We start from the raw sequence: 56982 nt of genomic DNA, 5'->3' as shown, positions 1-56982 counted from the left end.
CCTTATGCGCTCAGCTTGTATGACGGCAACGGGATGCTCGGTCTCGATCTCGGCGTTTACGGCGCACCGGAAACCTTCCTGATCGACGGCAAAGGGATCATTCGTTATCGCCATGCAGGCGACATGAACGATCGCGTCTGGCTCGAAGAAGTGAAACCGCTGTGGGACAAATATAACAAGGAGGCGGGCGTATGAAACGGCTGCTTCTACTGTTAGCGGGCATTCTGCTCAGCACCAGCCTGTGGGCGGCGATTGATACGTATCAGTTCGATTCGGTGCAGCAGGAAGAGCAATACCGCGATCTCACCGCATCGCTGCGTTGCCCGAAATGCCAGAACAACAGCATTGCCGATTCCAATGCGATGATCGCGTCGGATATGCGTCTCAAAGTCTACGAGTTAATGAAGCAGGGCGAAAGCCGCCAGCAGATCATTGATTACATGGTGGCGCGTTACGGTAATTTCGTGACGTATGAGCCGCCGGTAACGCCTTCCACGCTGATTTTGTGGGTGGGGCCAGCGCTGTTTGTGGTGCTGGGCGCGCTGATCATTATTCTGCGTAATCGTCGCGGCAAAGCGCGTAGCGAACTCGACGACAGTGAACAACAGCGCCTTGCGGCGTTACTCAAGCGTGACGGGAAGCCGTAATGACTGGATTCTGGATTACCCTGATTATTTTACTGCTGGCGGCTATCGCGCTGTTTCTGCGTGCTGGCTGGCGTCAGCGCGAGGCCAGCAGTGGCGATCGCGATCGTCTCAACACCGATTTCTATCAGCAACGCCTGCGCGAGCTGGAGCGTGATGAAGAAGAGGGCGTGGTGGCTGAGCGCCCGGAAATGGTGCGCGAACTGCAACAAACGCTGTTAACCGATGTGCCGCAGCAGGATGCCGCGACCATTCATCGCAGCAGTCGCTGGGTGTTGCTGCCGGGCGTGATTGTGCTGCTGGTGGTGTCGGTTGGCATGTATCTGAAAACCGGCGGACTCACGCAGCAAACTGCGTTTGTCAGCGTACAGCAGGAGTATCCTGCGTTACGTGCGCGCGTGATGGATCCTAAAGCTCAGCCGCTAACTATGGAAGAGCTGGCGCGTCTGCATCTGGGTCTGCGCAGCTCGCTGCAGAACGACGCAACGAACCTCAACGATTGGGCAATGTTGGGCCGCTTAGGGATGGTGCTGAATAATGCTACCGATGCCAGCCAGGCATTTGAACATGCGCTACAGCTGGCGCCAGACAATATCGAACTGCAGCAGGATTATGCCGAAGTGCTGACGCGCTCCAGCGATCCGCAGGATAACCGTCAGGCCAACGTGTTGCTGAAAGCGCTGCTTAAACGCGATCACAGCGATGTGCGCACGCTGAGTCTGCTGGCGTTTAATGCCTTTGAGCAGCAGCAGTACAATGAGGCGATTGGTGCATGGCAGGTGATGCTGAAACTGTTACCGGCAGGCGATCGTCGCATCACCATGATCGAGCGCAGCATTGAACAAGCGAAAACCGACGCGGGACAGCAAAATAGCAGCCTGGCATTGACGGTGAGTTTGACGCCGCCGGCAGAAAAAATGTTACCGCAAGGCGGAGTGTTGTATATTTCTGTGTCTGACGGTGTTTCACCGGTGCCTGTGGCTGTGAAGCGTTTACCGCTGAGCCACTTTCCGTTATCGCTCACGCTCGATGACAGCAATGCCATGATGCCCGATCGCCTGCTTTCGGCACAGCATCAGGTGCAAGTCAGGGTGCGCATTTCGCGCGATGGCAGTGCCAATCCACAGTCTGGCGACTGGTTGGGTTTAAGCGCGGTCACACCCTGGGATGGTCATCAGCAACTGGCTGTGGAAATTAATCAACAGCAGCCCTGAAGCGATACCTTACTGATCCGCACAGGGAGAGAAGAATGAATAACCGCCTGACCGGTTTGGCGCTAGCCAGCTTACTGCTGGTGGGTTGTGCCAACTCAAAACCGGCTGAAAATACGGAACCTGCGCAGCGCAGCGATCCGCTGGAAGGCTTTAACCGCACGATGTTTAACTTCAACTACAACGTGCTGGATCCGTATGTTCTGCGTCCGGTGGCAGTCGCCTGGCGCGATTACGTGCCGGTGCCGGCACGTAGCGGCATCAGTAATGTGTTATCCAACGTTGAAGAGCCCGCCAGCATGGTCAACGCCATTCTGGTGGGTGAACCGCGCCAGGCAGGCATCCACTTCACCCGCTTCTTCCTGAACACCGTGTTAGGGCTGGGTGGCTTTATCGACGTGGCAGGCAAAGCCAATCCGGCGCTGGCGCGTGAAGTGCCGCATCGCTTTGGTAGCACGCTGGGACGTTATGGCGTCGGTTACGGCCCGTATGTTGAATTGCCGGCCTACGGTAGTTTCACCATCCGTGAAGATGGCGGTGACTTCGTTGATACGCTCTATCCGGTCTTAAGCTGGTTGAGCTGGCCGATCTCGGTAGGTAAATGGACGCTGGAAGGGATTGAAACCCGTGCGCAGTTGCTGGATTCGGACGCCATTTTGCGTCAGCAGCAAGATCCGTACGCCTTTATTCGTAATGCCTACTTCCAGCGACATGACTTTATTGCCAACGGCGGTAAGCTGAAGCCGGAAGATAATCCGAACGCCAGTGCGATTCAGGACGATCTGAAAGATATCGATTCTGAATAAAACAAAAAGGCGACTCAATGAGTCGCCTTTTTTTATCAAGCTACGTATCAGAACTTGTAGTTAAAGTTCGCGCCGTACAGCCAGGCTTTACCTTCAGAGTTAAAGGTATACGGGCCTTCTTTGACGGTGACTTTCTGACCGTGCATGTAAGAAATACCCAGGTCTACGGAAGCATCTTCATTGAACGCGTAAGACGCACCGGCGCTCAGCCACAGACGATCCTGATCCGGTATAGAGATTGAACGCTTATCGGCCGGAACCGGGCTGTCATCAAAGGCGATACCGGTACGGAAGGTCCAGTTATCGTCGTAGAAGTAAGTGGTACCCAACGCGATACGGTAGGCATCGTGGAAACCTTCATCCTTATAGAACAGCGTCTGGCCATTGCTGCCGGTGGCTTTCAGCTCCTGGAATTGGCTCCAGCTGGTATACGTCAGGCTGTAGTGAACCGCCCATTGCGGCGCCACTTTATGCCAGCCTGACACTTCCCACATCTCTGGCAGATTCAAAGTCAGAGAACCCGGAATCGTGGTGCCGCTGGTGCCGTAAGGCAGGCCTAAAGCCAGTGCCTGCGGTGTACCGTTAAAGGCGGTGGGGATGTTGCTCTTGTAGTCACCATCAAAGTCGACTTTTACTTCTGAGCGGTAGGTAAAGCCAAAGCGGTTATTTTTATCCACTTCGTACAGGATGCCGGCGTTCCAGCCGTAGCCCCATTCATCACCTTTTAAATGCGCAATCTGGGTATCGGCTGGCAATCCTGCCACGGCACCTGCTTCACCTGCATAACGCTCAATTTTCGCTTTTGCGTAGACCGCATCAAAGCCGATACCGAAGCTGAAATTCTCATTCAGTCGATAAGCGGTGCTGATATTAAAATTACCGGTCATCAGGTCGGTTTTGCCGCCATAACCACCTGCGGTATAGCCGTCATTAAATTCGGTTGCTAAACCATAGTTTGAGGTCGCAGATGCACCAATCCACCACTGATCGTTAATTGGGTGCACGTAGTGAAGATTAGGGATCCACTGATTTGGGGCGATATTTTTGGCATCGAGGCTGCGACCTGTCGGGCTCTGACCGCTAATATCCACTTCGGGATCAATATAAACCGCGCCGATAGAGAAAGAAGGGCGATCCATTAATGCCATGGTTGCCGGGTTACGGCTGGCAGAGGCGGCGGTATCACCCATCGCACCTTCGCCGGAATATGCACGACCTAAACCAATTGCTGAGAATTCATTCAGTTGAAAGCCCGCGGCGTAAACATGTGAACAGACGAGCGTTACTGCAGCTGCCACAGCTGACTTTGCAAACAGGTTTTTATGGTTCATGACCACAACCTCATCCAGATTTATTATTTAACGTTGTTACGTCGCGTAACAAAGAGCGGCGAATTGTAGGGACTGATGGCAAAACCACATATCAGACCAGTGCGACGAGTATAGGTCCGACCTGTGTATTTGTTGCAATATTGTTTTTTAAATATTTCTGATTTGATCGATAAAATCAGATCTGCTTAACAAAATCTTAGCGGTTCGACTTAAACATAGCGTTCAATTTTGCTGTGGATCAATTTTTAGTGTGATATTCGTCACTTAGCGGCTTGATCGTGGATGTGAAAACGCAGCAGGCGTACACTTTGCGGCAGAAAATAATCCGATTATGTTGAAATTATCGTCAGGAGAGAATCATGACTGATGCCATTAAAAAGTGTAATGCCAACGAAACGGCGGCCTGCTGCTGTGTTGATGTGGGAACCGTGATGGATAACACCGATTGCACCGCAAGCTGGTCTGGCGTGTTTGCCGATCGCCATGCGGCGGAAGCGATGCTGGCGCATTTGACTGAGCGCGCGCGTCAGGTGGAATCCGATCCTTGCGATATTCGCGCGGATTTTGCCAATGAAGGCGACGCGGTGCGCCTGTCTATCGACTTCACCTTTGCCTGCCAGGCCGAAACCCTGATTTTCCAGCTCGGCCTACGCTAATCTCCCTGCTGCCGAAACCCCTTCGGCAGCCTTAACTCATTTTCGTGTATTCCCTCGCACTTTTTTCCTCTGCTTATTGGCTACTTAGCAACACTTAGTTAACACTGATGATCAGGTCAGACCTGTTTGGCAATGATGCCCCGGTCGAAAAATACAGGTGATTGCAATGAGCAAAGCGCAGCCGCTGCTGACGCGTCAGGGCGAACGTATCGCCATAACCCACGGATTACGCACCCCTTTTGCCCGCCAGGCGACCGATTTCCACGGCATTCCCGCGCTGGAGTTGGGGCGCATGGTGATCAGCGAACTGATGGCGCGCAGCGAATTACCGGTCGAGATTATCGATCAACTGGTGTTTGGCCAGGTGGTGCAGATGCCGGAAGCGCCCAATATTGCGCGTGAAATTGTTCTGAGCAGCGGATTAGGCGTGCATACCGATGCCTATAGCGTTAGCCGCGCCTGCGCCACCAGTTTTCAGGCGGTGGCAAACGTGGCGGAAAGTTTAGTGGCGGGCACCATCGATGCCGGCATTGCCGGTGGCGCGGATTCATCCTCGGTGCTGCCGATTGGCGTCAGTAAAACTCTGGCGCGTGCGCTGGTGGATCTCAACAAAGCGCGCAGCTTTAGTCAAAAACTCAGCATCCTGCGTCGTTTGCGCCCGCGCGATCTGTTGCCGGTGCCACCGGCGGTAGCGGAGTATTCTACCGGATTACGCATGGGCGATACCGCCGAGCAGATGGCGAAAAGTCACGGCATCACGCGTGAACAGCAGGACGCGTTAGCGCTGCGTTCGCACCGGCATGCGGCGCGCGCCTGGCAATCGGGCGTGTTAAGCCAGGAAGTGATGCCCGCATTTGTGCCGCCGTGGAAAGCGCCCATCGAGCAGGACAACAATATTCGCTTCAACGCCAGCGCCGCCGATTACGCCAAACTGCGCCCGGCGTTTGATCGTCGCCACGGTTCGGTGACCGCCGCCAACAGCACGCCGCTGACCGATGGCGCCGCAGCGGTGATCCTGATGCGTGAAGGGCGCGCGCGCGAACTCGGCATTCAGCCGCTCGGCTATCTGCGCAGCTATGCTTTTACGGCGATTGATGTCTGGCACGATATGCTGCTTGGACCGGCCTACGCCTCGCCGCTGGCGCTGGAGCGCGCCGGCATCACGCTCAACGATCTGACGCTGATTGATATGCACGAAGCCTTTGCCGCACAAACCTTAGCCAACCTGAAGATGTTCCGTGACGAACGCTTTGCGCGCGAGGTGCTGAATCGTCCGCATGCGTTAGGTGAAGTCAATGAAGAACGCTTTAACGTGCTCGGCGGATCGATTGCTTATGGTCATCCGTTTGCCGCTACTGGCGCACGCATGATTACGCAAACGCTGCAGGAACTGCGGCGGCGCGGTGGCGGATTGGGATTGGTCACCGCCTGCGCGGCGGGCGGCCTGGGCACGGCAATGGTTTTGGAGGCCGAATAATGAGCGAATCCGCCTTTCATTTACACATGCGCCTCGACCACGTCGGTGTGATCACCATCGATGTGCCGGACGAGAAGATGAACACGCTGAAGGCCGAGTTTGTGCCGCAGATCAAAGCGGTGCTGGACGAAGCTCGCAGCCATCAGCAGTTGGCTGGATTAGTGTTGATCTCCGGCAAGCCAGACAACTTTGTTGCTGGTGCGGATATCAGCATGATCGCCAACTGCAAAACGGCGCAGGAAGCTGAGGCGCTGGCAAAACAGGGACAAGATGTGATGGCGATGATTGCCGCGCTGCCGTTTCCAGTGGTGGCGGCGATTCACGGTGCCTGCCTCGGCGGCGGTCTGGAACTGGCGCTGGCCTGCGATGCGCGCATCTGTTCGCTGGATGACAAAACGCGCCTCGGTTTGCCGGAAGTACAGCTCGGTCTGCTGCCGGGTTCTGGCGGTACGCAACGTTTGCCGCGCCTGATTGGCGTACAGCAGGCGCTGCCGCTGATCCTTACCGGCAAACAGCTGCGCGCTAAACAGGCGCTCAAGCTGGGGATTGTCGATGACGCGGTGCCGCAATCAATTCTGCTGGAAACGGCGCTTGCGCGCGTACACAAAGGAAAAGGCGCACGGCGGGAGCTTTCGCGCCGCGATCGTTTGCTGCAGGGACCAATCGCGCGTCAGGTGCTGTTCTCGCTGGCGCAGCGGCAAACCCACAGCAAAACCCAGGGCAACTATCCAGCGGCCCAGCGCATTCTTGACGTGGTGCGCATCGGTCTGGAGCAGGGCAGCAGCGCCGGGCATGAAGCGGAAGCGCGCGCCTTTGGCCAACTGGCGATGACGCCAGAATCGGCCGCGCTGCGCAGTTTGTTCTTCGCCTCAACGGCCTTAAAGAAAGAGTCGATGGCCAGTGTCGAGCCGCAAGTGCTGAAGCAGATTGGCGTGCTCGGCGGCGGTTTGATGGGCGGTGGCATCGCCAGCGTTACGGCGCTGAAAGCCGGTTTGCCGGTGCGCATTAAAGACATCAATCTGGTCGGCGTGAATCATGCGCTGCAATACAGCTGGGATCTGCTGAGCAACAAGGTGAAGCGGCGTCAGCTAAAAGCCGCCGAACGTCAGCAGCAGATGGCGCGCATCAGCGGCGGCACCGATTACCAGGGGTTCAGCCAGCGCGATCTGGTGATTGAAGCGGTATTTGAGGATCTGGCGCTCAAGCAGCAGATGGTCAGCGAAATCGAAAGCCATTGCCAGCCGCACACCATTTTCGCCTCCAATACTTCGTCGCTGCCAATTGCTGATATCGCAGCCAAAGCCCAGCGGCCTGAAAACGTGATCGGTCTGCATTTCTTCAGTCCTGTGGACAAAATGCCGCTGGTGGAGGTGATTCCTCACGCCAATACCTCGGCGCAAACGCTGGCAAATACGGTGCAGCTGGCGCGTCAGCAGGGCAAAACGGCGGTGGTGGTGGCGGATCGTCCCGGCTTTTACGTTAACCGCATTCTCGCGCCCTATATAAATGAAGCGATGCACTGCTTGCAGGAAGGTGAGCCGATTGAGCATATCGATCGCGCTCTAGTGAAGTTTGGTTTCCCGGTTGGGCCGCTGCAGCTGCTGGATGAAGTGGGCATTGATGTCGGCAGCAAAATCAGCCCGATTCTTGAGCAGGCTTACGGTATACGTTTCAGCGCCCCCAACGCCGCGAACGCCATTCTGGCCGACGGCAGAAAAGGGCGCAAAAATCACAAAGGGTTTTACCTCTATCAACGTTCGCGCTGGCCGGGAAAACGCAAAGTCGATGCTTCCCTTTATTCACTGCTGAATATCAAACCGCAGGCGAGGCAGAGCGAAGCGCAGATCGCAGATCGCTGCGTATTGATAATGCTGAACGAAGCGGCACGCTGTCTGGATGAAGCGGTGATCCGCAACGCACGTGATGGCGATATTGCGGCGGTATTTGGCATCGGTTTTCCGCCGTTCCTTGGCGGTCCGTTCCGCTATATGGATCAGCGCGGCATTGGCGATATCGTCAAAGCATTAAGGTCATTAATGCAGCAGCACGGCGAGCGTTTTACGCCGAGTGAGGCGCTGATTGCAATGTCAGAACAGCAAACGAATTTTTACACTTCTGCACAATCGTGAATAGGCGCACAGATTCAGCGGGTTAGTCAGCGGGCCGTGCAGCGGTAAGCGCGGCACCATTCTGAGATATGCTTATTTAATAAACAACCGGTTGACTATACTGAAGCCATTGGGGTAAAACACACCGTTCATTCGCAGAATGAAGCGTCTGGTGCTGTGGTACCGGCCGATATCGACAAACAACAGCGGTGCTTTATGCAAGTTTTTATCATGCGTCATGGCGATGCAGCTCTGGAAGCAGCGAGTGATTCTGTTCGACCTCTCACACTCTGTGGCTGTGATGAATCGAGAGCGATGGCGAGCTGGCTCAACGGCAAAACGCCAGAAATTGATCGGGTATTAGTCAGTCCTTACCTGCGTGCCGAGCAAACGCTCGCCACGGTACGCGAAACCCTGAAATTGCCAGAAGGGCAGGATGTCTTGCCGGAACTGACGCCGGGCGGCGATCCAGGCATGGTGGCCTGCTATCTGCAGGCGCTGGCACAAAAAGGGGTTAAATCGGCGCTGGTGATTTCGCATCTGCCGCTGGTGGGTTATCTGGTGTCTGAACTCTGCCCGCAGGAAGCGCCGCCGATGTTCGCGACCTCGGCAATAGCCTGCGTAAACTTTGATGCAGAGGCCTGCGAAGGCAAGCTGGAGTGGCAGGTCAGCCCGTCAAAATTGGCTAAAGCGATGTAATTCCGCTCTATGGGCCGCTTACAAATGCGGCCCTATCCTTTTTACCGTAGCCTTTACGGCAGTTCAGGCGGTTGCCACTCTTCCACCTCAATCAACACCAGCAGTGCGGCGTCGCCGCCAAACATTTTCGGTGCCTGATGAAACGCCATCACATGCGGATGTTGTGCCAGCCACAGCGGTGTTTGCTGCTTGAGGATGTGTTTACCGTGCCCGGTCATCACGCTGGCGCAGAACAGATGTTCGCGACGACAGGCGGCAATCAACGCGCCGAGTTCCTGCTTGGCCTGCATCTGCGTTAAGCCATGCAGATCGAGAAAAATTTCCGGCGTGTAATCGCCACGACGCAATTTCTTCTGCTCGTAATGGCTGACATCCGCGCGCACGTAGCGCACCGGACCTTCGCTCGACAGCAACGGCTGAAACTCGTCTGAAAAATAATGGCTGTTATCGACCTGTTCTGAAAGCAGGCGTTTAAGCGGTACTTCGCGCGTTTTCACTACCGGTTTATGCACGATAGTGTCCTGTTTCAGCTTGCGGGTTCCACTCATTAACTGGCGGAACATCTCCTGATCGTCCTGGCTTAGCGGCGTTTTCTTACTCATGGCTCTGTGATTGGGTCAGAAAAGGCTGGTTAAACAGCCGGTGGCATACCTTAACCGTTACTGTTAACAAATGTCAGCTTTTTCGCCTCGCTGCGCTGAATTCTGCCCGGCTTCGTGGCACACTATCGGCCGATTGATTTTATGGCCTGCGGAGGGCTACGTGGACAAGATATTCGTCGATGAGGCAGTGAATGAACTGCACACCATTCAGGACATGCTGCGCTGGGCTGTCAGCCGTTTTTCGGCGGCAGGCATTTGGTACGGCCACGGCACGGATAATCCCTGGGACGAAGCAGTCCAACTGGTTCTGCCAACGCTGTGGCTACCGCTGGATATTCCAGAAGATATGCGCAATGCGCGCCTGACTGCCAGCGAGCGTCATCGCATTGTTGAGCGCGTGATTCGCCGCGTCAACGAGCGCATTCCGGTGGCGTATCTCACCAACAAAGCCTGGTTCTGCGGCCACGAATTTTACGTTGATGAGCGCGTATTAGTGCCGCGTTCACCGATTGGTGAACTGATTGAGAACCGCTTTGCCGGTTTGATCAGCGATTCGCCTCATCACATTCTGGATATGTGTACCGGCAGCGGCTGCATCGCCATTGCCTGCGCTTACGCCTTCCCGGAAGCGGAAGTGGATGCAGTCGATATCTCCACCGATGCACTGGCTGTCGCCGAGCAGAACATTGAAGAGCACGGCCTGCTGAACCACGTCACGCCAATCCGCGCCGATCTGTTCCGCAACTTGCCGCCGGTGAAATACGATCTGATCGTCACCAATCCACCGTACGTGGATGCGGAAGATATGGACGATCTGCCGAACGAATATCGCCACGAGCCAGAACTGGGTCTGGCGGCGGGCAGCGACGGCCTGAAACTGGTGCGTCGCATTCTGGCCTGTGCGCCGGATTACCTCACTGAGCAAGGCGTGCTGATTTGCGAAGTGGGTAACAGCATGGTGCACATGATCGATCAGTATCCAGACGTGCCGTTTACCTGGCTGGAGTTTGATAATGGCGGTGACGGCGTGTTTATGCTGACGCGCGAGCAAATCGTGGCGGCACAGCATCACTTCTCATTTTACAAAGACTAAATAAGAGGGCGAGCGCTCGCCCGCAACATCGCAACAAGGAACCAGCATGGCCGGAAACAGCATCGGACAAGTTTTTCGCGTAACCACTTTTGGCGAGTCGCATGGTATTGCGCTGGGCTGCATCGTTGACGGTGTGCCACCCGGCATTCCGCTGACGGAAGCCGACATCCAGCACGATCTCGATCGTCGTCGTCCTGGCACTTCGCGCTATACCACGCAGCGCCGCGAGCCGGATCAGGTGAAAATTTTGTCTGGCGTGTTTGAGGGCGTGACGACGGGAACCTCAATCGGTTTGCTGATTGAGAACACCGACCAGCGTTCACAGGATTACGGCACCATCAAAGATCTGTTCCGTCCTGGCCATGCCGATTATACCTACGAGCAGAAATATGGCCTGCGCGACTACCGTGGCGGCGGCCGCTCTTCGGCGCGTGAAACCGCGATGCGCGTGGCAGCAGGGGCGATTGCCAAGAAGTATCTGCAGATGAAGCATGGCATCGTGGTGCGCGGCTATCTGGCGCAGATTGGCGATGTGGCCTGCGAGCTGAAAGACTGGAGCATCGTGGAAGAGAACCCGTTCTTCTGCCCGGATGCCTCTAAACTGGAAGCGCTGGATGAGCTGATGCGCGGCCTGAAAAAAGAGGGTGACTCTATCGGCGCCAAAGTTACCGTGCTGGCAGAGAACGTGCCGCCGGGCCTGGGCGAGCCGGTATTTGATCGTCTGGATGCGGATTTAGCGCATGCGCTGATGAGCATCAACGCGGTAAAAGGCGTGGAGATCGGTGACGGTTTTGCGGTGATCAATCAGCGCGGCAGTCAACATCGCGATGAGATCCGTGCCAACGGTTTCCAGAGCAATCACGCGGGCGGCATTCTGGGCGGCATCAGCAGCGGCCAAACCATTAGCGCCAATCTGGCGATGAAACCGACCTCCAGCATCACCGTGCCAGGCAACACCATCACCCGCGAGGGTGAAGAAGTCGAGATGATCACCAAAGGTCGTCACGATCCCTGCGTCGGCATTCGCGCTGTGCCGATTGCCGAAGCGATGATGGCGATTGTGTTGATGGATCACCTGCTGCGCCAGCGTGCGCAAAACGGTGACGTCAACAGCAGCGTTCCGCGCTGGTAAACCCGATGATGCGCCGTCTGCTCATTATCTGTGCCGCGCTGCTATGCAGTGCGGCCGCCGTTGCTGCCACGCCGTGGCAGCAAATTCATCAGCCGATTGCCGGCAGCCCGCAGTCAATTGGCGGCTTCGCCAACGGCTGTATTGTGGGTGCGCAGCAGTTGCCGCTTAACTCACCCAATTATCAGGTGATGCGCCAGGATCAGCGCCGCTATTTCGGCCATCCCGATCTGATCGCCTTTATTCAGCGTCTCAGCACCCAGGTTCATCAGCTTCAGCTGGGACAAGTGCTGATTGGCGATATGGGCATGGCGGCGGGTGGACGTTTTAGCAGCGGCCACGCCAGCCATCAAACGGGTTTAGACGTCGATATCTGGCTGCAGCTGCCGAAAACCCGCTGGACGGCGCAGCAGTTGCTCAAGCCGCAGCCGCTCGATCTGGTTTCTGCCGATGATAAACAGGTGATTGCGCGTCACTGGCAGCCGCAAATCGATAGCCTGATTAAACTGGCGGCGAAAGATGATGAAGTGACGCGTATCTTCGTCAATCCGGCAATCAAAAGGCAGCTTTGCGCCGATGCTGGCAGCGATCGCGCGTGGTTGAATAAAGTGCGTCCGTGGTTTGCCCATCGCGCGCACATGCACGTGCGTCTGCGATGCCCGGCGGGGAGCCTTGAATGTGAAGACCAGGCACCTCAACCGGCCGGCGATGGCTGTGGCGCTGAGCTGGACAGCTGGTTCCTGCCGAAAAAACCAGGCAGCACGCCGCCGCCATTGCCGCCGTCTTGCCAGGCTTTACTTGATAAGCATCTTCTGTAGGTATTTCAATGGATTGGTTCGTTGTCAGCCCGCTGATTATCGGCGTGCTGTTTTTTGTGGCAATGCTGGCGGCGTTCATCGACTCCATTGCTGGTGGCGGTGGTTTACTCACCGTGCCTTCCTTATTGGCTGCTGGGCTGTCGCCGGCACAGGCGTTAGCCACCAATAAGCTGCAATCGGTCGGCGGATCGTTCTCCGCCAGCCTCTATTTCATCCGACGTGGTGCGGTGAATCTGAGCGAGCAGTGGCTGAATATCGCCATGACCTTCCTCGGCGCGATTGCTGGCACCATTCTGATTCAGCACTTACAAGCGGATGTACTGCGCCAAATCTTACCGCTGCTGCTGATCTGCATCGGTTTGTGGTTCCTGCTGATGCCGCGTTTGGGCGAAGCCGATCGCGAACGTCGTCTGCACGGTTTGCCCTATGCGCTGGTAGGCGGCGGCTGCGTCGGCTTCTACGATGGCTTTTTTGGTCCCGGCGCCGGCTCGTTCTATGCGCTGGCCTTTGTTACGCTGTGCGGCTTCAATCTGGCGAAAGCCACCGCCCACGCCAAAATCCTAAATTTCACCTCGAATTTTGGCAGTTTGCTGTTCTTTATGTTCGGCGGAAAAGTGGTGTGGGGCACCGGCGCGATTATGTTGCTCGGCGCCTTTATTGGCGCGCGCCTCGGCGCCAGGCTGGTATTGAGCCGTGGTCAGAAACTGATTCGCCCCATGGTAGTGATCGTTTCTGCGGTAATGAGCGCTAAATTGTTATGGGACAGTCACGGCGCAGAATTGATGGCCTGGCTGGCCACGCTGTAATCCAACACTCGTCAAGACCGGCTGCCAATGCGACAATGGCGCCGGTTTTTTTTTAAGATTAAAAATTATGAGTACAACACACCATTACGATCAGCTGATTACCATCTTTGATGGCTGTTTCGTTGACGATTTTCAGACCCGTCTAATTAAAGGCGACGACGAACCTATTTATCTTCCAGCGGATGAAACCTCACCGTGGAATCGCGTGGTGTTCGCGCACGGCTACTACGCCAGCGGACTGCATGAAATTTCCCACTGGTGCATTGCCGGTGAAGCGCGCCGCAAGCTGGTGGATTTTGGTTATTGGTATTGTCCGGACGGACGCGATGCGCAAACGCAGAGCCAGTTCGAATCGGTTGAGGTAAAACCGCAGGCGCTGGAGTGGTTATTCTGCGTGGCGGCGGGCTTTCCCTTCAACGTAAGTTGTGACAATCTCGAAGGCGATTGTGAGCCAGATCGCATAGCGTTTCAGCGCAAAGTGCATGCACAGGTGATGACGTATCTGCAGCAGGGCATTCCGGCACGACCAGCTCGCTTCATCGATGCACTGACGAATTATTACGGCACGCCGCCACTGACGGCGGCACAATTCCCTTGGCCGGAAGATCTGTAATCCGCGAAGGTTATAAGAAGAGAGGAAGAGATGATCGTAGAATTTGAAACCCGCATTCTGGCCCTGATTGATGACATGGTCGATCACGCCAGCGATGACGAGCTGTTTGCAGGCGGCTATCTGCGTGGTCATCTGACCCTGGCAGTGGCGGAGATTGAGCTGAGCGGTGAACACACGCCGGAAGCGCTGCAAACTCACGTCACCAACAGCCTGCAAAAAGCCATTGCTGCTGGCGAACTGTCGCCACGCGATCAGGCGCTGGTCACCGGCATGTGGGACAATCTGTTCCTGCAGGCACGTCAAACCGCTTAACGTCTCGGGGCGATCGCTCGCCCCGCAGATTATCGACCCGCTTTTTTACCCTTCAGCAGTTTTCGCACCCAATAGCGATTCGGACTCATCGCCGCCAGCGTGGCTGCATCCAGCGGCTGCGGTTCGCCGCTCATCTGCGCCGCCAGCACTTCGGCCGCCAGCGGTGCGCTGCACAAACCACGCGAACCTAATGCGCCCAACACAAACAAACCGTTATGCACCGGCGCATCGGCTACGCTTGCACCGCGCGCACACTGTTCTGGCAGATCGGCGTATTGCGTGAGTGTCGCTTCATAATCTGGCGCGCTGCCGCTCATCGGCAGATGATCGCGCGTGGCACAGCGCACGCCGTTGCGCGCCTGGTTATCGGACACATCAACCTGTTGCGGCCATTGGCTCTGCGGCAGACAGTTAATCAGCCGTTGGCGATTCTCCTGCTGATCGTCGGCGCGGAAATCTGTGGCGGTATCGCCGCGATGATAGCTGGCGCCGATGCAATGGGTGGCGAAGTTCGGGCTGACCGGCGTGAGATAGCCGTCGTAACACAGCACGGTGCGCAGCGCACCCAACGACGTATTAGTCGGCGCGTGGCTCACTTGTCCCGCCACCGCGTACACCGGCAGCGTTTTGCTGTGCTCAAGTTCCAGCAACGCGTGACCATTCGCCAGCACCACTTGGGAATGCTGCACCGGCGGCTGCTCGCTAAAGTGCAGCGTCCAGCGATCTTCATCGCGCGTTAATTGCGTGACGCGATGCAGCCAGTGCAGGCGTAATCCCCGCGATTGCGCGTACTCCAGCAGATTGCTGGTCAGTTGTGCAGGCGACAACCAGCCGCCTTGCGGATAAAAAATCCCGCCGACATCAAGTTCAACGCCCGCCAGCTGTTGCGCTTCTTCTTTATTAACACCGTACGCGATGTCATGCGGCAGTGCCATGTTGAGCATCTGCGCAATTTTCTCCGCGCTTTTATCATCCCACCCCAGCTGCAACACGCCGCTCCAGTCATGTTCAAACTCCACTGGCAGCCGATCGTACAGACGTCGGGCAAAACCAAAAGCGGCCGGGAAGAAGGTGGCCAGCGCGGGATCGTGCTGATTCAGCAGCGGATAGAGCGCGCCCTGACGATTGCCGGATGCGCCCAGCGCGGGCGCGTCATCGGCGCAGTAGAGCGTTACGCGCCAACCGCGTCGCAGCAGCGCCAGCGCCAATACTGCGCTGGCGACGCCGCCGCCAATCAGCGCCACTTCATTGCTGCCTGCCGGCGGGCGCGCATACCACGGTTGGCTGTGCGGCAATGCAGCGGCTTGCTCCAGCACGCCGACCAGCATTTCACGCTTGTGACCAAAGCCTTTGCGCTTCTGCATACTGAAACCGGCGTCCTGCAACCCGCGTCGCACAAACCCCGACGCGGTAAAAGTCGCCAGCGTGCCGCCCGGCCGGGCGAGGCGCGCCATCGCGGCGAACAGCGCTGGCGTCCACATCTCAGGATTTTTTGCCGGCGCGAAGCCATCAAGGAACCACGCATCCACCTGACGATTGAGGCTGTCATCAAAGGTGTGAATTAGCGCGTTAATATCACCAAGCCAGAGGTCCAGCGTGACTTCGCCGCCGTTGAACAGCAGGCGCTGACAACCCGGCAGCGCCTGCGGCCACTGCTGTTGCAGCTGTTCGGCCCACGGCTTTAGCTCCGGCCAATGGGCATGCGCAGCCACCAGATCGGCGTGCGTCAGCGGGAATTTCTCGCAGCTGATGAAGTGCAGACGCTGCAAAGTGGCGTTGGGTTGCTCATTGCGGAAGCGATCGAAGGCTTGCCACAGGGTGAGAAAGTTCAGACCAGTCCCAAAACCGCTCTCGGCGACAATAAATAAATCGCGTGAATGTTCAGCAAAACGGTGCGGAATATGGTTGCCATCGAGGAACACATAGCGCGTTTCCTCCAGTCCATTATCGTTGGAGAAATAGACGTCGCCGAACGCTCGGGACACAGGTGTACCCTGTTCATTCCAGTTTATTTGGGCGTGTTCAACCGGGGTTAATTTCACGGGAAAGGCTCATATTTCAGGCAGTGGCGCGAGTTTAGCGATAGACGTCACATGACGCAAATTTACAAAGGGAAATGGCTGATCGGACTTGTTCGGCTTACAACTGTACGCTAGAGTGCACCACATCCAAATATGTGGAACGAGGATTATTGAATGAAACGTGCAGTGATTACTGGCCTGGGTATTGTTTCCAGCATTGGTAATAACCAGCAAGAAGTGCTGGCTTCTCTGCGTGAAGGCCGTTCCGGTATTACTTTCTCTGAAGAGATGAGAGATGCCGGTATGCGCAGCCACGTATGGGGCAACGTCAAACTGGATACCAACGGGCTCATCGATCGCAAAATCGTGCGTTTTATGAGTGATGCCTCTATTTATGCCTACCTTTCAATGGCCGAAGCGATCAAAGACTCTGGCCTGACTGAAGAACAGTATCAGCAAAACCCACGTGTGGGTTTGATTGCCGGTTCTGGCGGCGGTTCTCCGCGTTATCAGGTATTTGGTGCTGACGCCATGCGTAGCCCACGCGGCCTGAAAGCGGTCGGTCCTTATGTGGTGACCAAGGCGATGGGTTCAGGCGTTTCTGCTTGCCTGGCAACCCCGTTCAAAATTCACGGCGTGAACTACTCCATCAGTTCAGCCTGTGCTACTTCTGCACACTGCATCGGTAACGCGGTTGAGCAGATTCAGCTGGGTAAACAGGACATTGTGTTTGCTGGCGGCGGTGAAGAGCTGAGCTGGGAAATGGCCTGTGAGTTCGATGCGATGGGCGCACTGTCGACCAAATACAACGAAACGCCAGAAAAAGCCTCACGTACTTACGATGCCAACCGTGACGGTTTCGTCATTGCCGGCGGCGGCGGTATGGTGGTGGTTGAAGAGCTGGAGCACGCTCTGGCACGTGGTGCACACATTTATGCTGAGATCGTGGGCTACGGCGCAACCTCAGATGGCGCAGACATGGTAGCTCCTTCAGGCGAAGGCGCAGTGCGCTGCATGAAGATGGCGATGCAAGGTCTGGATACCCCAATCGATTACCTCAACACCCACGGCACTTCTACGCCGGTTGGTGATGTGAAAGAGCTGGGTGCGATTCGCGAAGTGTTCGGCGATAACTGCCCATCACTGTCTGCCACTAAAGCCATGACCGGTCATTCACTGGGTGCGGCGGGCGTGCAGGAAGCGATCTACACCTTGCTGATGCTGGAGCACGGTTTCATCGCGCCAAGCATCAACGTGGAAGAGCTGGATGAAGCGGGCAAAGGTCTGAACATCGTGACCAAACCGACTGATAAAGCACTGACCACCGTGATGTCCAACAGCTTTGGTTTCGGCGGGACTAACGCCACTCTGACCATGCGTAAGTATCATGCGTAAGCTGCCAGCATAATCCCGTAGGATCGCTATTCATGGCGACCTAATTATGCTAGCAATATCACAAGGGCCGGTTATCCGGCCCTTGTTGTTTTGACATTCCACCTTCAGCTTGCCTACACTCCCACTCCATACGAAACAAAATTATCGCTTTTAGCTTAGTGTGAACCAAATATCCCGTTTCTGTTTTGGCAGCAAGCGCGTGTCTGGTTATTACAAGGAGTTCGACCCACCATGACCACGACTGCTGACGCGCAGGCGCAATCCGTTATGCCGCTGGCCTGCACCTCCTTTGCGGTATTCCTCACCTATCTGACCGCTGGCCTCGCGCTGCCGGTCATCCCGCTGTATGTCCATCATGAACTCGGTATGAGCAACCTGATGGTTGGCGTGGCAGTGGGAATACAGTTCTTCGCCACGCTGTTGACGCGTAGCTTTGCCGGGCGTCGAGCCGATCAACACGGTGCGAAACTCACCACCCAGCACGGCATGCTGGCCATCGCGCTGGTGGGCGTGGCGTATCTGGCGGCGGTGTTGTTACCGGTTTCTCCGTGGACGAAGTTTGGTTTGTTGGCAGTGGGGCGCTTGCTGTTGGGATTCGGCGAAAGCCTGCTGCTGACCGGCAATTTGACCTGGGGCATGGGATTGGTGGGCAGCAAACGTTCCGGATTAGTGATGTCATGGAACGGCATGGCGATTTATGGATCGCTGGCGGCTGGCGCACCGCTCGGCTTGCTGATCAATCAGAACGGCGGCTTTGCTGCTCTCGGCGCGGTTGCGCTGCTGTTGCCGCTGCTGTCGCTGGCGATTAATGGCTGGATCCGCAAAGTGCCGGTGGTGGGCGGCGAGCGGCCATCGCTGCTTAGCGTAGTGAAAACCATCTTTCAGCCGGGACTGGCGCTGGCGCTGCAGGGCACCGGTTTTGCGGTGATCGGCACCTTTACGTCACTCTATTTTGCTGCGGAAAACTGGGGCAATGCCGGTTTCGCGCTGACCGCCTTCGGCTGTGCGTTTGTGCTGGTGCGCGTATTCTTCGGCGGCTTGCCGGATCGTCACGGCGGCGTAAAAGTGGCGATGGTTTCCTTGCTGGTGGAAACCGCCGGTCTGCTGCTACTGGCGTTCGCCACTTCTGGCTGGATGGCGCTGATTGGCGCGGCTTTGACCGGCTGCGGCTGCTCGCTGATCTTCCCGGCGCTGGGCGTTGAAGTGATTAAACGCGTATCGCCACAGATTCGCGGCACCGCGCTTGGCGGTTTCTCTGCATTTCAGGATATCGCGTACGGTGCCAGCGGCCCGTTGACCGGCTTACTGGCGACGGCGCTGGGTTACGGCTCGGTCTATGTCGCGGGAGCCTGTTGTGCGGCGCTGGGCATTCTGGTTACCTGGAGGTTTGCGCGGGCTGCGACAACAGCGTAACCAGCTTATCGCAGGCGCTGACAATCTCCCCGGGTGTCAGCGCCGCAAAGCCCAGTAGCCAGCCCGCTTGCTGCACGTCACCGGCATAAAGTGGCGACAGGCGCGGCAGCAATAATCCGCTCTTTTTCGCCTCGGCGGTTAAGCGCGCTTCATCCCCTTGCATCAGCCGCACCGCTAACTGTAAGCCGCCAGCCGCCGGCAGCGGCTCAAGCCAGGGTGTTAAGCGCGTTTCGATCTGCTGCAGCAAGCAGTCACGTCGGCTGCGATAGAGTTGGCGCATCAGGCGCAAATGGCTGGCGAAATGGCCTTGTTGCAGAAACTCTGCGCAAATCGCCTGCGGCAGCAACGCGCTGTGACCATCCATCACGCTGCGTGCGCGGCCCAATGGTTCCACCAGTTGTGGCGGCACCACCATCCACGCCAGCCGCAGCGACGGGAACAGCGTTTTGGAGAAAGTGCCGAGGCAAATCACCCGACCATCCGCGGCTAATCCTTGTAGCGCCGGAGCCGGGCGATCCTCGTAGTGAAATTCGCTGTCGTAATCGTCCTCAATCAGCCAGCTATCCTGCTGCCGTGCCCACGCCAGCCACTGCAAGCGCCGCGCCAGACTCATTGCTGTGCCGGTGGGATAGTGATGCGCCGGCGTCAGATAGACCAGTTTCGCGCTGCCGCTGAGCGGCACTGCGCCTTCTGCATCCAGCGGCATGGCGCGACAGCGCGCACCGGCGGCAAGAAACGCGTTGCGCGCGCCGGGATAACCCGGCTCTTCCAGCCACACTTCGTCACCCGTATCAAGGAACATTAATGCCAGCAACTACAGCGCCTGCTGTGAGCTGGTGAGGATCACCACTTGCTCCGCCGTGCAGTGCACGCCGCGTGACAGCGCCAGATAATCCGCCACCGCCTGCCGCAGTGATGGCAATCCAAGCGGATCGCCGTAACCCATCACTTTGCTGCCCAGCGAGCGCTGCACCTGATTGCTGATGCGACGCCACTGCGTATGTGGGAAGGCGCGTAACTCGGGTGAACCGGCGGCAAAGGCGTGTGGAAAGGGCGGATCCTGACAGCCGCCCGTTGCCAAAACCTGCAGGCCACGCTGAGAAAAGTGTGGTGAGCGTTCGGTGCAGGTTTTGCTGGTGGGCGACGCCATGCGAATCGAAACAAACGTCCCGCGTCCGCCGTGACGCTGCAGATAACCTTCACTTTCAAGCTGCGCATACGCCGCCTCCACCGTAACGCGCGACAGCGATAGGTCGGTGGCTAACTGGCGGCTGGACGGCAGTTTCTGCTCATGCCGTAGATGCCCATTGGCGATGGCCTGGCGCAAGGTATTGCACAGTCGCTCACGTAAACCGCCCTGAGTTTGATGGCTAAACAGCGCGAGAAATGATGTGGTCACGGTGGTCTTATCACTATGGTGGAAGTGGTATCAACAGGCAGACCACTTTGCCGTAAACTGCGGGGAAATCACAACAGGAGAATGCGATGTCAGCGGTCTTAAAAATTGCCCCCGTTAGCGCCAGCGAGAGCGTGGCGTATCTGCAACATAAACTGGCGTACTACACCGATGCGTGGGATTTAGCAGAGGATTTGGCGCAGGGCATCACGGCGATCGTGGTGATTGATGCGCGCTCTGACGAGGTTTATCAGGCCGGACACATTTGCGGTGCACTTTCGTTTCCGCATCGCACCATGAATGCGGAATCCACGGCGCATCTCGATCGCAGCAAAGTTTACATCACCTATTGCGACGGCATCGGCTGTAACGGCTCAACCAAAGCCGCGCTCAAGCTGGCGTCGCTGGGTTTTCAGGTTAAAGAGTTAATTGGCGGGCTGGATTTCTGGAAACGCGATGGCCATCCGATGGCGTGGGGCGCGGCAGCGGGTGAGTGGCCACTCGCCACGCCCGCTGCCAACTGCGGCTGCTAGATAAACAGCCACAGCAGGAAGATAAACAGGAAGATACCGGCAATCAGCGTGAGTGCCGGGCGCTGCGCCAGCGGTTGCGGCAACATCTGAATAAACGGCGACCAGATTGGCTGCGGCCGAATTTCGCTATCGGCCAGCGGCTGTTCGTGCAGTTTCTCGGCGCGGCGGCTAAACAGCAGATTCAGCAGATCCTGCGTCTGCGCTGGCGTCAGCACGGTGGTCGGCAGCACCTGGAAACGTTGCTGGCTGTAATCTTCCAGCAGTCGCTGCTCATCATGGGTTAACGGCTGACGCAGTGAGGTTTCCAGCATCTGCAAGGTTGGCGCACTGTGCTGAGCCAGCGTCTGGCGCACCTGCAAATATTGCGTCAGCAGCGGGAAGTGGCGTGAGGGAATCGGATCGCCACTTTTCAGATTCACCAGCTTCAGCGTATCGGCCAGCAGTTTCACCGGCGATTCACCGGTTTTCGCTGCAAGGCGCGTCACCTGCTGATTCAGCGACTGCTGTTCTGCCGGCAACAAGCTGCGATCGGACACGCGCGTTTGCTGCGGCTGCGGGATCGCCATCTGACCGTTTTGCAACATCGTCAGCACCTGACGCAGCTGATCCTGCGACAACGCGCTCAACACCGTTTGGTTAAACTGCTGACGAATAAAATCGCTCACCGCCTGGCGATTATTGCCCTGCGGCAATTTTTCCAGCAGCTGTTGCAGCAGCTGGCGCGTAGCAAGACTATTTTGCACCTGGGTTAAGCGACCGTTGAGATGCTGCTCCGCCGCCGGAAAGTGGCGCGATTGCAGCTCCGCCTCACTCTTTACCCCGACTTCATGCCGCACGCCAGCCCAGAGTTCCGGCGCTTTCAGCGTACTCAAAGACATAATGCGAACAATCAGACGTTCCAGCGTGGTGCGCTGGGCAGGAGAGAGCGGCTGCTCACCGGCTGGACCGCCGGGTCGCGTTGGGCCAGTGGCCTGAGATAAAGGGGAACGATCGCCCGCGGGCACACCGGGACCGCTGAGAGGTTGCATGGCGGAATCCTTGAAAACGGGTCAGATCCGGGTGCGCCGGAAAAAAGAGGCCACATCATAGCAAAAGCCCCCAGGAAATCCACGGGGGCTGCGGCCTTTCCGGATAATAAAGTCAGGCGGCGGAATCGGGAAGGGTCGCGCTACGCGGCTTACGCAGCGGGGTTTTCAGCCGTTGCGCCAGAATAACGCCGACTAACGTCATGCCGCCGCCAATCCAGTGATAGCCATGCAGCTGCTCATGCAGGAACATCACGGCAATAATGGCCGTAAACACCGGTACGAAGTTCATAAAAATGCTGGTGGTGCTGGCGCCCAGACGCTGCACGCCAAGGATCCACAGGAACGGCGCGATGATCGACGCAAACAGCCCGGCATACAGCACCAGCGGCAGATTGTGCTCGTTGAGCGTGACATCCGGCGCGCGCAGGAAGCCAGGCAGCAATAGCAGCACGCCAAAGAAAATCTGCACATACAGGCTTTGCCAGGTCGGCAGCGGAATCGCCCAGCGCTTGGTCAGCACGCCATACAAGGCGTACGAGGTCGATGCCGCCAGCATCATCAATTCGCCATTACCGAGCCGTTGATTCAGCAGCTGCGCCGGATTGCCTTCGCTCACCAGCCATACCAAACCGGCGAACGACAGCACGCCGCCAATCAGAATGCCGCGCGTTGGCGCGAGGCGCAGCACAACCAGACTGAGCAGAATGGTCAGCAGCGGAATGGTCGCGCCGAGAATCCCCATCATCACCGCAGAAACGCTGTGCGCCGCGTAATAGGCGAGACTTTGATACAGCACCATGCCAAGCAGACCCAGGAACAGCAATCGCCAGCCGTTGGCTTTAATGGTGTGGCGATGGCGCCACACGCCCGGCAGGCAAAACGGTGTTAGTACTACCAGCGCCAGCAGCCAGCGATAGAAGGAGATCGCCGCAGGATCGATACTTCCCGCCGAGAGTTTGCTGACGATAGTGTTGATCGACCAGATCAGCACTGCGATCAGCGGAAACAGTAAATTCATGATACAGCTCCTCAAATAATCGCGAATAGTTTACGTTTGACCGGTTTAACGCAGATAGTTAAAATCGGACAACATTTGTTAGTGACCGGACAGAATGAATCTACAAGTCGAATACCAGCCGCCGATTGATGCGCCTTTGCTGCGCTTCTTCATGCGCTATGACGAGGTCAACGCCAAAACCGAATACCTCACGCATGCGCATGATTGGGGCCAGGTGATTTTCGTCACCAGCCACGTGCTGGAGATGGAAGTGGAGGGCGAACGTCTGCTGACGCCCGCAGATATCCCAATCTGGATTCCGGCCGGCCATCGTCACAGCAGTTACAACCACAACGAAGCGCGTTTTCGCACCTTTAATCTTGCCGCCGATCTCTGCGCGGGCCTGCCGGATAAAGCCTGTTTATTGCATGTCGATGCCATTGGGCACGCCATCATGAATGATTTTGCCCGCCGTGAACTGGAGCAGCCGCAAACGCAAGCCGACTGGCGCATGTGTGAAGTGTTGATCGATCGCCTGCGTCTGGCGCCGGTGCATAACAGCTATTTGCCGATGTCGGATGACAAATTCCTCGCGCCGATTCTGCGCGCGCTTGAAGCGCATCCCGGCGATAACACCACGCTGGCACAATGGGCGAAGCGCGTGTTCACCACCGAGCGTACGCTAGCGCGACGCTGTCAGCAGCAGTTGAATATGTCATTCAGCGAATGGCGGCAGCGTTTACGCTTTCTGCGTGCTATCGCGCTGCTGGAGCAGGGTTGCAGCGTGCAGGGCATCGCTCACGAGCTGGGTTACAGCTCGGCGTCGGCGCTCATTGTGATGTTCCAGCAGCAGGCCGGTACCACGCCCGATCGCTATCGTAGTCGGTTAGGTTAATCCCCGGCTTTATGGCAAAATACGCGCCTTAAATTTTTGCAGACAGGACCGCCGCAGTGAAAATTCTCGTCGATGAAAATATGCCTTATGCCCGTGAACTCTTCAGCCGCACCGGCGATGTGCTCACGGTGCCCGGCCGTCCGTTGCCAGAAGCTGAGCTGCAGGACGCCAGCGGATTGATGGTGCGTTCCGTCACCAAAGTGAATGCGGCACTGCTGGCCGGTACGCCGGTGAAGTTTGTCGGCACCGCGACCGCCGGCACCGATCATATTGATGAAGCATCACTGGCGGCGGCAGGCATCAGCTTCTCTGCGGCGCCTGGCTGTAATGCCATTGCGGTGGTGGAGTATGTGTTCTCCTCGCTGCTGCTGCTGGCGGAGCGCGATGGTTTTGCACTGCGCGATCGCACCGTGGGCATTGTTGGCGTGGGGAATGTTGGCGGCCGCCTGCAGAAGCGTCTGCAAGCCTGGGGCGTGAAAACGCTGCTGTGCGATCCACCGCGCGCCGATCGTGGCGATCAGGAAACCTTCCATTCGCTGGATGATCTGGTGGCGCAGGCCGACATCCTGACCTTCCACACGCCGCTGTTTAAAGATGGCCCGTATAAAAGCTGGCATTTGGCCGATGCGGCGCTGCTGATGGCGCTCAAACCCAACACTATTCTGATCAACGCCTGCCGCGGTGCGGTGGTAGATAACGCGGCGCTGCTGGCAGTGCTGAAGATGCGCCACGATCTTAGCGTGGTATTGGATGTGTGGGAGCCGGAGCCGGATCTGTCGCTCGATCTGCTGGATAAAGTGGATATCGCCACCGCGCATATCGCTGGCTACACGCTGGAAGGTAAAGCGCGCGGCACCACGCAAGTGTTTGAAGCCTGGTGCGACTTTATCGGCCAGCCGCAGCAGGTGGCGCTGGAAAGCCTGCTGCCGGCACCTGAATTCGGTTCTGTCACCCTGCGCGGCAAGCTCGATCAGCCAACGCTAAAACGCTTAGTGCATCTGGTGTATGATGTGCGCCGCGACGATGCGCCACTGCGTAAAGTGGCGGCAAAGCCAGGCGAGTTTGATCGCCTGCGCAAGCAATATCAAGAGCGTCGTGAGTGGTCATCGCTGCAGGTGCATTGCGATGATGCGGAGACGGCGGCGATGCTCAATCAGCTTGGCTTCCGCGCCAGTTTGTAAAGAAATTTCAATCACCTGCACTATTGCGGGGGATAATTCCTAAATCTCGGGCGATGTTTTCATCGCCTTCTGTTTTTGTGTCAATCTCTGGAGTAACCAACATGTCTGACGGCTGGAATATCGCGCTTTTGGGCGCAACAGGCGCAGTAGGGAACGCTGTACTGGAACTGCTGGCTGAACGCCAGTTCCCGGTTGGTGAGTTGTATTTGCTGGCGAGTGAAAACGGTGCCGGTGAGAACAAACGTTTTGAGGGACGTACCGTGCTGGTGCAGGACGTGGCCGAATTTGACTGGACGCAAGTGCAGCTGGCGTTCTTCACTGCGGGTCGTGAAGCCTCGGCGCGCTATGCCGAAGAAGCCGCCAGCCAGGGTTGTCTGGTGATCGATAGCAGCGATCTGTTTGCGCTCGAACCGGATGTGCCGCTGGTGGTGCCGGATGTGAATCCACAGGTGCTGGCGGATTACCGCAATCGCAACATCATTACCGTTGCCGACAGCCTGGTAAGCCAGCTGCTGTGCGCAATCAAACCGCTGGTGGATCTGGCTGGTCTGAGCCGTTTGCAGGTTACCAACCTGATTGCGGCCTCCAGCCATGGTAAAGCGGCGGTTGAAGGTTTGGCCGGTGAAAGTGCGCGTTTGCTGAACGGCGTGCCGGCGGAAACGCACTATTTTGGCCGCCAGCTGGCGTTCAACATTTTGCCGCTGCTGGCGGACAGCAATGGCAGCGTCGAGAGCGAACGTCGCGTGGTTGAGCAGGTACGTAAAGTGCTGCAGGACGAAGGTTTGCCGATCGCGGTAAGCAGCGTGCAGGCGCCGGTGTTCTACGGCAATGCGCAGATCGTACACGTGGAGAATCTGCGTCCGCTTTCCGCTGAAGAAGCGCGCGATGAACTGGGCCGCTCCGGTGATATCAACCTGAGTGAAGAGAGCGATTACCCCACGCAGGTGGGCGATGCCTCCGGCAGCGACGTGCTGAGCATTGGCTGCGTGCGCAACGATTACGGCATTCCAGAGCTGCTGCAGTTCTGGTCTGTGGCAGACAATATCCGCTTCGGCGGTGCACTGATGGCGGTGAAAACGGCTGAGAAACTGGTGCAGGAGTATTTCTATTAATGTTGCCTGAAGGGAAAACGTTTAAGCTGGCGTTGGGTATTGAATACGATGGCAGCCGTTATTACGGCTGGCAGCGGCAAAATGAAGTGCGCAGCGTGCAGGAAAAGCTGGAAAAGGCGCTGTCGAAAGTGGCCGATCATCCGGTGGTGGTGTTCTGCGCGGGCCGGACCGATGCTGGTGTGCATGGCACCGGACAAGTGGTGCATTTTGAAACCACCTCACCGCGTGCTGACGCAGCGTGGACGTTGGGTGTGAATGCCAATCTGCCCGATGACATCGCGGTGCGCTGGGTGAAAGCGGTGCCGGACGAGTTTCATGCGCGTTTTAGCGCCACGGCACGCCGCTATCGCTACGTGATTTACAACCATCGGCTGCGTCCAGCGATTCTGGGCAATGGCATTACCCATTATTACCATCCGCTGGATGCAGAGAAGATGCAGCGCGCTGGTCAGGCGCTGATTGGTGAGAATGACTTCACTTCGTTCCGCGCGGTGCAGTGTCAGTCACGCACGCCTTGGCGCAACGTGATGCATCTCAACGTCACGCGTCATGGGCCGTATGTGGTGGTGGATATCAAAGCCAATGCATTTGTGCATCACATGGTGCGTAATATTGTCGGCAGCCTGATGGAAATCGGCACCGGCAACCAGCCGGAAGAGTGGATGGCGACGCTGCTCGCGGCCAAAGATCGTAAGCTGGCGGCGGCGACCGCCAAAGCCGAAGGCCTTTATCTGGTAGCGGTGGATTATCCATCCCACTTTGCATTACCTCAGCCTGCGTTGGGACCGTTGTTCCTCGCGGATTAACCGTTAATTGTTGGGTGTTAGGGGAGTTGTGGTTATATGGATTTCATCCACTTTTTAGTCGATTTTATTCTGCATATTGATGTGCATTTGGCCGAGCTGGTGGCGCAGTACGGCATCTGGATTTACGCCATTCTGTTCCTGATTCTGTTCTGTGAAACGGGTTTGGTGGTCACGCCGTTCCTGCCAGGCGATTCCCTGCTGTTTGTTGCCGGTGCGCTGGCGGCCTTGCCGGGTAACGATCTCAACGTTCACCTGATGGTAACGCTGTTGGTGATCGCCGCCATCCTCGGTGATGCGGTGAACTACACGATTGGTCGTCTGTTCGGTGAGAAGCTGTTCAGCAACCCGAATTCGAAAATTTTCCGTCGCAGTTACCTGGATAAAACCCACGCGTTCTACGATCGCCACGGCGGCAAAACCATTATACTTGCGCGCTTTGTACCAATCGTGCGAACCTTTGCCCCCTTTGTGGCGGGGATGGGACACATGTCTTATCGCCACTTCGCGCTCTACAATGTGACGGGCGCACTGCTGTGGGTGCTGCTGTTCTCTTACGCTGGTTACCTGTTTGGCGACCTGCCGGTTGTGCAGGAGAACCTGAAGCTGCTGATCGTCGGCATCATCGTGGTTTCTATACTGCCAGGCGTAATTGAAGTGTGGCGTCATCGCCGCCAGCAGAAGTCGCAGTAAGCTCGTTACCAGATTTTTATCCACAGCGTGAACGGGTTGTGGTTTAATGAGCGACATTTACGGCCTGCTGAAGGTGATTTCAGCAGCAATGAGAAGACTGGACCAGGTCAGCATTAAATAGAAAGGTCATCAATGAGCTGGATTGAACGCATACTGAATAAAAGCACTGCCACGCCAACGCGCAAAGCCAGCATCCCGGAAGGGGTGTGGACCAAGTGCGATAGTTGTGGGCAGGTGCTGTACCGCGCCGAGCTGGAGCGTAACCTCGAGGTCTGCCCGAAGTGCGACCATCACATGCGCATGCACGCCCGTGAGCGTCTGCATAGCATGCTGGATGAAGGTTCGCTGGTTGAGCTGGGCAGCGAGCTGGAACCGAAAGATCTACTGAAGTTCCGCGACTCGAAGAAGTATAAAGACCGTTTGGTCGCCGCACAGAAAGACACCGGTGAGAAAGACGCGCTGGTGGCGATGAAAGGCACGCTGCACGGCATGCCAATTGTTGCTGTGGCCTTTGAGTTCTCCTTTATGGGCGGCTCAATGGGTTCAGTGGTTGGCGCGCGCTTTGTGCGTGGCGTTGAGCAGGCGTTGGAAGACAACTGCCCACTGATCTGCTTCTCCGCGTCAGGCGGTGCACGTATGCAGGAAGCGCTGCAGTCGCTGATGCAGATGGCGAAAACCAGTGCGGCACTGGCGAAAATGCAGGAGCGCGGCTTGCCGTATATCTCCGTGCTGACTGACCCAACCATGGGCGGCGTTTCAGCCAGCTTCGCGATGTTGGGCGATCTCAACGTGGCGGAACCGAAAGCGCTGATTGGCTTTGCCGGTCCACGCGTTATCGAGCAGACCGTGCGTGAAAAACTGCCGCCGGGCTTCCAGCGCAGTGAGTTCCTGATCGAGAAAGGCGCAATCGACATGATCATCCGTCGTCCGGAAATGCGCTTTAAGCTGGCAAGCCTGCTGGCGAAAATGATGAACCTGCCAGCGCCGCAGCTGGATGGTGATCAGCCAAATGTGGCTGAGCCGGAGAGCAACGAAGCCTGACAGGCAACGGAAAGGCGCAGCGATGCGCCTTTTTACCAATGCACCGTAAATCAGTAAACGGGACACATGGATAATCTTCTCCTTCCTCAAGCCACGTCGCCTTTGGCCACGTGGCTTCATTATCTTGAGCATCTGCATTCGCAGGCCATTGAACTGGGTCTGGATCGTATTCAACGCGTCGCCGCACGCCTCGACCTGCTCAAACCCGCTCCTTTTGTCTTCACCGTCGCCGGCACCAACGGCAAAGGCACCACCTGCCGCACGCTGGAAACGCTATTGATGGCCGCGGGCTATCGCGTGGGCGTTTACAGCTCGCCACATCTGGTGCGTTACACCGAACGTGTACGGGTGCAGGGCGCTGAACTGGATGAAGCGCAGCACAGCGCCAGTTTTGCCGCGATTGAAGCCGGGCGCGGTGATATTTCGCTCACCTATTTTGAGTTCGGCACCTTGTCGGCCTTCAATCTGTTCCGCGCGGCGAATCTCGACGTGGTGATCCTTGAAGTCGGCCTGGGCGGACGTCTTGATGCCACCAATATTGTCGATGCCGACGTGGCAGTGATCACCAGCATCGCGCTCGACCACACCGATTGGCTGGGTCCGGATCGTGAAAGTATCGGCCGGGAAAAAGCCGGCGTGTTCCGCGCAGGTAAACCAGCAATTGTCGGTGAAGCCGATATGCCGGGCACCATCGCCGACGTTGCAGCGGAGAAGGGCGCGGTGTTGCTGCAGCGCAATCGCGACTGGCAGTGGCAGCAAACGGGTACCAGCTGGACGTTGCAGGATGCGCACGGCGAGCTGCGCGATTTACCGCTGCCGCAGGTGCCGTTACCCAATGCCGCCACCGCGCTGACCGCGCTGCGTGCGTCGGGTTTAACGGTAAGCGAAGCGATTATTCGTCAGCATCTGCCGCTGGCGATTTTGCCGGGGCGCTTCCAGACCGTCAGCGAAGCGCCGCGCGTCATTCTCGATGTGGCGCACAATCCGCATGCCGCTTATTATCTGGCTTCGCGTCTGGCTGAAGAGCCGCACAGCGGTGAAGTGCATGCGGTGGTCGGCATGCTGCACGACAAAGATATCGCGGGCACGCTGGCGGCGCTGGCACCACAGGTTGATCGTTGGTACTGCGCGCCGCTCGACGGTCCGCGCGGTGCCTCCGCCGATGAGCTGCTGGCTCATCTGGACGGCGGTGTGGCTTACAGCAACGTTGATGCAGCCTGGCAAGCGGCGCGTCAGCAGGCGCGTCCCGAAGATGTGATTCTGGTGTGTGGCTCTTTCCACACCGTAGCGCAGGTTATGGAATCGATGGCAGCGGAGAACGGCAGTGGCAAGTAAGTTCCAAAATCGCTTAGTCGGTACGGTCATTCTGGTGGCGATTGGTGTCATCGTCTTGCCCGGCCTGCTAGACGGTAAGAAGAAACATTATAAAGAAGAGTTCGCCGCCATTCCGCTGGTGCCAAAACCGGACGATCAGCAGGATAGCGAAATGGTGCCGCCGGTGACGCAACCCTTGCCGGCGCAGCCGCCGGAAGGGGCGGGCGCGGCCCAGAATCAGAACGGTGGTAAAACCGCCACCAACGGCAGCGCACAGCCCACGCAGAATAGCGAGCCCAGCGTGGTCACGCCGCCGCCGGTGCATCAGCAAGTGCAGCCGAAACCGGTGGAACAGTCGAAGCCAAAAGCGGTCGAGCAGCCGAAACCGAAGCCGGTTGAACAGCCGAAGCCAAAACCGGTGGAGCAAGCTAAGCCGAAGCCCGTCGAGCAGCCGAAACCGGTAGAGCAGTCGAAACCGGTGGAAACGCCGAAGCAGAGTGAACCGGCAGCGCCAGCTGGTCAGGCATTCGTGGTGCAGCTCGGAGCGCTGAAGAATGCGGCGAAAGTGAGCGAGATTGTGGCGCAGCTGCGTCTTTCCGGTTATCGCGCCTTTACCGTGCCGTCTACGCCGGTGCAGGGACAAATCACCCGCATTTACGTCGGTCCGGATGCCAATAAAGCGAAGCTGCAAGGCTCGCTGAGTGAGTTGCAAAGCATCTCCGGCCTCGGTGGCGTGGTGAAACCGTATAGCGCGCGATAACGCGCTGATAAGCCGCGCCAATAGCAGAAAAAGGCGCGGCTTTACAAAATTTTTGTAGCGAAGCGCGACAGGAAAATCATTGAATATCAGTGGATTAAATCACTGATAATACACAGGGCGAGGAAAGTTTTTTTCATCGCCCTTTTTGCGGAAACAGAACCGGAAAACCCTACGCAAACGTTTTCTTTTTCTGTTAGAATGCGCCCCGAACTGGATGCAGGGGTGCGATAGCACTGGGCTGGAAGAGTTCATGATCTGGATTGATTACGTCATTATTGCGGTAGTTGGTTTTTCGGCTCTGGTCAGCCTGATTCGCGGGTTTGTCCGGGAAGCCTTATCTCTCGTTACCTGGGGATGCGCGTTTTTTGTCGCCAGTCATTATTACGCCTACCTTGCAGTCTGGTTTACAGGTTTTGACGACGAACTGGTTCGCAACGGCATCGCTATCGCGGTGTTGTTTGTTGCCACCCTGATTGTGGGTGCCATCGTGAACTATGTGATCGGCTCGCTGGTTGAAAAAACCGGCTTGTCGGGAACCGACAGGGTGTTGGGTGTCTGTTTCGGGGCGTTGCGCGGTGTGCTGATCGTGTCTGCTATGCTGTTCTTTCTCGATACATTCACCGGCTTTTCTAAAAGCCCGGACTGGCAACAGTCGCAACTCATTCCCCAGTTCAGTTACATCATCAGGTGGTTTTTCGATTACCTGAAAAGCACGTCGAGTTTTTTACCCCGGTGACACCATCGGGAGTGCGGCTAATGAGGAAATGACAATATGTGCGGTATTGTTGGTATCACCGGTTTCATGCCAGTAAACCAGTCAATCTATGACGCGTTAACGGTGCTTCAGCACCGCGGGCAGGATGCCGCCGGCATTTGTACCATCGATGCTATTAACTGCTTCCGTTTGCGTAAAGCCAACGGCCTGGTCAGCGATGTGTTCGAAGCGCGCCATATGCAGCGTCTGCAGGGCAACATCGGGATTGGTCATGTGCGCTACCCAACGGCAGGCAGCTCCAGCGCCTCTGAAGCGCAACCTTTCTACGTGAACTCTCCTTACGGCATCACGTTGGCGCATAACGGCAACCTGACTAACGCCCACGAACTGCGTAAACAGCTGTTCGAAACGGGTCGCCGTCACGTTAATACCACCTCAGATTCCGAAATCCTGCTGAATATCTTCGCGCAGGAGCTGGACCGTTTTCAGCACTATCCGCTGGAAGCTGACAACATTTTTGCTGCGGTGGCGGCTGTGCATCAGCAGGTGCGCGGCGCTTACGCAGTGGTTTCAATGATTATTGGACACGGAATGGTCGCCTTCCGCGATCCCAACGGTATTCGTCCGCTGGTGCTGGGCAAGCGCGTTATCGCCGATGGCCGCACCGAATACATGGTGGCGTCAGAGAGCGTCGCGTTGGATACGCTGGGCTTCGAGTTCATTCGTGACGTAGCGCCTGGCGAAGCCGTGTACATCACCGAGCAGGGCCAGCTCTCTACGCGTCAATGCGCCGAGAACCCGAAAACCAATCCGTGCCTGTTCGAATACGTCTACTTTGCGCGTCCGGACTCGTTCCTCGACAAAATCTCGGTGTACAGTGCACGCGTGCGTATGGGCACCAAGTTGGGTAACAAAATTGCCCGCGAGTGGGAAGATCTGGATATCGATGTGGTGATCCCGATTCCGGAAACCTCAACCGATATCGCGCTGGAAATCGCACGCATCCTCGACAAGCCATATCGTCAGGGCTTCGTGAAGAACCGCTACGTTGGCCGTACCTTTATCATGCCCGGCCAGCAGCAGCGCCGCAGCGCCGTTCGCCGTAAGCTGAACGCCAACCGTGCTGAGTTCCGTGATAAGAATGTGTTGCTGGTGGATGACTCCATCGTTCGCGGCACCACATCCGAGCAGATCATTGAGATGGCACGTGAAGCGGGCGCGAAAAAAGTCTATCTCGCCTCGGCGGCACCAGAGATCCGTTTCCCGAACGTCTATGGCATTGATATGCCAAGCGCTACCGAACTGATTGCGCATGGCCGTGAAGTGAATGAGATTTGCCAGCTGATTAAAGCGGATGCGTTGATTTTCCAGGACCTGAACGACCTGATTGAAGCGGTGCGTGAAGAGAACCCGGATATCGCCAACTTTGAGTGCTCGGTATTCAACGGCATCTACGTCACCAAAGATGTCGATCAACAGTACCTTGAGTATCTGCAGTCGCTGCGTAATGACGATTCCAAAGCCATCGCGCGTCAGACAGAAGTGGAAGGTCTGGAGCTGCACAACGAAGGCTAAGCCAGAGGTTATGGCAGAGTAAAAGCAGGGCGGGCGCAATCCCGCCCTGTTTGTTTTTGTATTTTTGTTCAGTGAGCCGCTATCATTGCCGCAATCTGAACCTGCAAGGCTGAATTATGAAACGACTGATCATTGGTATTTCCGGCGCCAGCGGCGCGATCTACGGCGTACGCATGTTGCAAGTGCTGCAACCGCTGGCGGAGGTGGAAACCCATTTGGTGATCAGCCCCGCCGCGCGGCAAACGCTGGCGCTGGAGACCGATTTCAGCCTGCGCGAGGTGCAAGCGATGGCCGATGTGGTGCATGACGTGCGCGACATCGCCGCCAGCATCTCATCCGGATCTTACAAGACTCTCGGCATGGCGATCGCGCCGTGCTCGATGAAAACGCTGTCAGGGATCGTGCACAGCTACAGTGATAGCTTGCTGACCCGCGCCGCCGATGTGGTGCTTAAAGAGCAGCGTAAGCTGGTGCTGTGTGTACGTGAAACGCCGCTGCATTTAGGACATCTGCGCATGATGACCACCGCCGCAGAGCTGGGCGCGCTGATCATGCCACCGGTGCCAGCGTTCTATCATCGTCCGCAATCGATCGGCGATTTAGTCGATCAAACGGTGAATCGTGTGCTCGATCAGTTCGATATTGAGCTGCCAGAAGATCTTTTCACTCGCTGGAGTGGCGCATAATGGTGCATTAATGCACTGCTCGTGTGCAAATTCGCGTGTGCGATCACTCTTCGTGCATCTTGTGCACCAAAAGTTAACAATGTCGCTTTTTCTTCCTCACACCACTGTTATATTTCCCTCACAAACTAAGTGCTTGCGCCGCTAACCGGCGCAGTATTTAGCGCGCTTGCGCAGCGTTTAGCCAATTCGCACAACTGGCATGAAACGTGCACAGCTTACAGCGCAAACCAACACATCACGCACCACATAACAATAAGCACTTCACTTGAGGGTTAACTATGAAAAAGCGAGTTCTGGCTCTTTCTCTGATGCTGACAATGGTAAGTAGCGCGAGCGTCTTCGCCGCTGTGCCGCAGTCGCTGCGCATTGGAACTGACCCGACTTATCCGCCATTCGAATCCAAGAACGCGCAAGGTCAGCTGGTGGGCTTTGATATCGATCTGGCGAACGAAATTTGTAAACGTATCAAGACTAAATGTACTTATGTGGAAAGTGATTTCGATGCGCTGATCCCGTCGCTGAAAGCGAAGAAGATCGACGCCATCATCTCTTCTCTGTCAATTACCGAAAAGCGTCAGGAAGAGATCAACTTCTCTGAAAAACTGTATGCGGCAAACGCGCGCTTAGTGGCTCCGAAAGGTTCTACGCTGCAACCGACCATTGAATCCCTGAAAGGGAAAAACATCGGTCTGCTGCAGGGCACCACCCAGGAAACCTATGCAAAAGAGTACTGGCAGCCAAAAGGTGTCACCGTTACGCCTTACGCTAACCAGGATCTGGTGTATCAGGATCTGAATGCCGGTCGTATTGATGCCGCGTTCCAGGACGAAGTGCAGGCGAGCGAAGGTTTCCTGAAGCAGCCTGTTGGCGCTAAATATGCGTTTGCCGGCCCGGCAGTGAAAGACGACAAGATCTTTGGCGTCGGTACCGGTATGGGCTTGCGTAAAGATGATGCCGATCTGAAGGCCGCGATCGATAAAGCTTTTGTTGAGATGCGTAAAGACGGCACTTACGACAAGATTGCTAAGAAGTACTTTGATTTCAACGTGTACGGCGATTAATTATCCTGTTTCCTAATCCTGGTCTGTGAAAGGCAGGAAGGTTGCACATAAGTATTCACTCCGGGCGCTTACCTATGTAAACTGCCCGGCTTCATACGCTTGCCGCCATCCATCCTGCGATTCAAATTTCCTGGTTAGGACTGTCCGTCAGTTGGGCAGCGTTTGTAACTTACCCTCACGACAGGATTGAACCCATGTTGTATGGCTATTCCGAAGTAATCCTCAAGGGCACCCTTGTAACGCTGGAGCTGGCGCTCAGTTCCGTGTTGCTGGCGGTGGTGCTCGGCTTGATTGGCGCTGGCGCCAAACTTTCCCGCAGTCGCCCGCTGGCGATGCTGTTTGAAGGCTACACCACCTTAATCCGCGGTGTGCCCGATTTGGTGTTGATGCTGCTGATCTTCTACGGTCTGCAGATCGCCTTGAATACCCTCACTGATGCGCTGGGACTGGCGCAATTTGATATCGACCCGATGGTCGCCGGTATCATCACGCTCGGCTTTATCTACGGTGCTTACTTCACTGAAACCTTCCGTGGTGCGTTCCTCGCGGTGCCAAAAGGGCAGATCGAAGCGGCAACCGCCTTCGGTTTCACCGGCTCGCAAACCTTCCGTCGCATTCTGTTCCCGGCCATGATGCGCTTCGCGCTGCCGGGCATCGGCAACAACTGGCAGGTTATTCTCAAAGCCACGGCGCTGGTTTCGCTGCTGGGGCTGGAAGATGTGGTGAAAGCCACGCAGCTGGCAGGTAAAAGTACCTGGCAGCCGTTCTACTTCGCCATTGTGGCAGGTGTGATTTATCTGGTGTTTACCACGCTGTCGAATGGCGTGCTGTGGTGGCTTGAGCGTCGCTACACGGTGGGTGTGAAAAGGGCAGAGCTATGATTGAGATTATTCAGGAGTATTGGAAACAGCTGCTCTGGACCGATGGTTACCGTTTTACCGGCATCGCGATTACGCTGTGGTTATTGATCATCTCGGTGGTGATTGGCGGTTCGCTCGCGGTGCTGCTGGCGATTGCGCGCGTCTCCGCTAATCGCTTTATCTCCACGCCGGTTTGGCTGTTCACCTATGTGTTTCGCGGCACGCCGCTGTATGTGCAACTGCTGGTGTTCTACTCCGGCATGTACACGCTGGAAGTGGTGAAGGGAACCGAGTTGCTGAACGCCTTCTTCCGCAGTGGATTGAACTGTACGCTGCTGGCGTTCACGCTGAACACCTGCGCCTATACCACCGAAATCTTTGCCGGTGCGATTCGTTCGGTGCCGCACGGTGAAATCGAAGCGGCGCGTGCCTATGGCTTCTCACCGTTTAAATTGTATCGCTGCATCATTCTGCCTTCAGCACTGCGCACCGCGCTGCCGGCGTACAGCAATGAAGTGATCCTGATGCTGCACTCCACCGCGCTGGCGTTTACCGCGACGGTGCCGGATCTGTTAAAAATCGCGCGCGATATCAACTCGGCCACCTATCAGCCGTTTACCGCGTTTGGCATCGCTGCGGTGCTGTATCTGATTATCTCTTACGGGCTGATTAGCTTGTTCCGCAAAGCTGAACAACGCTTCCTGGCGCACGTAAAACCTTCTTCATCGCATTGAGTATCACTATGGCTGACAATAAATTAAGCGTTACCGAACTGCACAAACGTTACGGTGAACATGAAGTTCTGAAAGGCGTATCGCTGCAGGCAAATGCCGGCGATGTGATCAGCATTATTGGCTCGTCCGGTTCCGGGAAAAGTACCTTTTTACGCTGCATTAACTTCCTCGAGAAACCGAGCGAAGGCACCATTGCGGTCAACAACCAGCAGATCAATCTGGTGCGCGACACCGATGGTCAACTGAAAGTCGCGAACAAAGAGCAGCTGCGTATGCTGCGCACGCGCCTGACCATGGTGTTTCAGCACTTCAACCTGTGGAGCCACATGACGGTGCTGGACAACGTTACCGAAGCGCCGATTCAGGTGCTGGGGCTGAGCAAGGCGGAAGCGCGTGAGCGTGCGATCAAGTATCTGGATAAAGTCGGCATTGATGCGCGTGCGCGCGCCAAATATCCGGTGCACCTTTCCGGTGGTCAGCAGCAGCGCGTGTCGATTGCGCGGGCGTTGGCGATGGAGCCCGAAGTGTTGCTGTTTGACGAACCCACTTCTGCGCTCGATCCAGAACTGGTCGGCGAAGTGCTGCGCATCATGCAGAAACTGGCGGAAGAGGGCAAAACCATGGTGGTGGTGACGCACGAGATGGAGTTTGCTCGTCACGTCTCTAATCATGTGATTTTCCTGCATCAGGGCAAAATTGAAGAGCAGGGCACGCCGGATGAGCTGTTCGGCAATCCAAAAAGCCCACGTTTGCAGCAGTTTTTGAAGGGATCGTTGAAGTAGATTTTGTGCCCGCTGTCCCCCATCCTGGCCAGTGCTCGCTGTCCCCCATCCTGGCCAGCGCTCGCTGTCCCCCTCCTCGGTCCTCCCCCATAAATGGGGGAGGAAGATGCTGCAGTATGTGGGTGTTGAAGTGGCATTTGGCAGCGTCTTCTTCCCCCGTGGGCGGGGGAAGGCCAGCAAGCACCCTCTACCCCCGCAACAACTTCAGCGCGGTATCCTCATCGGTCACCAGACCTGACACCCAGCCGCCCTGCAACGCCGCGCGAATCGCCGGATATTTACGCTCGCTGCCGGCAAAGCCAATAATCTGGCGTTGCGTCTGGCTCTCCAGCAACACGCTGGTGAGCAGTTCATCGGTTTCACCCCACACGCGTTCACCTTGCTGATTGAAAAAGTGCCCGAGCATTTCGCCCACCACGCCGCGCGCGTTGAGCGCAGCAACTTGCGCATCGGTGATAAAGCCTTCGGCATGCAGCGGGCAGCCGGGCTGCACTTCGCCGATGCCAACGAAGGCCACATTCGCCTGCAAGGCGCGTAACGTCACGCGCTGATAAACCTGATGCTGAATCCACATCTCTTTATCTTCAGGCGTATCCGCATACAGCGGCGCAGGAATGAAGAAATACTTGCCCTGCATCTTCTCCGCCATCTTCAGCGGCACGTCATAGCGCGTACCCGAGTCGTCCCGCGCAATCGCGCCAATCATCGAAACGCACTGATGCTGCGGTCGCTCAACCCAGGGCAGCGCATCAATCATCGAGCGCAGCGTCTTACCGGAACCAATGCCAAATACCTGCGGCTGCTCCTCGCTGATGTATTGCGCCATCACCGCCGCGCCTTCCACTGCCAGCATCTGCTGAATAGCGTCATCATCCAGATTAGCGGATGGCACCACACGGCACAGTTGCAGGCCAAATTTATCCTGAACGTCGCGCGCCAGATGCAAGCAATGGGTAACCGGATGATCAATCTTTACGCTCACCATGCCCATTTCACGCGCGCTGGAGACCAATCGCTGCGCCACCTGACGTGACAATCCTAACGCGCGTGCAATCTCTTGCTGCGTCACGCCCGCCACGTAATACATCCAGGCCGCACGTGCTGCCAGTTCTTGTTTTTTCTCTTCTCTGCTCATCGCGCTGTTCCGTCAAAACCGGTGCGCCATGTTAACGCGAGATGCCGATGAAGTGTTAACTGAGCAAAAGCCCTAAAAAAGAGCAAAAGTATTAATTGTGACTGAGCTCGCAGAACAAGGCTGCTCGCTCGCACTATGCTACGCCTCATCGGGCAAATGCCCTTAATCGTGGCAAATGTTTATTTTGAGGCGACTATGACCAATCAATCAGTGTGGATGCATATCGGCGCAGGATCTTTTCACCGCGCGCATCAGGCGTGGTATCTGCATAAACTACGCGAGCAGGGCGATGACAGCTGGAGCATTGCCCTCGGCAATATCCGCAATGATGCCGCGCCGTTGCTAAAGCAACTCGCTGCGCAAGAGGGCGAATATGTGCTGGAAACCGTTACACCCGATGGCGAACGCGCCTATGAAACCATCACGTCATTGCGCAAAATCCTGCCGTGGGATAGCGACATCAGCGCGCTGGTGGAGCAGGGAGCGAAAAGTGAAACCCGCGTGATAGGTTTTACCGTCACCGAAGCCGGTTACTATTTGACACCGGAATTCGAACTGGACCTGACGCAACCGGATGTGCAGGCCGATGTGAAAGGCGACATCCGCACGATTTATGGCGCGCTGGCACGCATCCTCACGCAGCGCGTGGCCAACGGTGGCGCGCCCGTTACGCTGCTCAACTGCGATAACCTGCGCCACAACGGCGAACGTTTCCGTCACGGCTTCCTCGCGTTTCTTACCGCCAAAGGTGACAACGCCTTAGCGAATTGGGTGCGCGAAAATACCACCTCGCCCAACACCATGGTGGATCGCATTACGCCGCGTCCAACGCCGGATGTGGCAGAGCGCGTTAAAGCCGCTACGGGTAAAGAGGATGGTGCATCGGTGATGGCCGAATCCTTTATTCAATGGGTGATTGAAGATGACTTCATTGCCGGTCGGCCGGCGCTGGAGAAGGTTGGCGTTGAGCTAGTGGAATCGGTATTGCCGTGGGAAGAGGCGAAAATCCGCATCCTTAACGCCACGCATGCGGCGATTGCCTGGGCAGGCACGCTGATTGGCCTCAATTACATTGATGACAGCACGCGTCAGCCGGCGATTTACCAACTGGCCTATGACTACGTGACCCAGGATGTGATGCCATCGCTGTCGCCGAGCCCGCTGGATTTAGCCGATTATCGCGATGTGGTTCTGGCGCGTTTTAGCAATCCCTACATTAAAGACACCAATCAACGTGTTGGCGCGGACGGTTTGTCGAAAATCCCCGGCATGGTGACGCCAACACTGCGCGAATGCTATCAGCGTGGCGCAGAACCGGCGGCCACGGCCGTGCTGCCTGCACTGTTCTTCCTGTTCCTGCAGCGCTGGGCCTGTGATGATTTGCCTTACACCTATCAGGATGGCGTGCTGCAAGCCGATGCGCTGCGCCAGCAGTTTAGCCGCTCCGATGCACTGAACGCTTTCCTCAGCGATAGCGCGCTATTTGGCGAACTGGCACAGGACAAGGCGTTTCATGCGCTGGTGACGCGCAGCGTGGCGGATCTGCAACTGTGGCTGAAACAGCCAGAACGCATGCTGGCTGCGGTGTAAGGAGCGCGTTATGTATCTTGGGATTGATATTGGCACCTCCGAGCTCAAAGCGCTGATCATCAATGCGCAGGGTGAGATCATTGCCTCGAATCACGCCACGCTCAACGTGCAGCGCCCGCATGCGCACTGGGCAGAACAGGATCCCGAGCGCTGGTGGCAAGCGTGCAGTGATGTCCTTGCTGGATTGCGCCAGCAGGACGCGCTGGCCTGGAGCGAGATTCGCGCGATGGGTTTGTCCGGGCAGATGCACGGCGCGGTGCTGCTGGATGCGCAGGGCAAGGTGCTGCGCCCGTGCATTCTGTGGAATGACACGCGCAGCGCGCCGCAATGTGCCGCGCTCAGTGCCCAACATCCGGAAATGATGCAGCTCAGCGGCAATATGATTATGCCGGGCTTCACCGCACCTAAACTGCGTTGGGTGGCAGAACATGAGCCTGAGATTTTCCGTCGCATCGATAAAGTGCTATTGCCGAAAGACTACCTACGCTGGCGTTTAACCGGACAATTTATCAGTGAACCTTCAGACGCGGCAGGCACGTTGTGGCTCGATGTGGCTCAGCGCGACTGGTCCGACGAACTGTTAGCCATCACCGGTCTTACGCGCGCCAATATGCCGGCGCTGGTGGAAGGCAGCGCGGTGAGCGCCCCATTGAAAGCCGATCTGGCAAGTGAATGGGGCTTGTCGGCCGCGGTCTGCGTGGCGGGCGGCGGTGGCGACAATGCCGCATCGGCGGTTGGTGTCGGCGCGGTTAATCCGGGTGATGCTTTTATCTCGCTGGGTACCTCCGGCGTGATTTTTGTCGTCAACGATCGTTTGCTGGCCGATCCGCAATCGGGCGTGCACGCCTTTTGTCACGCCTTGCCCGGACGCTGGCACCAGATGAGTGTGATGCTCAGTGCCGCCAGCTGCCTGCGCTGGCTGTGTAATCTGCTTTCCGTTACCGAAAGCCAACTGATGGAAGAGATGGCACAGCTCAGTGAAGAGCAGCGGCGTCATGCCCCGGTTTTTCTGCCCTATCTTTCCGGTGAACGCACGCCACACAACGATCCTGACGCCTCCGGTTCTTTCTTCAATCTGCGCCACGAAACACCGCGTGCGCTGCTCGGCTACGCAGTAATTGAAGGCGTAGCGTTTGGTCTGGCCGACGGGTTCGCGGTGCTTGGTGATGCGCAGCGCCAGATTCAGCAGTGCAGCCTGACCGGCGGTGGGGCGCGCAGCACGTTGTGGGCGCAGTTGATCGCCGATGTGCTGCAACTGCCGATCGTCACGCATCCCGCCAGCGCGTCCGGCGCTTTGGGGGCAGCGCGTCTGGCGTGGCTGGCTGCGGGTGGTGTGGAGAGCGAAGTTTGCCTCAAACCGCCAGTACAGGCGCGATATCAACCAGATGCTGCGCGCGGCAAGGTGCTGCAGCAGCGATTGCAGCTGTTCCGCACGCTCTATGCACAACAGCAGCAGGCGCGAGTGTTGTTGCCTGAATAATTCCAGACAGAGGATGAATGAGATGCAATCGAATGATTACTGGTTTGGCTTACCGAAAAAGATGTTCTGGGGCTTCCTCGCCATCGCTATTTTTATGGCGGGTGACGGCTTTGAAATGGCATTTCTGTCGCGTCACATCACCGATATGGGCTTCACGCCAGCGCAGTCGGCGGTAGTATTTACTTTCTACGGACTGGCGGCAGCGCTAGCGGCGTGGGCATCGGGCGTGGTAGCGGAACTGATTACGCCCCAGCGTGCCATGATGATTGGCTTCGTGCTGTGGATTGTCATGCACACGCTGTTTATGTCGTTGGGTCTTGGCATGCGCAACTATCCGCTGATGGTGCTGTTCTACGGCATTCGCGGCCTGGCGTATCCGCTATTCATTTACTCATTCATGATGATGCTGGTGCAGGTGCTGCCGCGTGAAAAACTGGCGGCCGCCACCGGTTGGTTCTGGGCAATGTATTCCGTCGGTATCGGTGTGGTCGGCAGCTATTTACCGAGTCTGACCATCCCGATGCTCGGCGAAACCGGTACGCTGTGGCTGGCGATTATTTGGGTTGCCTGTGGTGGCGTGCTGGCCTATTTCAGCTTGCGCCATGTGCCGGTTGATCGTTCGCGCGTCAATTTGCCGATGCGCGATAAAATGACCGAAATGTCGCGGGCGGTAACTATTCTGTTTACCAACCAGCACGTGTTTTATGCCTGCCTGATTCGCATCATTAATACGCTGTCACTGTTTGGTTTCGCCATTATCATGCCGCTGCTGTTCGTTGATCGTCTTGGTTTTACCATTTCCGAATGGCTGCAAATCTGGGCGGTGTTCTTTTTCGTTACCATTTTTACCAACATCTTCTGGGGCATTACCGGCGAGAAGCTGGGTTGGATCCGTCAGGTGCGCTGGTTTGGCTGTCTCGGTATGGCCATCTCCAGTCTGGCGTTTTACTACCTGCCGCTGTATGCCGGACATAACTTCTGGGTGGCGCTGATTCCGGCGGTGATGTTAGGAATTTTTGTCGCCGCCTTCGTGCCGATGACCGCAGTGTTTCCGACACTGGAGCCGCATCACAAAGGCGCCGCCGTGTCGATTTATAACCTGTCGGCCGGACTGAGTAATTTTGTCGCGCCCGCGATTGCGTCGGTGTTGCTGCCGTTTTTCGATATCGTCGGCGTGGTGTGGGCGTATACCGCGCTGTACGTGTTTGCTGGCGTGCTGACCTTTATCATCCGCGTGCCGCAGCCGGGACATACGCATGAACCGGCGGCAGTGAAATCACGCGTGGCGCAGCAAAGGAGTTAATCTGTGATAGGCGGGCGCCATTAATGGCGCCCCTACACGACATCCCGCAACGCTTCCTCCAAATCGTACCAGCGAAAACCAAAGCCTGACTCTTCCAGACGCTTCGGTAACACATGTTGGCCGCCGAGCACCAGTACCGCTGATTCCCCCATCATCAGCTTGATGGCGCTGGCGGGCGTGCGCATAAAGGCTGGGCGATGCATCACATGGCCGAGCGTGGCGGCGAACTGCTCATTGCGCACCGCATAGGGCGCAACCATGTTGAACGGGCCGCGCAGTTCAGAGTGATCGATTAACCACAGCAGCGCGTTAACCAAATCGTCGATGTGAATCCACGGTAAATACTGTTTGCCGCTACCAATCGGACCGCCTACGCCAAGCTTAAACGGCAGTTTCATCTTCGATAACGCGCCGCCTTCTTTCGCCAGCACCACGCCGGTGCGCAGCAAACAGACGCGCGTGCGATCGCTCTGTGCAGTTAACGCCAATTGTTCCCAACGCGCGCACAGCGTATGGGTAAATTCATCCTGGCCTGGATCCTCTTCGGTCAGCACCAGGTCGCCGGTATCGCCATAAAAGCCGGTAGCCGAGCCGGAAATCAAAAATTGCGGGGGATTGCTGCTGGCGTGAATCAGCGAGACCAGCTGCTCGGTGATCTGCCAGCGGCTTTCGCACAGCCGCTGCTTCTGCTGTTCGGTCCAGCGTTTATCGGCGATCGGTTCGCCCGCAAGATTAATCACACCATCAATACCGTTTAAATCGGTTTGCTGATTGATGCCGGACCACAGCGCCACGCTGGCGTCGAGTTTCTCGCGTGCGGCGGCGACATCGCGCGTGACGACGCTCACCTGATGGCCAAGCTGCAACAGACGCGGAATCAGATGGCGGCCAATCAGGCCGGTGCCGCCGGTGATCAGTAAATGCATGTTGAGCCTCCTTGTCATTTTTTATCTGCTCAGATTGAGCATAGAAGAGAAGCGTGCGCGCGGCGTGACTCGGCTTACGCTTATGAAGAAAAAGGAAAAGTCAGCGCTGGTCTTAGCAGCTAAAGATCCGACCAGCGCACCATTGCCTTAATAAATAAAAATCGGTAAACATGATGCACACCTGACGCTTTTCTGAGGCAGCCAATGAATTATCCAACCATTACTTTGTGGTCAGATTCTTGCTTTTTCAGCCCTTACGCCATGTCGGTTTATGTTGCGCTCACCGAGAAGGGCATTCCCTTCACCCTTAAGCGCGTCGATTTATCGCAGAATGCGCAGTGGGATGAGGAATACCGCGCGCTGTCGCTGACCTGCCGTGTGCCGACGCTGCAAATCGATGATGTGCTGCTGACGGAATCTTCAGCGATTGCTGAGTACCTGGAAGAGCGTTTTCCGGCGCCAGAGTTCGAGCGGCTCTATCCGCGCGATCGTGAGAAACGGGCGCATGCGCGCGAAGTGCAGGCATGGCTGCGCAGCGACTTAATGGCGCTGCGCTCTGAGCGTCCAACCGAAGTGCTGTTCGCCGGCGAACGCTTTGCGCCGCTTACGCCGGCAGGTGAGCAAGCTGCCAACAAACTCATTGCTGCGGTGCAGCGCCTTTTGCCTGATGGACAGCAAAATCTGTTTGGCGAATGGTCGATTGCGGATACCGATTTAGCCGTGATGATTAATCGCCTGGCGCTGCACGGCGATGCGCTGCCGGTGAAGCTGCAACACTATGCGGAGTTCCAGTGGCAGCGTGCTTCGGTGCAACTCTGGTTAGCGGAATCGGGTAAAACACGCTGAGCACGATGCGCCTTGCGATGGCGAAAAGAACGCTTTACCTTACCGCTCATTCTAATAAAGCATGGCAAACAGGCGCGTGCTGGGCACGCCGAAAACAGAAAAGGGTTACGGATGGTGGATCAAACGGCAGGTGACGGTATCGAGTGGGTTGATATCGTTAACGAAGAGAACGAAGTCATTGCGCAGGCCAGCCGTGCGCAGATGCGTGCGCAGTGTCTGCGTCATCGCGCTACTTATATTGTGGTGCACGATGGTATGGGCAAAATTCTGGTGCAGCGTCGTACTGAAATCAAAGACTTCATGCCGGGTATGCTGGACGCCACTGCCGGTGGCGTGGTGCAGAGTGGGGAAGACCTGCTGGAATCGGCGCGTCGTGAAGCGGAAGAGGAATTGGGTATCGCGGCCGTTCCATTCGCCGAACACGGCCAGTTCTATTTTGAAGATCAGCATTGCCGCGTATGGGGCGGGCTGTTCAGCTGCGTTTCCCATGGCCCGTTTGCCATGCAGGAAGAGGAAGTGGATGAGATCTTCTGGATGACGCCGGAAGAGATCACCGCGCGCTGTGACGAGTTCACCGATGATTCGCTTAAGGCGCTGTCGCTGTGGCTGAGCCGAAACAGTGATGCTGCACGTCGTAAACAGAGCAGCGAAGCGTAATCTTGCCGTAAGGTCGCCATTTTTGGCGACCTTATATACAACATTGTTAATGTTCCCGCAGAATCCCCGCCAACAGTGCCAACGCATCCTCGAACTGCGCATCGGGAATAGTCAGCGGATAGAGGAAGCGGATCACGTTGCCGTACACGCCACAGGTTAGCAGAATCAAACCTTTTTCCAGCGCCTGCTGCTGAATAGCTTTGGCAATCTCCGCCGACGGCTTGCCCGCCGCATCATTGAATTCCGCCGCCATCATTGAGCCATAACCACGAATTTCCGCCAGCGCTTTACAATCTGCTCGCTGCAACGTCTGTTTTAATCGGCTGCCAAGCTGGTTGGCGCGGCTGCACAGCGCCTCTTCTTCGATAATGTCTAACACCGCCAGCGCCGCCGCAATCGCCGGTGGACTGCCAGCATAGGTTCCGCCCAGGCCGCCGGGTTCTGGCGCATCCATGACTTCTGCGCGTCCCGATACCGCCGAGAGCGGGAAACCGCCGGCCAGACTTTTCGCCATGGTGATGATATCGGGCTGCACGGCGTAATAGTCGCTGGCGAACAGCTTGCCGGTGCGCGCAAAACCGCTCTGGATCTCATCGGCGATCAGCAATATGCCGTGGCGATCGCACAACTCCCGCAGCGCAACGACAAACTCTGGCGGCGCATCGTAGAAACCGCCTTCGCCCTGAACCGGTTCAAAGATAATGGCTGCCACCTGCTGCGGGCTGATATCGCTGCGGAAAATCGCTTCCAGGCTGTCGAGCGCATCGCTCACGCTGACCTTGTGCAGCGCGTTGGGATAGCGCGCGTGAAACACCGGGCTGGCGAAGGGGCCGAAGCCGGTTTTATACGGCACCACTTTCCCGGTCAGCGACATTGTCATATTGGTGCGGCCATGAAACGCGCCGGTGAAGGCGATGATGCCGGGCCGACCGGTGGCCGCACGCGCGATTTTGACCGCGTTTTCGACCGCTTCAGCACCGGTTGAGAAAAAGGTGGTTTTCACCGGCCCGCTAATCGGCACCAGCGCATTTAGTCGCTCAGCGAGATGAATGTAGTTCTCATAAGGGATGATTTGAAATGCGGTGTGGGTAAAGCATTCTAGCTGCTGTTGCACCGCAGCCATCACTTTCGGGTGACGATGCCCGGTGTTAAGCACTGCGATGCCTGCGGAAAAATCGGTGTATTCGCGGCCATGCTGATCCCAAACCGTGGCATTCTCGGCTTTCACCGCATAGAAATCACACATCACACCTACGCCGCGCGGCGTGGCTTGTAAACGACGGCGGTGCACATCACTGTTGCTCATTATTCACCTCGCAATTAGCGGCAGACTTCAATCAGTGTTAGCGCAGCGTGAGGTTTATGCCAGTGAAGTACGGGGCAAAAAAAAAGCACGCACCGAAGTGCATGCTTTTTTGGTGGGCGGGAAAGGGGATTAGCCTTCGGCCTGCTGCGATTGAATCGCCGTCAATGCGATGGTGTAGACGATATCATCCACCAGTGCGCCGCGCGACAGGTCGTTCACCGGCTTACGCATGCCTTGCAGCATCGGTCCGATGGAGATCAGATCGGCAGAACGCTGTACCGCTTTGTAAGTGGTGTTACCGGTGTTCAGATCCGGGAAGATGAACACGGTAGCGCGGCCGGCAACCGCAGAGTTTGGCGCTTTGGATTTGGCGACGTCTTCCATAATCGCGGCGTCGTACTGCAGCGGACCATCGATCACCAGATCCGGGCGTTTTTCCTGCGCGATGCGCGTGGCTTCACGCACTTTCTCTACGTCGCTACCGGCACCGGAGTTACCGGTTGAGTAGGAGATCATCGCGACGCGTGGATCGATACCAAAGGCTTTGGCTGAATCGGCAGACTGAATCGCGATCTCTGCCAGCTGTTCTGGATTGGGATCCGGGTTGATGGCGCAGTCGCCATACACCAGAACCTGCTCCGGCAGCAGCATGAAGAACACTGACGACACCAGCGAGCTGTTTGGCGCGGTTTTGATCAGCTGCAGCGGTGGACGAATGGTATTCGCAGTGGTGTGAACCGCGCCGGAGACCAGACCGTCAACTTCGCCGCTCTCCAGCATCATGGTGCCGAGCACCACGTTGTCTTCCAGCTGCTCCTGCGCCACCACTTCGGTCATGCCTTTGCTCTTACGCAGCTCAACCAAACGTGGCACGTAGTTTTCACGTACTACTTCTGGATCCACGATCACGATGCCTGTGCCGAGTTCAACACCCTGCGCCGCCGCAACACGCTGAATCTCTTCCGGATTGCCGAGCAGCACACAGGTAGCGATGCCGCGTTCGGCGCAAATTGCTGCCGCTTTGACGGTACGCGGCTCGTCGCCTTCTGGCAGCACGATGCGTTTGCCGGCTTTGCGCGCCAGCTCGGTGAGCTGGTAGCGGAATGCCGGTGGAGACAGGCGACGGCTGCGCTCGGACGTGGCGGTCAGCGATTCCACCCAATCTTCATTGATGAAGCTAGCTACGTACTCCTGCACTTTCTCGATGCGCTGCGTATCGTCAGTCGGGACTTCGAGGTTAAAGCTTTGCAGGCTAAGCGACGTCTGCCAGGTGTTGGTTTTCACCATAAACACCGGCAGGCCGGTCTGGAACGCGCGTTCGCACAGGCGTGCGATGGGCGCTTCAATCTGATAGCCACCGGTCAACAGCACTGCACCGATTTCTACGCCGTTCATCGCGGCCAAACAGGCGGCAACCAGCACATCAGGACGATCGGCGGAGGTTACCAGCAGTGAACCCGGACGGAAGTGCTCCAGCATGTGTGGAATGCTACGCGCACAGAAGGTGACAGATTTCACACGGCGCGTCTGGATTTCACCTTCGTTGATGATATCGGCGTTCAGGTGACGGCACATATCGATGGCGCGAGTGGCGATCAGATCAAAGCTCCACGGTACACAACCCAGCACCGGCAGCGGACTGTTGGCAAACAGCTGCTTTGGATCGATGTTGGCGATGCTGGCTTTAGAGGAGTCATCAAAAATTTCTGACAGATCCGGGCGCGTACGACCTTGCTCATCCACCGGCGCATTCAGTTTGTTGATGATCACGCCAGTGATGTTTTTGTTTTTGCTGCCGCCAAAGCTGCTTTGCGTCAGTTCGATACGCTCTTTAAGCTGCGCCGGAGAATCGTTGCCAAGCGCCATCACGAAGACGATTTCGGCGTTCAGGGTTTTAGCGATCTCATAGTTCAGAGCAGATGCGAACTGATGTTTACGCGTGGGGACCAAACCTTCAACCAGCACCACTTCCGCGTCTTTAGCGTTTGCGTGATAGTTGGCAATGATCTCTTCCATCAACACGTCTTGCTGGTTAGATCCAAGCAGCGACTCAACGCGTGACATCTGCAGCGGTTCTGCGGCAGGAATTGCGGAGCTTTTACGGATAATGCTGGTGGTTTGGTCTGGCGCATCGCCACCCGCACGTGGCTGGGCAATTGGCTTGAATACGCTCAGGCGCACGCCTTTGCGCTCCATGGCACGGATCACGCCGAGGCTGACGCTGGTCAGACCGACGCTGGTGCCGGTAGGAATGAGCATAATTGTACGTGACACGATAGAAACCTCTCAGGTGTTGCAGACTGTCTAAAACAACTCCGTCAGCCTAAGCTGACGGAGAGAAGTGTTTTTAAGCGGTGAGACGCGCGGCGTCTTGAGCAATCACCAACTCTTCGTTGGTTGGGATCACCACGGCTGGGCGCGTGCCTTCTTTGTTGATGAAACCCGATTTGCCGAAGCGTGCTGCCAGGTTGCGCTCGTGATCGACTTCGAAGCCGAGCAGACCCAGTTTCTGCAGCGCCAGCTCGCGCACCATCGCCGCGTTTTCACCGATACCACCGGTGAAGACCACGGCGTCCAGACGGCCTTCCATCAGCGCAGTGTAGCTGCCGATGTATTTCGCCAGGCGGTGGCAGAACACATCCATCGCACGCTTAGCATCTTCTTTGGTGCTGTAGTTGTCTTCCACATAGCGGCAGTCGCTGGTGACTTCGGTCAGACCTAACAGGCCAGACTCTTTGGTCAGCAACTTATTGATGGCATCAACGCTCATGCCCAGGGCATCATGCAGGAAGAAGATAATCGCAGGATCGATGTCGCCACTGCGCGTGCCCATCACCAAACCTTCCAATGGCGTCAGGCCCATGGAAGTATCAACACACTGACCATTGCGAATAGCAGAAACGGAACCGCCATTACCCAAGTGGCAGGTGATGACGTTCAGTTCGCTAACGGGTTTGTTCAGCATTTTCGCGGCTTCCTGCGTCACATAGTAGTGGCTGGTGCCGTGTGCGCCGTAGCGACGAACGCCGTGCTCTTTATACAATTTGTACGGCAGAGCATAGAGATAGGACTCTTCCGGCATTGTCTGATGGAATGCGGTGTCAAAAACCGCGACATTTTTATCAGAAAGATGTGGGAAGTTTTTCAGCGCTTCATCTATACCGATCAGATGCGCAGGATTGTGCAGCGGCGCAAAAGAAGAGGCGTCTTTGATGCCCTGAATAACAGATTCGTCGATGATGACTGATTTGGTCAGCTGCTCGCCGCCGTGAACAATACGATGGCCGATTGCAGCGATTTGTGCCGAAAGCTCTGGTTTTTGTGCCAGAATAGTTTTGACCATGAAATTCAGTGCTTCGCTGTGTGCCGCACCCGCGCCAAGCTGAGCTTCTTGTTTGCTGCCGTCCAGTTTCCACTTAATACGTGCTTCCGGTAAATGGAAACATTCAGCCAAACCGGAGAGGTATTCGTCGCCGGTAACAGGGTTAAGGATGGCAAACTTAAGTGAAGAACTGCCGCAGTTCAGAACCAGAACTAACTTCGTCGACATGGAAGTACCTATTTTTGTTAAATAGTGGCTAAAAAAAACGCAATCAGACTAACAGCGTAGCCCATGAAAGCTGGTAGGTTAATGATAAACATCATGTGCTAGTCAAAAATTCAGTGACATGCAAAAAATTTTGGTGATTTTACGCTTATTTTTGATAAGCACTTAGCGAAACATGGCTCTGGCCGCTCTTTTATTGAGCTAAAGCTTCCGGTAATGTTACTCAAACGGCGTCAGAATACTCACTGTCACCCGCAAAGACAAAAACTTTTGAAGGATGTCACGTAAAGTTGTGTAGTTATCGGTTTATTTTAAATATTGCAGATTTAGTTGAGGTCTATCATGGCGAATGAGACAGACAAACCCGGCTGGTTCGGCTTGTTCCAGCGCGGACAGCGATACATGAAGACCTGGCCTGCAGACAAGCGCCTGGCGCCGGTATTTCCTGAAAATCGCGTGGTGAATGCAACGCGTTTTGCCATTCGCTTTATGCCGCCGCTGGCGATTTTCACCTTGACATGGCAAATCGCGATGGGGGGACAACTTGGTCCAGCAATTGCCACCGCGCTGTTTGCCTGCAGCCTGCCGATGCAAGGATTATGGTGGTTAGGTAAACGTTCGGTAACGCCGTTGCCGCCGACGCTGCTGCAGTGGTTCCATGAAGTGCGTACCAAACTGCAAGAAGCGGGGCAGGCGATTGCACCCGTTGACGGTAAGCCGACATATCAGTCGCTCGCCGATGTGTTGAAGCGCGCGTTTAAACAGCTTGATCGCACTTTCCTCGACGATCTTTGATCCGCGGACGCTTTTACCTGCCAGAGAATTTGAGCCAAATCCCGGTTCAAATCAAAGAAAAGTGGTGCGGACATACACGCATCACTCTCCTTGTGTAATCATTTCTTCATTGTTTAAATCTTAAGCGGCCGCCTGGCCCGGGAGCAAACCATGGAAATGACCCACGCACAACGATTGATCCTCTCCAATCAATACAAAATGATGGCCATGCTGGAACCCGATAACGCCGAGCGCTATCGTCGTTATCAAACCATTATTGAACGCGGCTATGGCTTGCAGTTACGCGAGCTCGATAAGGAATTCGGCGAGCTAACCGAAGCGACCTGTCGCTTACTGATCGATATTATGGAAATGCATCATGCGCTGCATGTTTCGTGGTCGAACCTCAAAGATGGCAGCGCGATTGATGAGCGTCGCCTGGCGTTTCTCGGCTTTGATGCGGCCACCGAAGCGCGTTATCTCGGCTACGTGCGTTTTATGGTGAACGTTGAAGGGCGCTATACCCATTTTGATTCCGGCACACACGGCTTCAATGCCCAAACGCCGATGTGGGAAAAATACCAACGCATGCTTACGGTGTGGCACACTTGTCCGCGTCAATATCATCTCAGCGCGAATGAGATCGCGCAGATTATCAATGCCTGAATAAGGAGCGACGCGTGAAGTACAGGGGTTTTCTGTTTGATTTAGACGGTACGCTGGTGGATTCACTGCCTGCTGTGATTCGCGCATGGTCATTGTGGGGTGAGCGCCATGGTTTGTCTGCGGAAGAGGTCCTGAGCTATATCCATGGGAAGCCTGCGATCAACTCGCTGCGCCATTTCATGGCGGGACAATCTGAAGAGGCGATTCAGGCGGAATTTCTCTGGCTTGAACGCCTCGAAGCGGAAGACACGCATGGCGTACAGGCGATTCCGGGCGCATTAGCGTTACTTTCAACGTTGAACGAGTTGCAGATCCCATGGGCGATTGTCACATCGGGTTCGATCCCTGTTGCCCATGCGCGCCATAAAGCCGCCAATCTACCTATGCCAGAGGTGTTCATCACTGCGGAGAACATCAAGCACGGTAAGCCGAATCCCGAGCCTTATTTGCTGGGCGCCGAGCGTTTGGGGCTTTCAGCGACGCAATGCGTGGTGGTTGAGGATGCGCCAGCGGGCATCATTTCAGGATTGGATGCGGGCAGTGCGGTGATCGCCATCAATGCGCCAGCCGATGCGCCGCGCATTGATGAAGTCACCTTCCGCGTCGCTTCGCTTGAACCGGTAAATGTCGCTAAAGAAGATAGCGGTGAATTTACCCTTTCTATCACCGCATAAAAAAACGGGCCGCTGCGGCCCGTTTTTTTACAGCGGCGTATCCTGTGAGATTTCATCCAGCGACAGGCTAAAGCTGGGAATAAACACCTCAACAAAATAATCCATTTCCGGCGAGCGCCGCTGCGTCAGGGTTTTCTCCAGGCGCGCTTTGGCCAGCAAAAACTCGTTATTACCCGCCGACAACTCTTCCAGACACTTCACATAGGCGCAAAGTGCATCCGCTTGCTTAACCACGGATTGTTCACTTTCGCTATGCATGTGTTCATCTATCAGCGGCCGATAAGCGTCCTGCAGTTCGGGCGGCAGCATATCGATGAGTTTCTGCTGGGCAATTTTCTCGATCTTTTTATATTCGTGCGCAATTTGCGCGTTGTAGTACTTCACCGGCGTCGGTAAATCCCCGGTCAATACTTCGCTGGCATCATGATACAGCGCTAGCATGGCAATGCGCTCGGCGTTGAGGTTGCCGTTAAACTTTTTGTTTTTGATGATGGCGAGCGCGTGAGCAACCATCGCCACCTGCAGACTATGCTCGGAAACGTTTTCAGTGCGCACATTGCGCATTAATGGCCAGCGGTTAATCAGTTTGAGACGGGAGAGGTGGGCGAAAAAATGGCTACGAGTCATGGACGGTTCCTGTTCGCACGGCGGGGAAGATATCTTTTCCCCGAAATGCGAACAGTATACGCGTCACAATTTACTGGCGATACCCTTGTAAGAAACGACCAAACTTGCTGACGGCCATTTCCAAATCGTCCACGCGCGGCAGCGTAACGATGCGTACGTGATCCGGCCACGGCCAGTTGAACGCGGTGCCCTGTACCAGCAGCACTTTTTCCTGCAACAGGAAATCCAGCACCATCTTCTGATCGTCGAAAATGTTGAATTTCTTGGCGTCAATACGCGGGAACATATAGAGCGCACCTTGCGGCTTCACACAGCTGACGCCAGGAATATCGTTAATCAATTCCCATGCACGCTGGCGCTGTTCATACAAACGTCCGCCGGGCGCGATAAATTCACTAATGCTTTGATAACCACCCAATGCGGTCTGAATCGCGTGTTGTGCAGGAACGTTGGCACACAGGCGCATCGACGCCAGCATCTCCAGCCCTTCAATGTAACCTTTGGCGTGTTTCTTCGGACCATTTAAAACCATCCAGCCCTGACGGAAACCCGCCACGCGATAGGTTTTGGACAAGCCGTTGAAGGTCACCGTCAGCAGATCGGGTGCCAGCGCAGCAATCGAATGATGTTGTGCTTCGTCGTAGAGAATCTTGTCGTAGATTTCATCGGCGAAAATAATCAGATTGTGCTGGCGCGCAATTTCAACAATCTCAAGCAACAACTCTTTGCTGTAAACCGCGCCGGTCGGGTTATTCGGGTTAATGATGACAATGCCACGCGTGCGCGGGGTAATCTTGCTGCGAATATCATCCAGGTCAGGGAACCAACCTGCTGATTCATCACACAAATAATGCACCGCTTTACCGCTCGACAGCGAAACGGCAGCGGTCCACAGCGGATAATCCGGCGCAGGCACCAGCATTTCATCACCGCTGTTGAGCAATGCCTGCATCGCTTGCACAATCAGTTCGGATACGCCGTTACCTATATAGATGTCTTCGACAGTGACATCGCGCATGTCACGCGCCTGGTAATGCTGCATGATCGCTTTACGCGCCGAATACAGCCCCTTTGAATCGCAATAACCCTGCGAGCTCGGCAGATTGCGAATGACATCGACCAGAATTTCATCAGGTGCTTCGAAACCAAACGGGGCAGGGTTGCCGATGTTCAGCTTGAGAACTTTGTTGCCTTCTTCTTCGAGACGTTTAGCTTCTTTCAGTACCGGGCCACGGATGTCATAACAGACATTTTCCAGCTTGCCGGATTTATCAATTTGAAAATTCATTGTTACCGCCTTTATGGGCAGAGTCCTTTAACCTGCCACCAAAAATCAAACTCGCCCAATTTACTCTTCTCACCTTAACAAAAGAAGGGCAGCGCTTGGTTTTGGCGTGTTTGCCATTTTTTCCCCTTTCACGTGGCGTAAAAGTCATTGGAAATCGATTAATCTGGTTCATTAGTCCACAAATGTGAAGAATGTTAATATTAAACGCTGGTAAGGTGTGCCTGACGTGTAAATGCCTTCTTCCATCGACATCCGAGACTATTCAGAAATTTTTCAGTCAAAACTGGCTTAAAAAAACATTAGCGACCAGACGAAATAGTTAAATGAATCTTGTTGGATGGCGAAAAATTGTCTGGTAATGATTAAGCACTGTTTGGCGTCACAAAATAGAGTTCATTCTCATACACTTTTTATTGGCAGAATTAAGCACCACCATCAGCTGCAACTCAGTGTAAAACACGCGTAAAATAGCATTTGCGCTGTATCTTTAACGTAAGTGTTTGAGATTCAGAACCTGGAGGGGTTAAAAAAAGAGCAGCATTATGGCAGGATGTGTGCGAAAAGACTTTTGGTCAAAAATTGCGATGTTTTGAACAAAAACATTTCCATTTATAGCGTAAAAATGATTAAGTATAATTTATTATTTGATGCACTTTATCGCTTCGCATCTACATAACATGATGTTATTTCTTTTTAACCCGCAGGGACTTTGTGCGGGATACATAGACAACTACGCAGCTTCCAGCACCTGTACGACTTACGTTTTCGGCCCAGAAGTTCTGCTGTCTATAATGACGACGCTGCTCTGATCTCAGAGTGGTGCGATCGTCGGCATCCGCCTGACAAATTTTTTTCATGGCAGCTCCACACAGGGCTGTCATTAAGCACCATTGCCTCTTATCTCTTTGATAAGTCGGGTAATACACCAGGGTAGTAGTTTTAAAAAATCTTATAAGTGAAGAAAAAACATGACTAATGCAAATCGTCCGATACTGAATCTCGACCTCGATCTGCTGCGTACATTTGTTGCCGTTGCCGATCTGAACACTTTCGCAGCCGCCGCTGCCGCCGTGTGCAGAACGCAGTCCGCAGTGAGCCAGCAGATGCAACGTCTGGAACAATTGGTAGGTAAAGAGCTGTTTGCCAGACATGGACGTAATAAATTGCTGACGGAGCATGGCATTCAACTGCTGGGTTACGCCAGGAAAATCCTTCGTTTTAATGACGAAGCTTGCACCTCTTTAATGTACAGCAACATTCAGGGCGTTCTGACCATCGGCGCTTCAGATGATACCTCAGATACCATTCTGCCGTTCCTGCTTAACCGCGTAACGTCGGTCTATCCGAAGCTGGCCATTGATGTGCGTGTTAAGCGCAACCCGTTCATGATGGAAATGCTTAATCAAGGTGAAGTCGATCTGGTTGTGACCACGTCCAGCCCAGGAAACTTTACTTATCAGGTACTGCGTACTTCACCAACGTTGTGGTACTGCGCGGCAGATTATATCTTCCAGCGTGGAGAGGCCATTCCTTTGGTTCTGTTGGATGAGCCAAGTCCGTATCGCGATATGGCCATTGATCACCTCAACGAGGCTGGCATTCCGTGGCGCATCTCGTATGTTGCCTCAACGCTGGCTGCCGTCCGTGCAGCGGTTAAAGCCGGTTTGGGTGTGACAGCGCGTCCTGTTGAGATGATGAGTCCAGAACTGCGCGTGATGGGCGCGGCAGAAGGTTTGCCAGTATTGCCTGACACCCAGTATCTGCTGTGCCGTAATCCAGACAGCGATAACGAACTGGCGCTGGCGATCTTCAATGCCATGCAGTCCACCAACGATCCTTATAATCTGAGTGCTAATCCAGACGGTACCTTGTTACTGGATGATGAAGAGTAAGGGTTGCAGTTACTGGTAATTCCTCTCAATTGGAATACCGGTTAATTGTTAAAACCGATAAAAATAAGCCTTAGCTGGATAATTATCCGCTAAGGCTTTTTTTATGCCTTTTAACACGTCCTTTTTAGAGCGATTTCCAGAAAAAGATTTCACTCAACATCTTAAAAATGAAATGTGTTCTATTTTTGCTCCACATGGAATGATTTTATCAATTCGTGCCAACTTTCCCAGGGCAATTGCCCGTCCACTCCGCTGTTTTTTGCAGCATAAAACCCAGTTATGTGCTTTAGATCAAAAAAATACCCCTGATAAGGGGGGGGAATCTCGGGCGAGACCTGTCAAAATATGATTGTTAAATGCACGATCCACGCATGTGAATACCCGCTACACTAAAATTAACCTCACAAACTGAAGCGATTTAGCTGGCGCTCAGAGGGTTGAATGTTAATAATATGATGCAGCTGTAAAATAATGTTTGGATACTTTTGTCAAAGTTGACAAAAGGTTATAGAAAGGAGTAAAAACCCCTATAAAATTGCTGCTTTATTGCTAATGACAGCAAAATTTATAAGGTTTTTTATCCTTCCCTTGAATCGATGTGGTGTGTTTGCTGCAACAGCGCAGGATGCCATCACCACTTTTGATGAGTAAGCAAAGAGTATGTCGACAACTACAGAAGTGATCGCTCATCACTGGGCATTTATTGTTTTTATCGTTATCGCATTCGGCCTGTGTGCCTTTATGTTGACCGGGGGCTGGTTGTTAGGTGGTCGTGCGCGTGCGCGACACAAGGACACCCCGTTCGAATCGGGTATTGAGTCGGTCGGTGACACTCATATTCGCCTCTCTGCAAAATTCTATCTGGTTGCGATGTTCTTCGTCATATTCGACGTCGAAGCCCTCTATTTATACGCATGGTCGACTTCCATCCGCGAAAGCGGTTGGGTCGGCTTTGTCGAAGCCGCAATTTT

54 protein-coding genes and 1 pseudogene (2 of these 55 running past the window's edge) are annotated in these 56982 nt (G+C 55.6%); 42 read left to right on the top strand and 13 right to left on the bottom strand.

From position 1 onward, the window contains the following. The 4 genes in view from ACYAC5_RS13655 to mlaA are tightly spaced (at most 35 nt apart) and all read left to right on the top strand, a layout consistent with a single transcriptional unit that may run on beyond the window. On the top strand, window positions 1-195 hold the 3' portion of the coding sequence (locus tag ACYAC5_RS13655; protein ID WP_101763614.1) for a DsbE family thiol:disulfide interchange protein. It extends 363 nt beyond the left edge of the window; the window shows 195 of its 558 coding nt (coding positions 364-558); the start codon falls outside the window, past its left edge; the stop codon is at window positions 193-195. Beyond that, complete coding sequence (locus ACYAC5_RS13650) at window positions 192-647, top strand: cytochrome c-type biogenesis protein (RefSeq protein WP_101763615.1); 456 nt, start codon at window positions 192-194, stop codon at window positions 645-647. Before ACYAC5_RS13655 ends, ACYAC5_RS13650 begins: the two co-directional genes overlap by 4 nt. Then, a complete protein-coding gene (ccmI, locus tag ACYAC5_RS13645; RefSeq protein WP_462061911.1) occupies window positions 647-1858 on the top strand; it encodes a c-type cytochrome biogenesis protein CcmI in 1212 nt (403 codons plus the stop codon). The genes ACYAC5_RS13650 and ccmI overlap by 1 nt, the downstream gene beginning before the upstream one ends. Window positions 1859-1893: 35 nt before the next feature. Then, window positions 1894-2661 carry a phospholipid-binding lipoprotein MlaA gene (gene mlaA / locus ACYAC5_RS13640; protein ID WP_350260948.1) on the top strand — a complete coding sequence of 256 codons (768 nt, stop codon included), beginning with the start codon at window positions 1894-1896 and terminating at the stop codon, window positions 2659-2661. Between the two features lie 47 nt (window positions 2662-2708). Here the strand turns inward: mlaA and fadL are convergent, their stop codons facing one another. Further along, window positions 2709-3992 carry a long-chain fatty acid transporter FadL gene (fadL, locus tag ACYAC5_RS13635; RefSeq protein WP_192411452.1) on the bottom strand — a complete coding sequence of 428 codons (1284 nt, stop codon included), beginning with the start codon at window positions 3990-3992 and terminating at the stop codon, window positions 2709-2711. Between the two features lie 359 nt (window positions 3993-4351). Here fadL and ACYAC5_RS13630 point away from each other — a divergent pair, with 359 nt between their 5' ends. The 4 genes from ACYAC5_RS13630 to sixA all read left to right on the top strand — a co-directional run bounded on the left by ACYAC5_RS13630 (window position 4352) and on the right by sixA (window position 8932). Further along, window positions 4352-4648 (top strand): YfcZ/YiiS family protein, encoded by a 297-nt coding sequence (locus ACYAC5_RS13630; RefSeq protein ID WP_101763619.1) that lies wholly within the window; start codon window positions 4352-4354, stop codon window positions 4646-4648. Window positions 4649-4814: 166 nt separating this feature from the next. Continuing rightward, window positions 4815-6125, top strand: coding sequence for an acetyl-CoA C-acyltransferase FadI (gene fadI / locus ACYAC5_RS13625; protein ID WP_192411453.1), 1311 nt, complete (start codon window positions 4815-4817; stop codon window positions 6123-6125). Then, entirely contained in the window at window positions 6125-8254 is a 2130-nt protein-coding gene (fadJ, locus tag ACYAC5_RS13620; RefSeq protein WP_462061910.1) for a fatty acid oxidation complex subunit alpha FadJ, read from the top strand. Before fadI ends, fadJ begins: the two co-directional genes overlap by 1 nt. Window positions 8255-8449: 195 nt before the next feature. After that, entirely contained in the window at window positions 8450-8932 is a 483-nt protein-coding gene (gene sixA / locus ACYAC5_RS13615) for a phosphohistidine phosphatase SixA (protein WP_101763719.1), read from the top strand. Between the two features lie 53 nt (window positions 8933-8985). Here sixA and smrB read toward each other — a convergent pair whose 3' ends face one another. Further along, entirely contained in the window at window positions 8986-9534 is a 549-nt protein-coding gene (gene smrB, locus ACYAC5_RS13610; protein WP_101763622.1) for an endonuclease SmrB, read from the bottom strand. Window positions 9535-9694: 160 nt separating this feature from the next. Between smrB and prmB the strand changes: the two genes are divergently transcribed. The 6 genes from prmB (at window position 9695) to ACYAC5_RS13580 (ending at window position 14305) form a co-directional block, all read left to right on the top strand. After that, complete coding sequence (gene prmB / locus ACYAC5_RS13605) at window positions 9695-10627, top strand: 50S ribosomal protein L3 N(5)-glutamine methyltransferase (RefSeq protein WP_110866547.1); 933 nt, start codon at window positions 9695-9697, stop codon at window positions 10625-10627. A 46-nt stretch (window positions 10628-10673) separates the two neighbouring features. Then, on the top strand, window positions 10674-11759 hold the full coding sequence (gene aroC / locus ACYAC5_RS13600) for a chorismate synthase (RefSeq protein WP_101763624.1): 1086 nt from the start codon (window positions 10674-10676) through the stop codon (window positions 11757-11759). 5 nt (window positions 11760-11764) lie between these two features. Next, entirely contained in the window at window positions 11765-12574 is an 810-nt protein-coding gene (gene mepA / locus ACYAC5_RS13595; protein WP_462061909.1) for a penicillin-insensitive murein endopeptidase, read from the top strand. A gap of 8 nt (window positions 12575-12582) precedes the next feature. Continuing rightward, window positions 12583-13380 carry a sulfite exporter TauE/SafE family protein gene (locus ACYAC5_RS13590; RefSeq protein ID WP_192411455.1) on the top strand — a complete coding sequence of 266 codons (798 nt, stop codon included), beginning with the start codon at window positions 12583-12585 and terminating at the stop codon, window positions 13378-13380. Window positions 13381-13447: 67 nt separating this feature from the next. Continuing rightward, on the top strand, window positions 13448-13993 hold the full coding sequence (locus ACYAC5_RS13585; RefSeq protein ID WP_101763626.1) for an elongation factor P hydroxylase: 546 nt from the start codon (window positions 13448-13450) through the stop codon (window positions 13991-13993). 30 nt (window positions 13994-14023) lie between these two features. Next, window positions 14024-14305 carry a YfcL family protein gene (locus tag ACYAC5_RS13580; RefSeq protein ID WP_008101252.1) on the top strand — a complete coding sequence of 94 codons (282 nt, stop codon included), beginning with the start codon at window positions 14024-14026 and terminating at the stop codon, window positions 14303-14305. 29 nt (window positions 14306-14334) lie between these two features. Here the strand turns inward: ACYAC5_RS13580 and mnmC are convergent, their stop codons facing one another. Continuing rightward, on the bottom strand, window positions 14335-16347 hold the full coding sequence (gene mnmC / locus ACYAC5_RS13575; protein WP_192411456.1) for a bifunctional tRNA (5-methylaminomethyl-2-thiouridine)(34)-methyltransferase MnmC2/FAD-dependent 5-carboxymethylaminomethyl-2-thiouridine(34) oxidoreductase MnmC1: 2013 nt from the start codon (window positions 16345-16347) through the stop codon (window positions 14335-14337). Window positions 16348-16500: 153 nt separating this feature from the next. On the opposite strand from mnmC, the gene fabB reads away from it, so the two are divergent. Next, entirely contained in the window at window positions 16501-17721 is a 1221-nt protein-coding gene (gene fabB, locus ACYAC5_RS13570; protein ID WP_192411457.1) for a beta-ketoacyl-ACP synthase I, read from the top strand. Between the two features lie 231 nt (window positions 17722-17952). Next, window positions 17953-19134 (top strand): arabinose transporter, encoded by a 1182-nt coding sequence (locus ACYAC5_RS13565; protein ID WP_462061908.1) that lies wholly within the window; start codon window positions 17953-17955, stop codon window positions 19132-19134. On the opposite strand, the pseudogene pdxR reads toward ACYAC5_RS13565, so the two are convergent. Then, a pseudogene (pdxR, locus tag ACYAC5_RS13560) lies at window positions 19097-20533 on the bottom strand (MocR-like pyridoxine biosynthesis transcription factor PdxR). The gene ACYAC5_RS13565 and the pseudogene pdxR overlap by 38 nt on opposite strands. 86 nt (window positions 20534-20619) lie before the next feature. On the opposite strand from pdxR, the gene ACYAC5_RS13555 reads away from it, so the two are divergent. Then, window positions 20620-21063, top strand: coding sequence for a rhodanese-like domain-containing protein (locus tag ACYAC5_RS13555; protein WP_210081323.1), 444 nt, complete (start codon window positions 20620-20622; stop codon window positions 21061-21063). Here ACYAC5_RS13555 and flk read toward each other — a convergent pair. Both flk and ACYAC5_RS13545 read right to left on the bottom strand, forming a co-directional pair. After that, complete coding sequence (gene flk, locus ACYAC5_RS13550; protein WP_309833829.1) at window positions 21060-22091, bottom strand: flagella biosynthesis regulator Flk; 1032 nt, start codon at window positions 22089-22091, stop codon at window positions 21060-21062. The genes ACYAC5_RS13555 and flk overlap by 4 nt on opposite strands. Before the next feature lie 112 nt (window positions 22092-22203). Continuing rightward, window positions 22204-23109, bottom strand: a complete 906-nt coding sequence (locus ACYAC5_RS13545; RefSeq protein WP_309833830.1) for a DMT family transporter — start codon at window positions 23107-23109, stop codon at window positions 22204-22206. Between the two features lie 94 nt (window positions 23110-23203). Between ACYAC5_RS13545 and ACYAC5_RS13540 the strand changes: the two genes are divergently transcribed. From ACYAC5_RS13540 to hisP, 15 genes are all read left to right on the top strand, one after another. Beyond that, window positions 23204-23983 carry an AraC family transcriptional regulator gene (locus ACYAC5_RS13540; RefSeq protein ID WP_192411461.1) on the top strand — a complete coding sequence of 260 codons (780 nt, stop codon included), beginning with the start codon at window positions 23204-23206 and terminating at the stop codon, window positions 23981-23983. Window positions 23984-24039: 56 nt separating this feature from the next. Continuing rightward, window positions 24040-25164, top strand: coding sequence for a 4-phosphoerythronate dehydrogenase PdxB (gene pdxB / locus ACYAC5_RS13535; RefSeq protein WP_309833831.1), 1125 nt, complete (start codon window positions 24040-24042; stop codon window positions 25162-25164). A gap of 101 nt (window positions 25165-25265) precedes the next feature. Beyond that, the gene (locus ACYAC5_RS13530; RefSeq protein WP_309833832.1) at window positions 25266-26276 is read left to right on the top strand and encodes an aspartate-semialdehyde dehydrogenase; all 1011 of its coding nucleotides are present in this window, start codon (window positions 25266-25268) and stop codon (window positions 26274-26276) included. Next, window positions 26276-27082 (top strand): tRNA pseudouridine(38-40) synthase TruA, encoded by an 807-nt coding sequence (gene truA, locus ACYAC5_RS13525; protein WP_309833833.1) that lies wholly within the window; start codon window positions 26276-26278, stop codon window positions 27080-27082. Before ACYAC5_RS13530 ends, truA begins: the two co-directional genes overlap by 1 nt. A gap of 36 nt (window positions 27083-27118) precedes the next feature. Continuing rightward, complete coding sequence (locus ACYAC5_RS13520; protein ID WP_101763636.1) at window positions 27119-27772, top strand: DedA family protein; 654 nt, start codon at window positions 27119-27121, stop codon at window positions 27770-27772. Between the two features lie 132 nt (window positions 27773-27904). Next, window positions 27905-28813, top strand: coding sequence for an acetyl-CoA carboxylase, carboxyltransferase subunit beta (gene accD, locus ACYAC5_RS13515; RefSeq protein WP_008105205.1), 909 nt, complete (start codon window positions 27905-27907; stop codon window positions 28811-28813). A 66-nt stretch (window positions 28814-28879) separates the two neighbouring features. Further along, on the top strand, window positions 28880-30148 hold the full coding sequence (gene folC, locus ACYAC5_RS13510) for a bifunctional tetrahydrofolate synthase/dihydrofolate synthase (RefSeq protein WP_309833834.1): 1269 nt from the start codon (window positions 28880-28882) through the stop codon (window positions 30146-30148). Then, window positions 30138-30887, top strand: coding sequence for a cell division protein DedD (gene dedD / locus ACYAC5_RS13505; RefSeq protein WP_110866560.1), 750 nt, complete (start codon window positions 30138-30140; stop codon window positions 30885-30887). The genes folC and dedD overlap by 11 nt, the downstream gene beginning before the upstream one ends. Before the next feature lie 250 nt (window positions 30888-31137). Continuing rightward, window positions 31138-31623, top strand: a complete 486-nt coding sequence (cvpA, locus tag ACYAC5_RS13500; protein WP_064739347.1) for a colicin V production protein — start codon at window positions 31138-31140, stop codon at window positions 31621-31623. A 36-nt stretch (window positions 31624-31659) separates the two neighbouring features. After that, window positions 31660-33177 carry an amidophosphoribosyltransferase gene (gene purF, locus ACYAC5_RS13495; RefSeq protein ID WP_101763639.1) on the top strand — a complete coding sequence of 506 codons (1518 nt, stop codon included), beginning with the start codon at window positions 31660-31662 and terminating at the stop codon, window positions 33175-33177. Window positions 33178-33293: 116 nt separating this feature from the next. Next, the gene (locus tag ACYAC5_RS13490) at window positions 33294-33863 is read left to right on the top strand and encodes a UbiX family flavin prenyltransferase (protein WP_061717852.1); all 570 of its coding nucleotides are present in this window, start codon (window positions 33294-33296) and stop codon (window positions 33861-33863) included. A gap of 278 nt (window positions 33864-34141) precedes the next feature. Then, complete coding sequence (argT, locus tag ACYAC5_RS13485) at window positions 34142-34924, top strand: lysine/arginine/ornithine ABC transporter substrate-binding protein ArgT (protein WP_101763640.1); 783 nt, start codon at window positions 34142-34144, stop codon at window positions 34922-34924. 194 nt (window positions 34925-35118) lie between these two features. Next, window positions 35119-35805, top strand: a complete 687-nt coding sequence (locus ACYAC5_RS13480) for a histidine ABC transporter permease HisQ (RefSeq protein WP_008105192.1) — start codon at window positions 35119-35121, stop codon at window positions 35803-35805. Then, the gene (locus ACYAC5_RS13475) at window positions 35802-36518 is read left to right on the top strand and encodes an ABC transporter permease (RefSeq protein ID WP_222233740.1); all 717 of its coding nucleotides are present in this window, start codon (window positions 35802-35804) and stop codon (window positions 36516-36518) included. Before ACYAC5_RS13480 ends, ACYAC5_RS13475 begins: the two co-directional genes overlap by 4 nt. A gap of 8 nt (window positions 36519-36526) precedes the next feature. After that, entirely contained in the window at window positions 36527-37300 is a 774-nt protein-coding gene (gene hisP / locus ACYAC5_RS13470; protein WP_101763641.1) for a histidine ABC transporter ATP-binding protein HisP, read from the top strand. 187 nt (window positions 37301-37487) lie between these two features. Here hisP and ACYAC5_RS13465 read toward each other — a convergent pair whose 3' ends face one another. After that, window positions 37488-38435 carry a sugar-binding transcriptional regulator gene (locus ACYAC5_RS13465; protein ID WP_101763642.1) on the bottom strand — a complete coding sequence of 316 codons (948 nt, stop codon included), beginning with the start codon at window positions 38433-38435 and terminating at the stop codon, window positions 37488-37490. A gap of 195 nt (window positions 38436-38630) precedes the next feature. Here ACYAC5_RS13465 and dalD point away from each other — a divergent pair, with 195 nt between their 5' ends. The 3 genes from dalD to ACYAC5_RS13450 are packed head-to-tail and all read left to right on the top strand — an operon-like array spanning window position 38631 to window position 42808. Next, window positions 38631-40025: a D-arabinitol 4-dehydrogenase gene (gene dalD / locus ACYAC5_RS13460; protein WP_192233263.1), complete on the top strand. Its 1395-nt coding sequence runs from the start codon at window positions 38631-38633 to the stop codon at window positions 40023-40025. Between the two features lie 10 nt (window positions 40026-40035). After that, window positions 40036-41505 carry a xylulokinase gene (gene xylB / locus ACYAC5_RS13455; protein ID WP_462061906.1) on the top strand — a complete coding sequence of 490 codons (1470 nt, stop codon included), beginning with the start codon at window positions 40036-40038 and terminating at the stop codon, window positions 41503-41505. 22 nt (window positions 41506-41527) lie between these two features. After that, a complete protein-coding gene (locus ACYAC5_RS13450; RefSeq protein ID WP_192233267.1) occupies window positions 41528-42808 on the top strand; it encodes an MFS transporter in 1281 nt (426 codons plus the stop codon). Between the two features lie 32 nt (window positions 42809-42840). On the opposite strand, the gene ACYAC5_RS13445 is transcribed toward ACYAC5_RS13450, so the two are convergent. Further along, the gene (locus ACYAC5_RS13445) at window positions 42841-43734 is read right to left on the bottom strand and encodes a TIGR01777 family oxidoreductase (protein ID WP_101763646.1); all 894 of its coding nucleotides are present in this window, start codon (window positions 43732-43734) and stop codon (window positions 42841-42843) included. Window positions 43735-43938: 204 nt separating this feature from the next. Here ACYAC5_RS13445 and yfcF point away from each other — a divergent pair, with 204 nt between their 5' ends. Together yfcF and yfcD are read left to right on the top strand one after the other, a co-directional pair. Then, window positions 43939-44580 (top strand): glutathione transferase, encoded by a 642-nt coding sequence (gene yfcF / locus ACYAC5_RS13440; RefSeq protein ID WP_008105173.1) that lies wholly within the window; start codon window positions 43939-43941, stop codon window positions 44578-44580. A gap of 111 nt (window positions 44581-44691) precedes the next feature. Further along, a complete protein-coding gene (gene yfcD / locus ACYAC5_RS13435; RefSeq protein WP_007889295.1) occupies window positions 44692-45237 on the top strand; it encodes an NUDIX hydrolase YfcD in 546 nt (181 codons plus the stop codon). A gap of 46 nt (window positions 45238-45283) precedes the next feature. On the opposite strand, the gene ACYAC5_RS13430 is transcribed toward yfcD, so the two are convergent. The 3 genes from ACYAC5_RS13430 to ackA form a co-directional block, all read right to left on the bottom strand. Next, window positions 45284-46543, bottom strand: coding sequence for a 4-aminobutyrate--2-oxoglutarate transaminase (locus ACYAC5_RS13430; protein ID WP_462061905.1), 1260 nt, complete (start codon window positions 46541-46543; stop codon window positions 45284-45286). Between the two features lie 129 nt (window positions 46544-46672). Beyond that, window positions 46673-48817 (bottom strand): phosphate acetyltransferase, encoded by a 2145-nt coding sequence (gene pta, locus ACYAC5_RS13425; RefSeq protein WP_176971183.1) that lies wholly within the window; start codon window positions 48815-48817, stop codon window positions 46673-46675. Window positions 48818-48890: 73 nt separating this feature from the next. Then, window positions 48891-50093 carry an acetate kinase gene (gene ackA / locus ACYAC5_RS13420; protein WP_101763649.1) on the bottom strand — a complete coding sequence of 401 codons (1203 nt, stop codon included), beginning with the start codon at window positions 50091-50093 and terminating at the stop codon, window positions 48891-48893. Window positions 50094-50432: 339 nt separating this feature from the next. Between ackA and yfbV the strand changes: the two genes are divergently transcribed. From yfbV to ACYAC5_RS13405, 3 genes are all read left to right on the top strand, one after another. Beyond that, a complete protein-coding gene (yfbV, locus tag ACYAC5_RS13415) occupies window positions 50433-50885 on the top strand; it encodes a terminus macrodomain insulation protein YfbV (RefSeq protein WP_101763650.1) in 453 nt (150 codons plus the stop codon). Between the two features lie 150 nt (window positions 50886-51035). Then, window positions 51036-51530, top strand: a complete 495-nt coding sequence (locus ACYAC5_RS13410; protein WP_008105160.1) for a YfbU family protein — start codon at window positions 51036-51038, stop codon at window positions 51528-51530. Between the two features lie 14 nt (window positions 51531-51544). Beyond that, window positions 51545-52204, top strand: coding sequence for a sugar phosphatase (locus tag ACYAC5_RS13405; protein WP_192411472.1), 660 nt, complete (start codon window positions 51545-51547; stop codon window positions 52202-52204). A gap of 27 nt (window positions 52205-52231) precedes the next feature. Here the strand turns inward: ACYAC5_RS13405 and yfbR are convergent, their stop codons facing one another. Then, on the bottom strand, window positions 52232-52831 hold the full coding sequence (gene yfbR, locus ACYAC5_RS13400) for a 5'-deoxynucleotidase (RefSeq protein WP_110866568.1): 600 nt from the start codon (window positions 52829-52831) through the stop codon (window positions 52232-52234). Window positions 52832-52901: 70 nt separating this feature from the next. Next, a complete protein-coding gene (locus ACYAC5_RS13395) occupies window positions 52902-54119 on the bottom strand; it encodes a pyridoxal phosphate-dependent aminotransferase (RefSeq protein ID WP_008105154.1) in 1218 nt (405 codons plus the stop codon). 968 nt (window positions 54120-55087) lie between these two features. Between ACYAC5_RS13395 and lrhA the strand changes: the two genes are divergently transcribed. Together lrhA and ACYAC5_RS13385 are read left to right on the top strand one after the other, a co-directional pair. Next, window positions 55088-56011, top strand: coding sequence for a transcriptional regulator LrhA (gene lrhA, locus ACYAC5_RS13390; RefSeq protein ID WP_021509211.1), 924 nt, complete (start codon window positions 55088-55090; stop codon window positions 56009-56011). A 660-nt stretch (window positions 56012-56671) separates the two neighbouring features. Next, window positions 56672-56982 carry the 5' portion of an NADH-quinone oxidoreductase subunit A gene (locus tag ACYAC5_RS13385; RefSeq protein WP_007889316.1) on the top strand. 133 nt of this gene lie beyond the right edge of the window, so 311 of the gene's 444 nt are visible here — the first part of the coding sequence; the start codon lies at window positions 56672-56674; its stop codon lies off the right edge, out of view.

Source organism: Pantoea sp. y20 (genome assembly GCF_054903455.1).
Note: the sequence above shows the minus strand (reverse complement) of the source record. Positions and strands in the feature narration are given on the sequence as shown.

Bases quoted from the DNA above. Each gene is read 5' to 3' on its own strand.
- ACYAC5_RS13395 (WP_008105154.1), bottom strand. From the start codon at position 54,119: ATGAATTTTCAAATTGATAAATCCGGCAAGCTGGAAAATGTCTGTTAT.
- aroC (WP_101763624.1), top strand. From the start codon at position 10,674: ATGGCCGGAAACAGCATCGGACAAGTTTTTCGCGTAACCACTTTTGGC.
- ACYAC5_RS13590 (WP_192411455.1), top strand. From the start codon at position 12,583: ATGGATTGGTTCGTTGTCAGCCCGCTGATTATCGGCGTGCTGTTTTTT.
- flk (WP_309833829.1), bottom strand. From the start codon at position 22,091: ATGCAACCTCTCAGCGGTCCCGGTGTGCCCGCGGGCGATCGTTCCCCT.
- ACYAC5_RS13490 (WP_061717852.1), top strand. From the start codon at position 33,294: ATGAAACGACTGATCATTGGTATTTCCGGCGCCAGCGGCGCGATCTAC.
- ACYAC5_RS13410 (WP_008105160.1), top strand. From the start codon at position 51,036: ATGGAAATGACCCACGCACAACGATTGATCCTCTCCAATCAATACAAA.
- mepA (WP_462061909.1), top strand. From the start codon at position 11,765: ATGATGCGCCGTCTGCTCATTATCTGTGCCGCGCTGCTATGCAGTGCG.
- cvpA (WP_064739347.1), top strand. From the start codon at position 31,138: ATGATCTGGATTGATTACGTCATTATTGCGGTAGTTGGTTTTTCGGCT.
- ACYAC5_RS13555 (WP_210081323.1), top strand. From the start codon at position 20,620: ATGTCAGCGGTCTTAAAAATTGCCCCCGTTAGCGCCAGCGAGAGCGTG.
- ACYAC5_RS13445 (WP_101763646.1), bottom strand. From the start codon at position 43,734: ATGCATTTACTGATCACCGGCGGCACCGGCCTGATTGGCCGCCATCTG.
- purF (WP_101763639.1), top strand. From the start codon at position 31,660: ATGTGCGGTATTGTTGGTATCACCGGTTTCATGCCAGTAAACCAGTCA.
- ACYAC5_RS13430 (WP_462061905.1), bottom strand. From the start codon at position 46,543: ATGAGCAACAGTGATGTGCACCGCCGTCGTTTACAAGCCACGCCGCGC.
- ACYAC5_RS13480 (WP_008105192.1), top strand. From the start codon at position 35,119: ATGTTGTATGGCTATTCCGAAGTAATCCTCAAGGGCACCCTTGTAACG.
- ACYAC5_RS13475 (WP_222233740.1), top strand. From the start codon at position 35,802: ATGATTGAGATTATTCAGGAGTATTGGAAACAGCTGCTCTGGACCGAT.
- ACYAC5_RS13650 (WP_101763615.1), top strand. From the start codon at position 192: ATGAAACGGCTGCTTCTACTGTTAGCGGGCATTCTGCTCAGCACCAGC.
- sixA (WP_101763719.1), top strand. From the start codon at position 8,450: ATGCAAGTTTTTATCATGCGTCATGGCGATGCAGCTCTGGAAGCAGCG.
- folC (WP_309833834.1), top strand. From the start codon at position 28,880: ATGGATAATCTTCTCCTTCCTCAAGCCACGTCGCCTTTGGCCACGTGG.
- fabB (WP_192411457.1), top strand. From the start codon at position 16,501: ATGAAACGTGCAGTGATTACTGGCCTGGGTATTGTTTCCAGCATTGGT.
- fadJ (WP_462061910.1), top strand. From the start codon at position 6,125: ATGAGCGAATCCGCCTTTCATTTACACATGCGCCTCGACCACGTCGGT.
- ccmI (WP_462061911.1), top strand. From the start codon at position 647: ATGACTGGATTCTGGATTACCCTGATTATTTTACTGCTGGCGGCTATC.
- yfcF (WP_008105173.1), top strand. From the start codon at position 43,939: ATGAATTATCCAACCATTACTTTGTGGTCAGATTCTTGCTTTTTCAGC.
- ACYAC5_RS13450 (WP_192233267.1), top strand. From the start codon at position 41,528: ATGCAATCGAATGATTACTGGTTTGGCTTACCGAAAAAGATGTTCTGG.
- xylB (WP_462061906.1), top strand. From the start codon at position 40,036: ATGTATCTTGGGATTGATATTGGCACCTCCGAGCTCAAAGCGCTGATC.
- truA (WP_309833833.1), top strand. From the start codon at position 26,276: ATGTTGCCTGAAGGGAAAACGTTTAAGCTGGCGTTGGGTATTGAATAC.
- ACYAC5_RS13630 (WP_101763619.1), top strand. From the start codon at position 4,352: ATGACTGATGCCATTAAAAAGTGTAATGCCAACGAAACGGCGGCCTGC.
- ACYAC5_RS13585 (WP_101763626.1), top strand. From the start codon at position 13,448: ATGAGTACAACACACCATTACGATCAGCTGATTACCATCTTTGATGGC.
- ackA (WP_101763649.1), bottom strand. From the start codon at position 50,093: ATGTCGACGAAGTTAGTTCTGGTTCTGAACTGCGGCAGTTCTTCACTT.
- fadL (WP_192411452.1), bottom strand. From the start codon at position 3,992: ATGAACCATAAAAACCTGTTTGCAAAGTCAGCTGTGGCAGCTGCAGTA.
- ACYAC5_RS13465 (WP_101763642.1), bottom strand. From the start codon at position 38,435: ATGAGCAGAGAAGAGAAAAAACAAGAACTGGCAGCACGTGCGGCCTGG.
- mlaA (WP_350260948.1), top strand. From the start codon at position 1,894: ATGAATAACCGCCTGACCGGTTTGGCGCTAGCCAGCTTACTGCTGGTG.
- hisP (WP_101763641.1), top strand. From the start codon at position 36,527: ATGGCTGACAATAAATTAAGCGTTACCGAACTGCACAAACGTTACGGT.
- ACYAC5_RS13540 (WP_192411461.1), top strand. From the start codon at position 23,204: ATGAATCTACAAGTCGAATACCAGCCGCCGATTGATGCGCCTTTGCTG.
- yfcD (WP_007889295.1), top strand. From the start codon at position 44,692: ATGGTGGATCAAACGGCAGGTGACGGTATCGAGTGGGTTGATATCGTT.
- lrhA (WP_021509211.1), top strand. From the start codon at position 55,088: ATGACTAATGCAAATCGTCCGATACTGAATCTCGACCTCGATCTGCTG.
- ACYAC5_RS13545 (WP_309833830.1), bottom strand. From the start codon at position 23,109: ATGAATTTACTGTTTCCGCTGATCGCAGTGCTGATCTGGTCGATCAAC.
- ACYAC5_RS13530 (WP_309833832.1), top strand. From the start codon at position 25,266: ATGTCTGACGGCTGGAATATCGCGCTTTTGGGCGCAACAGGCGCAGTA.
- ACYAC5_RS13580 (WP_008101252.1), top strand. From the start codon at position 14,024: ATGATCGTAGAATTTGAAACCCGCATTCTGGCCCTGATTGATGACATG.
- yfbV (WP_101763650.1), top strand. From the start codon at position 50,433: ATGGCGAATGAGACAGACAAACCCGGCTGGTTCGGCTTGTTCCAGCGC.
- fadI (WP_192411453.1), top strand. From the start codon at position 4,815: ATGAGCAAAGCGCAGCCGCTGCTGACGCGTCAGGGCGAACGTATCGCC.
- ACYAC5_RS13520 (WP_101763636.1), top strand. From the start codon at position 27,119: ATGGATTTCATCCACTTTTTAGTCGATTTTATTCTGCATATTGATGTG.
- accD (WP_008105205.1), top strand. From the start codon at position 27,905: ATGAGCTGGATTGAACGCATACTGAATAAAAGCACTGCCACGCCAACG.
- ACYAC5_RS13565 (WP_462061908.1), top strand. From the start codon at position 17,953: ATGACCACGACTGCTGACGCGCAGGCGCAATCCGTTATGCCGCTGGCC.
- yfbR (WP_110866568.1), bottom strand. From the start codon at position 52,831: ATGACTCGTAGCCATTTTTTCGCCCACCTCTCCCGTCTCAAACTGATT.
- smrB (WP_101763622.1), bottom strand. From the start codon at position 9,534: ATGAGTAAGAAAACGCCGCTAAGCCAGGACGATCAGGAGATGTTCCGC.
- dalD (WP_192233263.1), top strand. From the start codon at position 38,631: ATGACCAATCAATCAGTGTGGATGCATATCGGCGCAGGATCTTTTCAC.
- argT (WP_101763640.1), top strand. From the start codon at position 34,142: ATGAAAAAGCGAGTTCTGGCTCTTTCTCTGATGCTGACAATGGTAAGT.